50 protein-coding genes, 1 pseudogene and 1 riboswitch (2 of these 52 only partly in view) are annotated in these 57671 nt (G+C 70.5%); of the genes and pseudogenes, 13 read left to right on the plus strand and 38 right to left on the minus strand.

The window, feature by feature from the left end; translation table 11 throughout:
• From aroA to OG538_RS09250, 5 genes are all read right to left on the minus strand, one after another.
• Positions 1 to 671, minus strand: the 5' portion of a protein-coding gene (aroA, locus tag OG538_RS09230) for a 3-phosphoshikimate 1-carboxyvinyltransferase (protein WP_406091958.1). The gene continues 601 nt to the left of window position 1, outside the view; only the first 671 of its 1272 coding nucleotides appear in the window; its start codon is at positions 669 to 671; its stop codon lies off the left edge, out of view.
• An 83-nt stretch (positions 672 to 754) separates the two neighbouring features.
• A complete protein-coding gene (locus OG538_RS09235) occupies positions 755 to 2716 on the minus strand; it encodes an acyl-CoA dehydrogenase family protein (RefSeq protein WP_406091960.1) in 1962 nt (653 codons plus the stop codon).
• 449 nt (positions 2717 to 3165) lie between these two features.
• Positions 3166 to 4611 (minus strand): aldehyde dehydrogenase family protein, encoded by a 1446-nt coding sequence (locus OG538_RS09240; protein ID WP_406091962.1) that lies wholly within the window; start codon positions 4609 to 4611, stop codon positions 3166 to 3168.
• 142 nt (positions 4612 to 4753) lie between these two features.
• Positions 4754 to 6322 (minus strand): PucR family transcriptional regulator, encoded by a 1569-nt coding sequence (locus OG538_RS09245; protein WP_406091964.1) that lies wholly within the window; start codon positions 6320 to 6322, stop codon positions 4754 to 4756.
• Between the two features lie 129 nt (positions 6323 to 6451).
• Positions 6452 to 8923 carry an ATP/GTP-binding protein gene (locus OG538_RS09250; protein WP_406091966.1) on the minus strand — a complete coding sequence of 824 codons (2472 nt, stop codon included), beginning with the start codon at positions 8921 to 8923 and terminating at the stop codon, positions 6452 to 6454.
• Positions 8924 to 9180: 257 nt separating this feature from the next.
• On the opposite strand from OG538_RS09250, the gene gabT reads away from it, so the two are divergent.
• Both gabT and OG538_RS09260 read left to right on the plus strand, forming a co-directional pair.
• Entirely contained in the window at positions 9181 to 10521 is a 1341-nt protein-coding gene (gene gabT, locus OG538_RS09255) for a 4-aminobutyrate--2-oxoglutarate transaminase (RefSeq protein WP_406091968.1), read from the plus strand.
• A gap of 150 nt (positions 10522 to 10671) precedes the next feature.
• Positions 10672 to 11490: a phosphatase PAP2 family protein gene (locus OG538_RS09260; RefSeq protein ID WP_406091970.1), complete on the plus strand. Its 819-nt coding sequence runs from the start codon at positions 10672 to 10674 to the stop codon at positions 11488 to 11490.
• On the opposite strand, the gene OG538_RS09265 is transcribed toward OG538_RS09260, so the two are convergent.
• From OG538_RS09265 to OG538_RS09300, 8 genes are all read right to left on the minus strand, one after another.
• A complete protein-coding gene (locus OG538_RS09265; RefSeq protein WP_406091972.1) occupies positions 11441 to 13270 on the minus strand; it encodes a chitinase in 1830 nt (609 codons plus the stop codon). The two genes, OG538_RS09260 and OG538_RS09265, sit on opposite strands and share 50 nt — an antisense overlap.
• A 111-nt stretch (positions 13271 to 13381) precedes the next feature.
• Positions 13382 to 13831, minus strand: coding sequence for a hypothetical protein (locus tag OG538_RS09270; protein ID WP_406091974.1), 450 nt, complete (start codon positions 13829 to 13831; stop codon positions 13382 to 13384).
• 136 nt (positions 13832 to 13967) lie between these two features.
• Positions 13968 to 15383: an NAD(P)/FAD-dependent oxidoreductase gene (locus OG538_RS09275; protein WP_406091976.1), complete on the minus strand. Its 1416-nt coding sequence runs from the start codon at positions 15381 to 15383 to the stop codon at positions 13968 to 13970.
• Between the two features lie 22 nt (positions 15384 to 15405).
• The gene (locus tag OG538_RS09280; RefSeq protein WP_406091978.1) at positions 15406 to 16206 is read right to left on the minus strand and encodes an ABC transporter permease; all 801 of its coding nucleotides are present in this window, start codon (positions 16204 to 16206) and stop codon (positions 15406 to 15408) included.
• Positions 16206 to 17132 carry an ABC transporter permease gene (locus OG538_RS09285; RefSeq protein WP_406091980.1) on the minus strand — a complete coding sequence of 309 codons (927 nt, stop codon included), beginning with the start codon at positions 17130 to 17132 and terminating at the stop codon, positions 16206 to 16208. The genes OG538_RS09280 and OG538_RS09285 overlap by 1 nt, the downstream gene beginning before the upstream one ends.
• Positions 17129 to 18277, minus strand: coding sequence for an ABC transporter ATP-binding protein (locus tag OG538_RS09290; protein WP_406091982.1), 1149 nt, complete (start codon positions 18275 to 18277; stop codon positions 17129 to 17131). The genes OG538_RS09285 and OG538_RS09290 overlap by 4 nt, the downstream gene beginning before the upstream one ends.
• 54 nt (positions 18278 to 18331) lie before the next feature.
• Complete coding sequence (locus tag OG538_RS09295) at positions 18332 to 19582, minus strand: spermidine/putrescine ABC transporter substrate-binding protein (RefSeq protein ID WP_406091984.1); 1251 nt, start codon at positions 19580 to 19582, stop codon at positions 18332 to 18334.
• A 43-nt stretch (positions 19583 to 19625) separates the two neighbouring features.
• Complete coding sequence (locus OG538_RS09300; protein ID WP_406091986.1) at positions 19626 to 21140, minus strand: gamma-aminobutyraldehyde dehydrogenase; 1515 nt, start codon at positions 21138 to 21140, stop codon at positions 19626 to 19628.
• A 245-nt stretch (positions 21141 to 21385) separates the two neighbouring features.
• On the opposite strand from OG538_RS09300, the gene OG538_RS09305 reads away from it, so the two are divergent.
• Positions 21386 to 21961 (plus strand): NADAR family protein, encoded by a 576-nt coding sequence (locus tag OG538_RS09305; protein WP_406100035.1) that lies wholly within the window; start codon positions 21386 to 21388, stop codon positions 21959 to 21961.
• Positions 21962 to 22118: 157 nt separating this feature from the next.
• Here the strand turns inward: OG538_RS09305 and OG538_RS09310 are convergent, their stop codons facing one another.
• Positions 22119 to 22889 (minus strand): DUF4190 domain-containing protein, encoded by a 771-nt coding sequence (locus OG538_RS09310; protein WP_406091988.1) that lies wholly within the window; start codon positions 22887 to 22889, stop codon positions 22119 to 22121.
• 123 nt (positions 22890 to 23012) lie between these two features.
• Here OG538_RS09310 and OG538_RS09315 point away from each other — a divergent pair, with 123 nt between their 5' ends.
• From OG538_RS09315 to OG538_RS09325, 3 genes are all read left to right on the plus strand, one after another.
• Positions 23013 to 24047, plus strand: a complete 1035-nt coding sequence (locus tag OG538_RS09315) for an adenosine deaminase (RefSeq protein ID WP_406091990.1) — start codon at positions 23013 to 23015, stop codon at positions 24045 to 24047.
• 24 nt (positions 24048 to 24071) lie between these two features.
• Positions 24072 to 24794 carry a glycerophosphodiester phosphodiesterase gene (locus tag OG538_RS09320; protein WP_406091992.1) on the plus strand — a complete coding sequence of 241 codons (723 nt, stop codon included), beginning with the start codon at positions 24072 to 24074 and terminating at the stop codon, positions 24792 to 24794.
• 64 nt (positions 24795 to 24858) lie between these two features.
• The gene (locus OG538_RS09325; protein ID WP_406091994.1) at positions 24859 to 25665 is read left to right on the plus strand and encodes an SAM-dependent methyltransferase; all 807 of its coding nucleotides are present in this window, start codon (positions 24859 to 24861) and stop codon (positions 25663 to 25665) included.
• A 119-nt stretch (positions 25666 to 25784) separates the two neighbouring features.
• On the opposite strand, the gene OG538_RS09330 is transcribed toward OG538_RS09325, so the two are convergent.
• The gene (locus OG538_RS09330) at positions 25785 to 26948 is read right to left on the minus strand and encodes a spermidine/putrescine ABC transporter substrate-binding protein (RefSeq protein ID WP_406100036.1); all 1164 of its coding nucleotides are present in this window, start codon (positions 26946 to 26948) and stop codon (positions 25785 to 25787) included.
• Positions 26949 to 27216: 268 nt separating this feature from the next.
• Positions 27217 to 28656: a gamma-aminobutyraldehyde dehydrogenase gene (locus OG538_RS09335; protein WP_406091996.1), complete on the minus strand. Its 1440-nt coding sequence runs from the start codon at positions 28654 to 28656 to the stop codon at positions 27217 to 27219.
• A 163-nt stretch (positions 28657 to 28819) separates the two neighbouring features.
• Between OG538_RS09335 and OG538_RS09340 the strand changes: the two genes are divergently transcribed.
• The 5 genes from OG538_RS09340 to OG538_RS09360 all read left to right on the plus strand — a co-directional run bounded on the left by OG538_RS09340 (position 28820) and on the right by OG538_RS09360 (position 34134).
• Positions 28820 to 29326, plus strand: a complete 507-nt coding sequence (locus tag OG538_RS09340) for an Lrp/AsnC family transcriptional regulator (protein ID WP_328896636.1) — start codon at positions 28820 to 28822, stop codon at positions 29324 to 29326.
• Entirely contained in the window at positions 29311 to 30690 is a 1380-nt protein-coding gene (locus OG538_RS09345; protein WP_406091998.1) for an aspartate aminotransferase family protein, read from the plus strand. Before OG538_RS09340 ends, OG538_RS09345 begins: the two co-directional genes overlap by 16 nt.
• Before the next feature lie 348 nt (positions 30691 to 31038).
• Positions 31039 to 31776, plus strand: coding sequence for an ABC transporter ATP-binding protein (locus OG538_RS09350; RefSeq protein WP_406092000.1), 738 nt, complete (start codon positions 31039 to 31041; stop codon positions 31774 to 31776).
• Positions 31758 to 32942 carry a hypothetical protein gene (locus tag OG538_RS09355; RefSeq protein WP_406092002.1) on the plus strand — a complete coding sequence of 395 codons (1185 nt, stop codon included), beginning with the start codon at positions 31758 to 31760 and terminating at the stop codon, positions 32940 to 32942. The genes OG538_RS09350 and OG538_RS09355 overlap by 19 nt, the downstream gene beginning before the upstream one ends.
• A gap of 70 nt (positions 32943 to 33012) precedes the next feature.
• Positions 33013 to 34134: an LOG family protein gene (locus tag OG538_RS09360; RefSeq protein WP_406092004.1), complete on the plus strand. Its 1122-nt coding sequence runs from the start codon at positions 33013 to 33015 to the stop codon at positions 34132 to 34134.
• Between the two features lie 222 nt (positions 34135 to 34356).
• Here the strand turns inward: OG538_RS09360 and OG538_RS09365 are convergent, their stop codons facing one another.
• The 4 genes from OG538_RS09365 to rlmN all read right to left on the minus strand — a co-directional run bounded on the left by OG538_RS09365 (position 34357) and on the right by rlmN (position 39531).
• Positions 34357 to 35382: an ABC transporter ATP-binding protein gene (locus OG538_RS09365; RefSeq protein WP_406092006.1), complete on the minus strand. Its 1026-nt coding sequence runs from the start codon at positions 35380 to 35382 to the stop codon at positions 34357 to 34359.
• A gap of 2 nt (positions 35383 to 35384) precedes the next feature.
• Complete coding sequence (locus OG538_RS09370; RefSeq protein ID WP_406100037.1) at positions 35385 to 36998, minus strand: ABC transporter permease; 1614 nt, start codon at positions 36996 to 36998, stop codon at positions 35385 to 35387.
• An 86-nt stretch (positions 36999 to 37084) separates the two neighbouring features.
• Complete coding sequence (locus tag OG538_RS09375) at positions 37085 to 38185, minus strand: thiamine ABC transporter substrate binding subunit (RefSeq protein ID WP_406092008.1); 1101 nt, start codon at positions 38183 to 38185, stop codon at positions 37085 to 37087.
• An 81-nt stretch (positions 38186 to 38266) separates the two neighbouring features.
• A riboswitch (TPP riboswitch) is annotated at positions 38267 to 38383 on the minus strand.
• Positions 38384 to 38424: 41 nt separating this feature from the next.
• Positions 38425 to 39531, minus strand: coding sequence for a 23S rRNA (adenine(2503)-C(2))-methyltransferase RlmN (gene rlmN / locus OG538_RS09380; protein WP_406092010.1), 1107 nt, complete (start codon positions 39529 to 39531; stop codon positions 38425 to 38427).
• Positions 39532 to 39839: 308 nt separating this feature from the next.
• On the opposite strand from rlmN, the gene OG538_RS09385 reads away from it, so the two are divergent.
• Positions 39840 to 40367 carry a hypothetical protein gene (locus OG538_RS09385; RefSeq protein ID WP_406092012.1) on the plus strand — a complete coding sequence of 176 codons (528 nt, stop codon included), beginning with the start codon at positions 39840 to 39842 and terminating at the stop codon, positions 40365 to 40367.
• Between the two features lie 103 nt (positions 40368 to 40470).
• On the opposite strand, the gene OG538_RS09390 is transcribed toward OG538_RS09385, so the two are convergent.
• From OG538_RS09390 to rpsB, 5 genes are all read right to left on the minus strand, one after another.
• Complete coding sequence (locus OG538_RS09390) at positions 40471 to 41556, minus strand: phosphatidate cytidylyltransferase (protein WP_406092014.1); 1086 nt, start codon at positions 41554 to 41556, stop codon at positions 40471 to 40473.
• Positions 41556 to 42113 (minus strand): ribosome recycling factor, encoded by a 558-nt coding sequence (gene frr, locus OG538_RS09395; protein WP_037690170.1) that lies wholly within the window; start codon positions 42111 to 42113, stop codon positions 41556 to 41558. Before frr ends, OG538_RS09390 begins: the two co-directional genes overlap by 1 nt.
• Before the next feature lie 166 nt (positions 42114 to 42279).
• Positions 42280 to 43056, minus strand: a complete 777-nt coding sequence (gene pyrH, locus OG538_RS09400) for a UMP kinase (RefSeq protein ID WP_148021169.1) — start codon at positions 43054 to 43056, stop codon at positions 42280 to 42282.
• A gap of 158 nt (positions 43057 to 43214) precedes the next feature.
• Positions 43215 to 44051, minus strand: coding sequence for a translation elongation factor Ts (gene tsf, locus OG538_RS09405; RefSeq protein ID WP_406092016.1), 837 nt, complete (start codon positions 44049 to 44051; stop codon positions 43215 to 43217).
• Positions 44052 to 44150: 99 nt separating this feature from the next.
• Positions 44151 to 45080 carry a 30S ribosomal protein S2 gene (gene rpsB / locus OG538_RS09410; RefSeq protein WP_406092018.1) on the minus strand — a complete coding sequence of 310 codons (930 nt, stop codon included), beginning with the start codon at positions 45078 to 45080 and terminating at the stop codon, positions 44151 to 44153.
• A gap of 276 nt (positions 45081 to 45356) precedes the next feature.
• Between rpsB and OG538_RS09415 the strand changes: the two genes are divergently transcribed.
• Complete coding sequence (locus tag OG538_RS09415; protein ID WP_406092020.1) at positions 45357 to 46145, plus strand: peptidoglycan DD-metalloendopeptidase family protein; 789 nt, start codon at positions 45357 to 45359, stop codon at positions 46143 to 46145.
• Between the two features lie 204 nt (positions 46146 to 46349).
• On the opposite strand, the gene OG538_RS09420 is transcribed toward OG538_RS09415, so the two are convergent.
• The 13 genes and pseudogenes from OG538_RS09420 to lepB (OG538_RS09480) all read right to left on the minus strand — a co-directional run.
• On the minus strand, positions 46350 to 46925 hold the full coding sequence (locus OG538_RS09420) for a TetR/AcrR family transcriptional regulator (RefSeq protein ID WP_406100038.1): 576 nt from the start codon (positions 46923 to 46925) through the stop codon (positions 46350 to 46352).
• A gap of 172 nt (positions 46926 to 47097) precedes the next feature.
• A complete protein-coding gene (gene whiG / locus OG538_RS09425) occupies positions 47098 to 47934 on the minus strand; it encodes an RNA polymerase sigma factor WhiG (RefSeq protein WP_406092022.1) in 837 nt (278 codons plus the stop codon).
• A gap of 290 nt (positions 47935 to 48224) precedes the next feature.
• Entirely contained in the window at positions 48225 to 49379 is a 1155-nt protein-coding gene (dprA, locus tag OG538_RS09430; RefSeq protein ID WP_406092024.1) for a DNA-processing protein DprA, read from the minus strand.
• Between the two features lie 170 nt (positions 49380 to 49549).
• Positions 49550 to 51175: a YifB family Mg chelatase-like AAA ATPase gene (locus OG538_RS09435; protein ID WP_406092026.1), complete on the minus strand. Its 1626-nt coding sequence runs from the start codon at positions 51173 to 51175 to the stop codon at positions 49550 to 49552.
• Positions 51175 to 51534, minus strand: coding sequence for a YraN family protein (locus OG538_RS09440; protein WP_406092028.1), 360 nt, complete (start codon positions 51532 to 51534; stop codon positions 51175 to 51177). The genes OG538_RS09435 and OG538_RS09440 overlap by 1 nt, the downstream gene beginning before the upstream one ends.
• 84 nt (positions 51535 to 51618) lie before the next feature.
• Complete coding sequence (locus tag OG538_RS09445; protein ID WP_003965949.1) at positions 51619 to 51927, minus strand: DUF2469 domain-containing protein; 309 nt, start codon at positions 51925 to 51927, stop codon at positions 51619 to 51621.
• Between the two features lie 63 nt (positions 51928 to 51990).
• Entirely contained in the window at positions 51991 to 52479 is a 489-nt protein-coding gene (locus tag OG538_RS09450; RefSeq protein ID WP_406092030.1) for an NUDIX hydrolase, read from the minus strand.
• Positions 52469 to 53218 (minus strand): signal peptidase I, encoded by a 750-nt coding sequence (gene lepB / locus OG538_RS09455; protein WP_406092032.1) that lies wholly within the window; start codon positions 53216 to 53218, stop codon positions 52469 to 52471. Before lepB (OG538_RS09455) ends, OG538_RS09450 begins: the two co-directional genes overlap by 11 nt.
• A gap of 49 nt (positions 53219 to 53267) precedes the next feature.
• Positions 53268 to 54365 carry a signal peptidase I gene (gene lepB / locus OG538_RS09460; RefSeq protein ID WP_406100039.1) on the minus strand — a complete coding sequence of 366 codons (1098 nt, stop codon included), beginning with the start codon at positions 54363 to 54365 and terminating at the stop codon, positions 53268 to 53270.
• 309 nt (positions 54366 to 54674) lie between these two features.
• On the minus strand, positions 54675 to 55082 hold the full coding sequence (locus tag OG538_RS09465; protein WP_406092034.1) for a hypothetical protein: 408 nt from the start codon (positions 55080 to 55082) through the stop codon (positions 54675 to 54677).
• A 156-nt stretch (positions 55083 to 55238) separates the two neighbouring features.
• A complete protein-coding gene (gene lepB / locus OG538_RS09470; RefSeq protein ID WP_406100041.1) occupies positions 55239 to 56144 on the minus strand; it encodes a signal peptidase I in 906 nt (301 codons plus the stop codon).
• Positions 56041 to 57119 (minus strand): annotated as a pseudogene (gene lepB / locus OG538_RS09475) (signal peptidase I). Before lepB (OG538_RS09475) ends, lepB (OG538_RS09470) begins: the two are co-directional and overlap by 104 nt.
• Positions 57112 to 57671, minus strand: partial view of a signal peptidase I gene (gene lepB, locus OG538_RS09480; protein WP_406092036.1) — the 3' portion only. Its footprint extends 211 nt past the window's final position; the window shows 560 of its 771 coding nt (coding positions 212-771); the start codon falls outside the window, past its right edge; it ends in the stop codon at positions 57112 to 57114. The pseudogene lepB (OG538_RS09475) and the gene lepB (OG538_RS09480) overlap by 8 nt, the downstream one beginning before the upstream one ends.

Raw genomic sequence — 57671 nt, forward strand, 5'->3', positions numbered from 1 at the left:
GCGTACGTGGTGGCCCGGTAGCCGCCGGGCGGCACCGTGAAGACCGCGTTGCCGGGGCCGCCGCGGGTGACCTCGGCGCCGAAGCTCCGCATCATCGCGAGAGTGATCTCGATGTAGGGCGCCGACACCAGATCGGTGACGGTGATCGAGAGCCCCTCCGCGGTCAGCGGTCCGAGCATCAGCAGGGCGGTGAGGTACTGGCTGGACTGCCCGGCGTCCAGGGTCAGTTCGCCGCCCTTGATGCCGGCGGCCTCGATGCGCAGCGGGTGGTGCCCCTCGGCGGCCTCGTGGCGCAGGCCGACGCCGAGCGTGCGCAGCGCCTCGGTGAGGGGAGCGAGAGGGCGGCGGCGCATCTGGGCGGAGGCGTCGAAGCGGTAGCTGCCGCGGGCACCGGCCGCCGCGAGGACCGGCAGGAACCGGGCGGTGGTGGCACCGTCCCGGCAGTAGACGTCGGCGTCGGTGGCGGCGGGCCCGGCCGGGCGGCCCGTGATGTGCCACGCCTCCGCCTTCCGCGCCACCTCGTAGCCGAGTGCGGTGAGCCCTTCGGCGAAGCCCTCGGTGTCGTCCGAGATCAGGGGTCGTACGAGAGTGCTGGTGCCGTCCGCGGCGGCGGCCAGGAAGAGGGCGCGCGCGGTGACGGACTTGGAACCGGGGACATGGATGACGGTCACGGGCGCCCATCCTGCCGTGCCGGGCGCACGGCGGCGGGGCACGTCCAGCGCGTGGACGTGCCCCGCCGTTCCGACGTCACGGCTCAGCGAATCGGCCGGTGCACGTTCTCCCGGGCCGACGGGCCCGGGGTGGCGTCGGCGATCCACGGGCCTTCACCGCTCGGGTCGACGACGCCCTCCTCCAGCCAGGTGTACGTGCCCGCGAGGACTCCGTCGACCACCTTCCGGTCGAGGTCGTCGGTGTTGGACCAGAGCCGGGTGAAGAGCTCCTCGATCCGGATGCGGGACTGGCGGCAGAAGGTGTCGGCGAGCTGGTACGCCTCGCGGCCGTGGTCGCCCTCGGCGCGCAGGTGTTCGGCCCGGACGCAGGCGGCGCTCATCGCGAAGAGTTCCGCGCCGATGTCGACGATCCTGCCGAGGAAGCCCTGCTTGGTCTCCATCCGGCCCTGCCAGCGCGACATGGCGTAGAAGGTGGAGCGGGCCAGTTTGCGGGAGGCTCGTTCGACGTAGCGCAGGTGGCCGGACAGGTCGGCGTGACCGGTCGGGTGGAAGTCCCCGTAGGTGCGCGGGAGCTGTCCCGGTCCGGCGACGAGTTTCGGCAGCCACTTCGCATAGAAGCCGGCCGCGTTCGCACCGGCCCGCGCCTTCGCGGAGAGCGGTTTGTCGGGGTCGATGATGTCGCCCGCGACCTTGAGGTGGGCGTCGACCGCCTCGCGGGCGATCAGCAGGTGCATGATCTCGGTCGAGCCCTCGAAGATGCGGTTGATCCGCATGTCCCGGAGCATCTGCTCGGCGGGAACAGCCCGTTCACCGCGGGCAGCGAGGGAATCCGCGGTCTCGAAGCCCCGCCCGCCGCGGATCTGGACCAGCTCGTCAGCCATGAGGCAGCCCATCTCGGAGCCGTACAGCTTGGCGAGCGCCGCCTCGATCCGGATGTCGTTGCGGTCCTCGTCCGCCATCTGCGAGGAGAGGTCGACCACCGCTTCGAGTGCGAAGGTGGTCGCCGCGATGAAGGAGATCTTGGCGCCGACCGCCTCGTGCCGGGCGACTGGCCGGCCCCACTGCTCACGGACAGCGGACCATTCGCGGGCGATCTTGAGACACCACTTCCCGGAGCCGACGCACATGGCGGGCAGGGAGAGACGGCCGGTGTTGAGGGTGGTCAGGGCGATCTTGAGCCCTGCCCCCTCGGGGCCGATGCGGTTGGCCGCGGGAACCCGCACTCCGTGGAAGCGGGTCACGCCGTTCTCCAGGCCGCGCAGGCCCATGAAGGCGTTGCGGTGCTCCACGGTGATGCCGGGGGCGTCGGCCTCGACCACGAAGGCCGTGATGCCGCCCTTGTGCCCCTCCGACTTCGGCACGCGCGCCATGACGACCAGCAGGTCCGCGACGACCCCGTTGGTGGTCCACAGCTTCACCCCGTCGAGGACGTAGTCGTCCCCGTCCCGTACGGCCGAGGTGGCCAGCCGCGCCGGGTCGGAGCCCACGTCCGGCTCGGTGAGGAGGAACGCCGAGATGTCGGTCCGGGCCAGCCTGGGCAGGAAGGTGTCCTTCTGCTCCTGGCTGCCGAAGATCTTCAGGGGCTGCGGGACCCCGATGGACTGGTGCGCGGAGAGCAGGGCACCGATCGCGGGGCTGGCGGAGCCGACCAGGGCCAGGGCCTTGTTGTAGTAGACCTGGGTCAGCCCCAGGCCGCCGTACTTCACATCGATCTTCATGCCCAGCGCGCCGAGTTCCTTGAGGCCGTTGACCACCTCGTCGGGGATCCTCGCCTCACGCTCGATCAGGGCCCCGTCGATCCGGGTCTCACAGAAGTCGCGCAGCCGGGCGAGGAACTCCTCACCGCGCCGGACGTCCTCGGCCGCGGGCAGCGGATGCGGGTGGATCAAGTCGAGCCGGAAGCGGCCCAGGAAGAGTTCCTTGGCGAAACTGGGTTTGCGCCAGTCCTGCTCGCGCGCCTCCTCGGCCACCTGTCGTGCTTCGCGTTCGGTGACCTTGGGCGGGGGCGGTTGCGCGGACGGACGTTGTGCGGATGGTGCGGACATGAGGAGCTCACCTCGCCGCTTCGTCGGGTGGGTGGTCCCGACAGGTCCGAGGGCGGTCGGGGACCGTCCGCCCTTGCGTGCCTATCGGTTCTACTCGTCCGTATGTACCCGATTCCTGCCACCGTCACCAGCGTTCGGGCGCCGATCGGGTCGGCCGCCACTCCACTGCCCCCTGCGGCGTGCGGCATGCCGGAACTACGGGAAGCCACGGGGCCGGGGCTGTGACACCTGAGTACCCCCGGTCGACCGGCCGGGCGGCGCGGACCGGCGCCGCACGCCGCGCCCTGCCCTCGTCCGGACAGGAGCCTTCGGCCACCCGCGGCCCGCCCGTCGCAGGATGGCGGGACGGCTCGCCCGCGCGGGGTGACCGCGTGCGAACGGCCCGAACCCCCGCACAGTGGGTTCGGGCCGTCCGCCGCCGGCCGCATCGCTGTGCGGGCGGCAGGGGCTTACAGGGCGAGGCCCGTGAGGACCAGGACGCGCTCGTAGGTGTAGTCGTCCATCGCGTAACGGACGCCCTCACGGCCGACGCCGGACTGCTTGGCTCCGCCGTACGGCATCTGGTCGGCGCGGTACGAGGGAACGTCGCCGATGATCACGCCGCCGACCTCCAGTGCGCGGTGGGCGCGGAAGGCGGTCTGCAGGTCGTGGGTGAACACGCCTGCCTGGAGGCCGTACTGCGAGGAGTTCACGGAGGCGAAGGCCTCGGCCTCGCCGTTCACCTTCTGCACCGAGAGGACCGGTCCGAAGACCTCCTCGTGGGCGAGGGTGACCCCGTCGGGGAGTTCGGCAAGGACGGTCGGCGCGTACGTCGCCCCGTCGCGCTTGCCGCCCGCGAGAAGCTGGGCGCCGGCCTGTACGGCCTCGTCGACCCAGGACTCGACGCGCTTGGCGGCGTTCTCGTCGACCAGCGGGCCGACGTCGGTGGTGGCGTCGGACGGGTCGCCGGTCACCTGGGCCTCGACGGCCGCGACGATCTTCGGCAGCAGCCGGTCGTAGACGGCGGCGTCAGCGATGACGCGCTGCACCGAGATGCAGGACTGGCCGCCCTGGTAGTTGGAGAAGGTCGCGATGCGGGTCGCCGCCCAGTCGAGGTCCGCCTCGGAGGCGTAGTCGCCGAGGACGACCGCGGCGCCGTTGCCGCCCAGTTCCAGGGTGCAGTGCTTGCGCGGCACCGAGTCCATGATCGCGTAGCCGACCGGGGCGGACCCGGTGAACGAGATCACGGGCAGCCGCTCGTCCTGGACGAGGGCGGGCATGCGGTCGTTGGGGACCGTCAGCACGGACCAGGAACCGGCGGGCAGATCCGTCTCGGCCAGCAGCTCGCCCAGGATCAGCGACGAGATCGGGGTGGCCGGGGCGGGCTTCAGGATGATCGGGGCGCCGACGGCGATGGCCGGGGCGACCTTGTGGGCGCTCAGGTTCAGCGGGAAGTTGAACGGGGCGATGCCGAGTACCGTGCCGCGCGGGAAGCGGCGGGTCAGGCCGAGACGGCCGGTGCCGCCCGCGTCGGTGTCCAGGCGCTGGGCGTCACCGCTGTTGAAGCGGCGGGCCTCCTCGGAGGCGAAGCGGAACACGGAGACGGCCCGGCCGACCTCACCGCGCGCCCACTTGACCGGCTTGCCGTTCTCGGCGGAGATCACCTGGGCGATCTCCTCGGTGCGCTCCGTCAGGCGCCGGGCCACGTGGTCGAGCGCGGCGGCGCGGACGTGGGCCGGGGTCGCGGCGAACTCGTCGCGCACGGCGTGTGCGGCGGCGACGGCCTCTTCCACCTGGGCCTCGGTGGGCACGCTGACGGTACCGACGAGACGCCCGTCCCAGGAGTTGGTGACGTCGAAGCTTTCCTCGCCGGTGGCCTCTCGGCCGGCCAGCCAGAAGGCGTGGGTGGAGGTCATGGAGGTTCCGGCCCTTCGATGTCGTGGGGTGTTCCGTCCCCACCGTAGGGCCGCACCGTCCGCCGGGCGTTTGTCCGGCATGGAGCACACGCGGGGCGTGGTGCGCCGGTTTGTCGGACGAGTGGCACGGGCCGTGCGGGTGCTACGGCGCCGTCGGGGGGCTGGCGACCTTGAGTGCGAGCCACAGCTCCATCCGGACGTCCGCGTCGTCCAGTGAACGGCCGAGGATCTCCTCCACTCGGCGCATGCGGTAGCGCAGGGTGTGCCGGTGCACACCCAGGTCCGCCGCCGCCGCGTCCCACTGGCCGTGGTGGGAAAGCCACGCCCGCAAGGAGGCCACGAGGTCGCCGCGGCCCTTGGAGTCGTGCTCGTACAGGGCACGGAGCATGCCGTCGGCGAAGGCCCTGACCGCGTCGTCGGCGAGCAGCGGCAGTACGGATCCGGCCGCCAGTTCCTCGTGCTCGACCAGGGTCCTGCCCCGGCGGCGGGCGACCGAGAGGGCCTGTTCGGCCTGTTTGTAAGCGGCCGAGACGGCGATCGGCCCCGCGGGGGCGGAGAGGCCGACGACCACTTCGCCGCCCTCCGCGGACGGTTCGCGTGGGGGCGCGCTCTCCTGGGCCTCGGCATAGGCGGCGCAGGCGGCGACCGCGGCCCCGCCATCGGCCGCCAGCACGACGAGGCGTTCGCCCTCGGGCACCAGCAGCAGCGCTTCCCCCGAGCGGGCGGCTGCGGTCTCCATGGCCTCGGTCAACTGCGCCGTGGTCGAGGGTTCGACGGCCTCCGCGATGAGCAGCCGGAAGGGTGCGTCGAGCAGTCCGCCGTACAGATCCCCGGCGACGCCGCGCGCGTGGTCGGGCTGGCCGGCCAGGAGCATGCGCAGCACCGCGGCGCCGAGCCGCTGTTCGGCGCCCTGGAGGGAGCGGGAGCGGGCCGTGGTGAGGGTGAGCAGGGCGACCGCCGAGTGCACCGCGTAGCGCTCAGCGGTACCGAGCGCCGCCCCGGTGCCCACGGCCAGTGCGCCGCGGACGCGCCGGCCGGTGCCCAGGGACTGCAGCTCGACGCGGTCGTCGGTGTCGCCGACGACGACGCTGGCCGGCGCCGGGCGTTCCCGCAGGCGTTCCACGTCGGGGGTGAGCCGGGCGGCCCGGCGCGACGCCCACTCGGGGGCGGCGGCCACCACCGCGCCGGAAGCGTCGTAGAGCGCGGCCCAGCCGTCGACGTGCGCGGCGAGACGGGTGAGGAGTTCGGCGGGGCCGTCCCCCGCGAGGGCTGCCCTGGTGAGTTCCCGCTGCGCCTCGAAGCCCGCGGTGACGGCCCGGTACTGATCGGCGGCGATCTCCGAGGAGACGGCCTTGGCGATGGCGAGGAACGGGGTGCGGCGCGGCACTTCGAGCAGGGGGAGCCCCGCTTCTTCGGCGGCGTCGACCAGGGGTTGCGGTACGTCGTCGTAGGTGACCCCGACGGCGAAGCCCAGCCCGACGACTCCGGCCCCGGCGAGCCGTCGCACGTACCGCCGCATGATCTCCGGGTTCTCCGCGTCGAGGTTGGTCGCGGTGACCAGGAGCAGCTCACCGCCCTCCATGTAGGGGACGGGGTCGGCCAGCTCACTGGCGTGCGCCCAGCGCACGGGTGTGTCGAGCCGGTCCGCCCCCGCACGCACCGTGAGTTTGAGCGCCGAGTGCTGGACGAGCGAGGCGAGCGTGGGGGGCATGGGACCGGGGACCTTTGGATCGGGGGCCTTGACGGAGGACTCGATTTCGCCGTCCCGTATGAACGGCTCCGGGCGATTCTGCCAGGGTGGCAGAGTCCTCGTCACCGTCGCGCGGCCCCCGGGGCCTCCTCAGCTGCCCAGCCGCACCAGGAGCGGGGGCGCATGGTCGCCGTCGACCGTGGTGAGGGAGAGCACCGCGTGGCCGACGGGCAGCTCGTACGCGAGCCCGGAGGCGGACCACCGTTCCCGTTCGACCTGGCGCACGGTGACCGCGTCCGTGGTGACGGCCTTGCCGGTGGCGAGCTTCCGCAGGGCGTGCAGGGCGCGGGTGAGCGGCTGGTCGGCGAAGACACCGTGCTGAGCGACCTCGCGGACCTCCACCCATTCCTTGCCCCAGGCCTCGGCGAAGCGTTTGCCGTCCCAGGTGGTGACCCCGGGGAAGGCCATGGCACAGCCGACCGCGCCGAGCAGCGCCGTGTGGAGTTCCTCGGGCACGTCGTCCAGGGTTCGCAGTGCGAGGACCGCCCCGGCGTTGACCGAGCGCAGCCGGCGGACGCCCCGGACGGTTTCGGCGGTGACGGTGTGGGTGGCGTCGTCCAGGACGAGGCAGAGGAAGAGCGCACGGTCGGCGCGCGCGGCCGCGACGGCGTTGAACTGGGCGAGGACGAGTCGGGTCAGCACCCTGGACGCCTCGGCATGGGCCCGCTCCGGCAGATCGATGCGCACCCGCAGCGGGTGCTGCTCCAGGGAGCGCAGCGAGAACGGGCGGGCCTCGCTCCCGGTGGCGAAGAACCCGGCGAAGGCCGGCCGGTCGAGCACGGCGATCCGGTCGGCGAGGACGGCGGCGGGGTCACCGGCGCCCCCCGCCTGACGCTGCCGGGCGTCCAGTTCGCGCAGCATCGCGTGGTGACCGGCCGCCTCCAGGGCCTGGCGGAGGGCGCCCAGCGCGGCCGCGGAGCCTTCGAGGAGTTCGCGGAGCTCGGGTACGGGGGGGAAGGTGCCGTGGACGGCGCGGTACGGGCCGAGCAGCTGGCCGAGCGCGGTCGCCGCGCGCCGCGTGTCCAGGGCGGGAAGGTCTCCGGCGAGGCCCTCGGCGAGGGCGGCCGCCGCCTCGTCGGGGTCGGTCGTGCCGCCGTACAGGTCGAAGTCGTACACGGACGCGGGGTCACCGATCCTGACGACGACGTCGTACGCCCCGTCCGGCCCGAGCCGGTCGCCGGCCCCGCCGACGGCGAGCACCGCCGCCTGGCCGGTGAGCGCCCGCAGTGCGAGGGCTTCGACGACGGGCCGCACCACCCGTTCCGTCTTGCCCGATCCGGGCGGTCCGACGAGGAGCAGAGAGGTGCCCAGTGACGCGGGTTCCAGGGCCATCCCCGAGCCGCGCCGGGGGTAGGGGTTGCGCGGGTCGTCGGCGCAGGCGCCGATCCGGACCTGGCCGGTGAGCGGGTCGTGTACGGCGGTGCGCCGGGGCAGGTCCCGGCGGCCGGAGGGGTGGAGGAAGGCCTCGGCGCCCTTGCGCAGCACGGTGTCGGTGAAGGAGGCGCGCAGGTCGGGCCGGGTCCGGGCGGCACCCCAGGCGTGGCGCAGCCGTACGCAGTCGATGTCGTTCAGCCGGTCGGTGTGCACGGCCGCGGTGAGCGCCTCCGCGGCGTCCGCGGCTCCGGCGGCCCGCAGCTCGGGCCAGTGGGCGAGGTCGGTTCCTGCCTGTGCGGGGGCGGTCCGGGGCTGTTGCGGACCGGGTTCGCCGTGTCCCCGAAGGGGCCGGAGCGCCGCTCCCCACTGGCCGGTTCGGGCGAAGGGCCACACGATCGCGGTGCCGATCAGGGCGTACAGCACGACCGAGACGAACAGCGCCACGTACTGGTTGCCACCGCCCTGCATCCAGCTGGTCGGAACGGCGGGCAGGATGATGTCGGCGAGCGGTACCCGCCGGGTCCACACGAGCCATACGACGAGTACGGCGCCGGAGGCCGAGAGCACCAGTCTGGCCCGGTCCAGCCGGGGGCCGGCGAAGTAGCGGAAGACATGGGCCCAGCCGCCGATCCGGGCGGCCCAGAAGCCCAGGCCGAGGACCAGGACCTGGTAGTAGAGCGTGGTGGAGTTGACCACCAGCGCCGGCGCGTCCTCCCTGAGGCCGCCGAAGGACCACCACTCGGGGCCCGTGATGATCTCGATCGGCTTCGACACGTAGGGGACGGCGCGCTCGGTGAGCAGCAGCCACAACAGGAGCCACAGCCCCATCGTCGCCAACGGGCCCACCAGGGAGGGGCGCGGCGGGCGCTCGGCGGGCCGCGGCGCGTGGCCGTACCGCCACACACCCGGCTCGGCCCCGGGGCGCGGCGCGTTCAGCCATTCGGCCGTGTCCGACCGCACCCCGCCCGGCCGGGGCTGCGCGGGGGCGGTCGCGGGCGGCCGCGGGACGGAGGGGGGCGCGCTGGGCGGGGGCACCGTCGGGGGGAACGCGGGCGGGGCAACGGGGGGCGGCCCGGGTGGGGTCGCGGGCGGCGGGCCGGCCGGGTGCGGCACAGAGCTCCCGGGCCGGCCGTCGGGCGGCTGCGCACCCCGCATGCTCCGGGCGCCGTGCGTGCCTTCGTTGTCCATGAACCGTTGCCCCCTGACCAGCCAGGTCCGACCGCTGCACCGGCCAATCTAGTGCGCGCACACGGTGAGTTCAGCAAGGCGCCCGGATAGTGACGGGCCGGGGGCCGGTCGCCCGCCGCACCCCCTCCGTACCGCCTTCTGTCCGTCGCGGACAAGGACACGCGCGCCATCACTCCCGATCGGAGCATGCCGGACCCCCACCCTCGCCCCTAGCCTGCAGAAAGAGAAGCGTCCGAAACACCCCCCAGGAGCCCCGCATGACCGCAATTCCGCAGGAGCGCCGCGTCGTCACTGCCATCCCCGGCCCGAAGTCCGTGGAGCTGCAGGCCCGCCGGCTCGCGGCGGTCGCCGCTGGTGTGGGCTCCACCCTGCCGGTGTTCACCGCCCGCGCGGGCGGGGGGATCATCGAGGACGTGGACGGGAACCGTCTGATCGACTTCGGTTCCGGCATCGCCGTGACGTCCGTCGGCGCCTCCGCCGAGGCCGTCGTGCGCCGCGCCTCCGCCCAGCTCGCCGACTTCACCCACACCTGTTTCATGGTGACGCCGTACGAGGGGTACGTCGAGGTCTGTGAGCAGCTCGCCGAGCTCACCCCGGGGGACCACGCGAAGAAGTCCGCGCTGTTCAACTCCGGCGCCGAGGCCGTCGAGAACGCGGTGAAGATCGCCCGCGCCTACACCAAGCGCACCGCCGTCGTCGTCTTCGACCACGGCTACCACGGCCGTACCAACCTCACGATGGCGCTGACGGCGAAGAACATGCCGTACAAGCAGGGCTTCGGCCCGTTCGCGCCCGAGGTCTACCGGGTGCCGGTGGCGTACGGCTACCGCTGGCCGACCGGTGCCGAGAACGCCGGCGCGGAGGCGTCCGCCCAGGCCATCGACGAGATCACCAAGCAGATCGGCGCGGACAACGTCGCCGCGATCATCATCGAGCCGGTCCTCGGCGAGGGCGGCTTCATCGAACCGGCGAAGGGCTTCCTCCCGGCGATCGCGCAGTTCGCCAAGGACAACGGCATCGTCTTCGTCGCCGACGAGATCCAGTCCGGCTTCTGCCGCACCGGCCAGTGGTTCGCCTGCGAGGACGAGGGCATCGTTCCCGACCTGATCACGACCGCCAAGGGCATCGCGGGCGGCCTTCCCCTCTCCGCCGTGACCGGCCGCGCCGAGATCATGGATGCGGCGCACTCCGGCGGCCTCGGCGGCACGTACGGCGGAAACCCGGTCGCCTGCGCGGGGGCGCTCGGTGCCATCGAGACGATGCGCGAGCTGGACCTGAACGGGAAGGCGAAGCGCATCGAGGAGGTCATGAAGGCGCGGCTCGCCGAGATGCAGGCGAAGCTGCCCAACGGCGGCCTCATCGGTGACATCCGCGGCCGCGGCGCGATGATCGCGATCGAGCTGGTGAAGGCGGGCACGAAGGACCCGAACCCGGAAGTCGCCGCCCAGCTCGCGAAGGCCTGCCACGCCGAGGGCGTCCTCGTCCTCACCTGCGGCACCTACGGAAACGTCCTGCGCTTCCTGCCGCCGCTGGTAATCGGCGAGGACCTGCTCAACGAAGGTCTCGACGTCATCGAGCAGGCATTCGCCGGGGTCTGATCCGTTCGACCCCGGGCGGCAGCGCACTGCCGATTCCTCCAGGGATGCCCGGTGCCTGCGTGAGGGCCTGTGAAGAAGGTGTGCGGGGGCGATGGCGGGATACCGTTCCCGCTGTCGGTCCCCCCATCGCCTGACGTACGGTTTCCGCAGATGAGAGAAACACCCCGCCCGCAGGGGACTGCGGGCGATACCGGGTCGGAGCTTCCCCAGCGCCGTCCTGGTTGTGCCTTCGCGCACGCCACTGGGGCCCCCGGCCCCGGAACTCCTCACCGATCGGGTGGCCGCCCGTCCCACACCCCCCGGGACGCGCGGCGAACCGGTCCCACCGTCCGGCCCGGAACAACCCCCCCTGTTCCGGGCCGGACGGCCCTTTTCTTCTCCGTGGTGTCGGCCCTGGTGGCCCTGCTCGCGCTCACCACCTGGCAGATCGCGGCCGCCGGCCCGCTGCGCCGCCTGGACGAGCGCACCGCACGGGCCCTCGTCGGGCGCGGCCCGGAAGGGCTCACCGAATTCCTCGCCGACCTCGGCAACATGCAGGTCGCCCTCCCGGTCCTCGGCTGCGCGATCCTCTGGACCCTGCTGCGGGGGGAGCGCAGGGCACCCCTCGCCGCCGCCCTGACCATGGCCGCGGTGCCGCTGCTCGTCGTACCGCTCAAGGACGTCATCGCCCGCCCGGGGCCACTGACCCATGCCACCGGCTACTACCCGTCGGGCCACGCCGCGACCGCCGCGGTCGCGTACGGCGCCGCGGCGATCCTGCTCGCCCCGTATGCCGGGCGGGCATGGATGATGCCCGTCGCCGCCGTCCTGCTGACGGTGGCGACGGGCATCGGTCTGGTGCTCCGCGGCTACCACTGGCCGCTCGACGTGGCCGGCAGCTGGTGGCTGTGCGGAGTGCTGCTGGTGGCCCTCGGAGTACTCAGCCGCCGAAGTAGGCGTCGAAGTTCTTCGAGAACTCCCAGTTGTTGAAGCGGTCCCAGTTGACGGACCACGTCATCAGCCCGCGCAGCCCCGACCACGTCCCGTGGGTGGCGTACGAGCCGCAGTCGGTCTTCTTCGTCAGGCAGTTCAGCGCCTTGGTGACCTCGGCCGGTGAGGTGTGTCCGTTGCCGGCCTGGGTGGAGGCCGGCAGGCCGATCGCGATCTGGTCGGGACGGAGCCCGGGGAAGACCTTGGTCTGGTCGCCCGCCACCGGGAAGCCGGTCAGCATCATGTCGGTCATCGCGATGTGGAAGTCGGCACCGCCCATGGAGTGGTACTGGTTGTCCAGGCCCATGATCGAGCCCGAGTTGTAGTCCTGGACGTGCAGCAGTGTGAGGTCGTCGCGCAGGGCGTGGATCACCGGCAGGTAGGCGCCCGCGCGCGGGTCCTGTCCGCCCCACGGCCCGGAGCCGTAGTACTGGTAGCCGAGCTGCACGAAGAAGGTCTCGGGTGCCATCGTGAGGACGAACTTCTCGCCGTACTTGGCCTTGAGGGTCTTCACCGCGGAGATCAGGTTGACGATGACCGGCGTGGTGGGGCTGCGGAAGTCCGTGTCCCCGGTGTTCAACGAGAGGGAATGACCCTCGAAGTCGATGTCCAGGCCGTCCAGCCCGTACTCGTCGATGATCTTGCTGACCGAGGAGACGAAGGTGTCACGGGCGGCGGTGGTGGCGAGCTGCACCTGGCCGTTCTGGCCGCCGATGGAGATCAGCACCTTCTTCCCCGCGGCTTGCTTGGCCTTGATGGCGGCCTTGAACTCTGCCACGGACTCGACGTTGGGGCATTCGGTGACGGGGCACAGCGAGAAGCGGATGTCGCCCGAGGTGACGGAGGTCGGCTCGCCGAAGGCCAGGTCGATGACGTCCCAGGAGTCGGGCACGTCCGCCATCCGGGTGTAGCCGGAGCCGTTGGCGAAGCTGGAGTGCAGATAGCCGACGAGGGCGTGGGCCGGCAGGTCCGAGCTGCTGCCGCCCCCGCCGCCGCCGGCTGCGGTGGTGGCGGAGACGGCGGCGGACTTCGCGGACTCACCGGCCTCGTTGGTGGCGGTGACCTGGAAGCTGTACGCGGTCGAGGCGGTCAGCCCCGTCACGGTCGCGGAGGTGCCGGTGGCGGAGAGCACCTTCGTACCGCCCCGGTAGACGTTGTACCCCGTGGCGCCCGTGGCGGCGGTCCAGGACAGCGGGACCGCGGACGAGGTCGGCGTGCCGGCCCTGAGGCCCGCGGGGACCGCCGGGAGTACGACCGCGGCGCCGCCGGGTCCGACGAGGCTGAGGTCGTCGGCGTAGTAGGCGGGGGTGCCGTACCAGCCGTGCGTGTACACGGTGACCGAGGTGGTCGCCGCGCCCGTCCTGAAGGTGGTGGAGAGCTGCTTCCACTCCCCGGCGGACTGCGTCCACGTCGACACGTCGGTGGTGCCGGTGCCGGCCGCACCCAGGTAGACGTAGCTGCCCTGCACCCAGGCGCTCAGCGTGTACGTGGAGTCCGGCTTGACCGTCACGGTCTGGGAGCACTTGGCGTTGTCGCTGCCGGCCGGGGTCGCCTTCAGCGCGGAGGTGCCGCCGTGTACGGGCGTGCTGACGGCGGCTCCGCTGCCACCCGTACAGTCCCAGCCGCTCAGGCCGGCCTCGAAGTTGCCGTTGCGCGCCAGATCGGCGTCGGCCGCGGCAGCGCTCGGTGCCGTGGCGGCCAGGCCGCCGGCAGCCAGCAGGGCGGCCGAGAAGGCGGCCAGAAGTCCGGTCATGCGGGCGGGGGGTCCCGTGCGTTCCACAACGGCCTCCGTGCAGGGGGGAATTGAGTGTGGCGCACAACCTGGTCCAGACCAATCGACTTGTCAAGACCTCTGGCATCCGCCACCTCTTCCCCGCCGCCGCCCTGCCCCCTACTCCCGGCTTCCCGCCGCGGCCTCGTGCATCGCCAGCTCCAGCAGCGTGGCATCGGTGAGCGTGCCGGATCCGTCCGGGGGAATCAGCCAGCGCACCCCTGCGACGACGGCCCGCCCCGGGTGCGGGACGACGATCCAGGTGCCCCGGCCCGCGCCGCGCACCCCCGTGCCCAGCCAGCGGGCGGCCGTGCCCGGCGGCACGAAGAAGCCCATGCGGGCGTCGCCGAAGTCGGAGAGCACCGGTCCCGGCCGGTCGACGAGCCGGGTGACCACGTCCAGCGTCGGATAACCCAGCACCCCCGGGAGGATCAGCACGTCCCAGCGCCGGCCTGCGGGCAGGAGCGCGATCCGCCGCGGATCGCGCTCCCATTCCCGCCGGCAGGCACCGGGATCCGGTGCCACTGACGCAAGCCACTCGACTGCTGCCTCGACGCCCGTGTCCGTCATGGCCGGCCTCCGTTCCGTTTCGCACCGGCACGAGTTGCCGGTGCATTCACACGGGGAGAGAGCGGACGGGCCGATCCCTTACGCGAGTTCGGCTACCCATCGGTAGTGAGCTGGGTCACGGGGGCGGCGAGATGACTCAGCTGTCGAACCCGAGCCCCACACGGTCCATCGTCCGCAGCCACAGATTGCGGCGGCCTCCGTTGTCGTCCGCCCTGGCCAGCGACCGCTTCGTCAGCTCGATCCCGGCCCACGCGAGGGGCTCCGGCGGGAACGGCATCGGCTTGGTCCGCACCATCTCCAGGGCCGTCCGCTCGGTGGGTCCGCCCGCGAGGAGGTCGAGCATGACATCAGCGCCGAACCGGGTGGCCCCGACGCCGAGTCCGGTGAATCCGGCAGCGTAGGCGACCCGGCCCTGATGGGCCGTGCCGAAGAATGCGGAAAAGCGGGAACAGGTGTCGATCGCACCGCCCCAGGCATGGCTGAACCGCACACCAGCCAATTGCGGAAAACACTCGAAGAACTGCCCGGCGAGTTTCAGGAACGTCTCGGGCCGCTGGTCGAGATCGGCGCTCAGCCTGCCGCCGTACGGATAGATCGCGTCATAGCCGCCCCACAGGATCCGGTTGTCCGCGGAAAGCCGGAAGTAGTGGAACTGATTGGCGCTGTCCCCCAGCCCCTGCCTGTTCTTCCAGCCGATGGCGGTGAGCTGGTCCTCGGTCAGCGGCTCGGTCATCAACGCGTAGTCGTAGACCGGGACGGTGTACGGGCGCACCCGCTTCACGAGCGAGGGGAAGATGTTCGTCCCCAGGGCGACGCGGCGGGCGAGCACCTTGCCGTAGGGCGTGCGGACCGCCATTCCGGTTCCGGTTCGGGCCAGTTCCAGCCCGCGGGTGTGCTCGTAGATGCGCACACCCAGGTCGAGGCAGGCCCGCTTCAGGCCCCAGACCAGCTTGGCCGGATGCAGCATCGCGACACCCCGCCGGTCCCACAGGCCGCCCAGGAAAGTCGGTGAGTCGACTTCTGCGCGCAGGGCGTCCCGGTCGAGGAACTCCACCCCGCCGAAGCCGTTCCGTTCGGCTTCTTGGTGCCATTCCCGCAGCTCATCGAGCTGGTGGGGCTGGGTGGCGACATCGATCTCGCCGGTGCGCTCGAACTCGCAGTCGAGGGAGTAGCGGGCCACGGCCGCCTCGATGGCGTCGAGGTTGCGCGCGCCCAACTCCTCCAGCGTCCTGATCTCGTCGGCCCAGCGCTCCAGTCCGTTGGGCAGACCATGAGTGAGGGAGGCGGCGCAGAAACCACCGTTGCGGCCCGAGGCGGCCCAGCCCGTCTCGTGCCCCTCGATCAGTACGACATCGCGTTCCGGTTCGCGTTCCTTGGCGAGGAGCGCGGTCCACAGTCCGCTGTAGCCGCCGCCGATGACGAGCAGATCGCAGTGCTCGTCGCCGGTGAGGGCGGGGAGTGCCTCCGGCCTGCCGGGGTCGTCCAGCCAGAACGACACCGGCTTCGCGTCGGAGAGTGATCGTGCAGCAGTACGCATGGCAGCTGGGGCCATGGTTTCCAACTCCTTCAGGCATTCAGGGTCGTGCGTTTTTGCGCCGGTTGGCGATCAGCTGCCCGGCGAGAACCACCAGTACCGCGATGACGAACATCGCCGTGCCGATGACGTTGATCTGTACGGGCGTACCGCGCTGCGCCGAGCCCCAGACAAACATGGGGAAGGTGACGGTGGAACCCGCATTGAAATTGGTGATGATGAAATCGTCGAAGGAGAGCGCGAAGGCGAGCAGCGCTCCCGCGGCGATTCCGGGGGCGGCGATCGGCAGGGTCACCCGCAGGAAGGTCTGTACCGGTCCTGCGTACAGGTCTCGGGCCGCCTCCTCCAGCCTCGGGTCCATCGACATGACGCGAGCCTTGACGGCCGTCACGACGAAGCTGAGGCAGAACATGATGTGCGCGATGAGGATCGTCCAGAAGCCGAGCTGCGCGCCCATGTTGAGGAACAGCGTGAGCAGCGACGCGGCCATGACGACCTCGGGCATCGCCATGGGCAGGAAGATCAGCGAGTTGATCGCACCGCGCGCCCGGAACCGGTAGCGGACCAGGGCGAACGCGATCATCGTGCCGAGCACGGTCGCGCCGACCGTGGCCCAGACGGCGATCTGGAGGGAGAGCGAGAGGGAACCGCACATGTCGGCGACGCCGCAGGGGTCCTTCCAGGCGTCCGCCGAGAAGCGCTGCCAGGAGTAGTTGAAGCGCCCGTTGGGCTTGTTGAACGAGAACACCATCACGACGATGTTCGGCAGGATCATGTAGCCGAGGGTCAGCAGACCCGCGATCACGATCAGATGGCGTCGCAGCAGGCGAAGCAGGGGCATCAGACCAGGTCCTCCGTCCCGGAGCGGCGAATGTAGAAGGTGACCGCGATCAGGACGACCGCCATGAGGATGAAGGAGAGCGCGGCCGCCGTCGGATAGTCGAGGACCCGCAGGAACTGGCTCTGGATGACGCTGCCGACCATCTTGGTGTCGGTGGAGCCCAGCAGTTCCGCGTTCACGTAGTCACCGCTGGCCGGGATGAAGGTCAGCAGCGTCCCGGAGACGACACCCGGCATGGAGAGCGGGAACGTCACCTTGCGGAAGGTGGTGGCGGGGGTGGCGTACAGATCCCCGGCGGCTTCGTGCAGCCGGCCGTCGATCCGCTCCAGTGAGGTGTAGAGCGGCAGGATCATGAACGGCAGGAAGTTGTACGTGAGACCGCAGACCACCGCCATCGGCGTGGCCAGCACGCGGTTGTTCTCGGTCCAGCCGAGCCAGCTGGTGACGTCCAGGACGTGCAGCGTGTTCAGTACGTCGACGACCGCGCCGCCGTCCGCGAGGATCGTCTTCCAGGCGAGCGTACGGATCAGGAAGCTGGTGAAGAAGGGTGCGATGACCAGCACCAGCACCAGGTTGCGCCAGCGGCCGGCCTTGAACGCGATGAGGTAGGCGAGCGGGTAGCCGAGGAGCAGACACAGGATCGTGGCAGTGCCCGCGTAGAGCAGCGACCGGATGAACTGCGGGTAGTAGTCCGTCAGCGCGTCCCAGTAGGTCTGGAAGTGCCAGGTGACCTCGAATCCCTTCTCCAGGGATCCCGTCTGCACGGAGGTCGAGGCCTGGTAGACCAGCGGCAGCGCGAAGAAGACGACGAGCCACAGGATGCCGGGGAGCAGCAGCCAGTACGGGACGAGGCGCCTGCGGGTGGACGGTTTGCGCACTTCCGGCTCGGTGGCGGGGGCCGGTGGCGCCTCCTTGGTGAGGCTCACGCCGCGTCCTCCACCGTCTCCACACCGGCGTCGATGTCCTGGGCGGCGTCCAGGCCGAAGGTGTGCGCCGGGTTCCAGTGCAGGACGACCTCGGAACCGGCGGTGAGCCGGGTGTCACGCTCGATGTTCTGCTCGTAGACCTGGAGCGACTTGCCGGCCGGACTCTCCACCACGTACTGCGTGGAGACGCCGATGAAGCTGGAGTCGACGATGCGGCCGGTGACCCGGTTCCGGCCCTGCGCTATCGCGTCCGCGTCGTCGCGGTGCGCGAGGGATATCTTCTCCGGGCGGATACCGAGGAGCAGCCTGCCGCCGTTCACGGTCGGTGCCGGACACCGGTCGGCGGGCAGCCGCAGCTTGCCGCCGCCGGCCGACACGACGAGGTCCGTGCCGGTGGAGACGACTTCGCCCTCGATGAGGTTCGAGGTGCCGAGGAAGTTGGCGACGAACGTGGTCCGCGGGTTCTCGTACAGATCGGCCGGGTCCCCCAGCTGTTCCACCCGGCCGGCGTTCATCACCGCGACGGTGTCGGCCATGGTCATGGCCTCCTCCTGGTCGTGGGTGACGTGGATGAACGTGATGCCGACCTCGGTCTGGATGCGCTTGAGTTCGAGCTGCATCTGGCGGCGCAGCTTGAGGTCGAGGGCGCCGAGCGGTTCGTCGAGGAGCAGCACCTGGGGGTGGTTGATCAGGGCGCGGGCGACGGCGACGCGCTGTTGCTGGCCACCGGAGAGCTGATGGGGCTTGCGCTTCGCGAAGTCTCCGAGCTGGACGAGCTCGAGCATGTCGTCGACCTGCTTCTTGACCGACTTGATGCCGCGTCGGCGCAGACCGAAGGCGACGTTCTCCGTGATGTCGAGGTGCGGGAAGAGCGCATAGCTCTGGAAGACCGTGTTGACGGGCCGCTTGTACGGGGGGAGGCCGGTGATGTCGCGGCCACCGAGCGAGATGGTGCCGGTGGTGGCGTCCTCCAGGCCCGCGATCATCCGCAGGGTGGTGGTCTTGCCGCAGCCGGACGCGCCGAGCAGCGCGAAGAAGGAACCCTGCGGGACGGTGAGATCGAGCGGTCGGACGGCGGCGAAGGAGCCGTACGTCTTGCTGATCCCGGTGAGGCGGACGTCGCCGCCTGTCTGCTGCTGTGTCATGGATCGCAGTCCCAGTGGTGTCAGAGGGAGATCAGGGGAGGGAGGGCGTGGCGGTCAGGCGCCGATGAGCTTGGCGAACTTCTCCTCGTACGCCGTCTCTTCCTCGGCGGTCAGGGAGCGGAAGGCGTGCGACTTCGCGGCCATCGCCCTGTCCGGAAGGATCAGCGTGTTGTCGGCCATCGCCTTGTCGATCCGGGCGAGTTCGTCACGGACCCCGTCGACCGGGCAGACGTAGTTGATGTACGCGGCGAGCTGGGCGGCGACCGGGGGCTCGTAGTAGTAGTCCATGAGCTTCTCGGCGTTGGTCTTGTGCCGCGCCCTGGCGGGAATCAGCATGTTGTCGCTGGAGGTGATGTATCCGGCGGCCGGGATGGCGAACTTGATGTCCGGGTTTCCGGCCTGGAGCTGGATGATGTCGCCGGCCCAGGCGACGCAGGCGGCGATGTCGCCCTTGTCGAGGTCGGCGGTGTAGTCGTTGCCGGTGAAGCGGCGTATCTGGTTCTTGTCGACGCCCTTCTGTATCCGGCCTATCGCGGCGTCGTAGTCCGCGTCGGTGAACTTGCCCGGGTCCTTGCCCATGTCGAGCAGGGTCATGCCGACGGAGTCGCGCATCTCGGAGAGGAAGCCGACCCGGCCCTTGAGCGTGGGGTCGTCGAGCAGCTGCGTGACGGAGTCGACCTTGCGGCCGCCTGTCGCCTTGGAGTTGTACGCGATGACGGTCGGGATGCCGGTCCATGGGTAGGAGTAGGCGCGGCCCGGGTCCCAGTCCGGGGTGCGGAACTGGGGCGAGAGGTTGGCGAAGGCGTGCGGCAGGTTCGCCGGGTCGAGCCTCTGGGCCCAGCCGAGCCGGATGATGCGGGCGGCCAGCCAGTCGGTGACGATGATCAGGTCGCGGCCGGTGTCCTGGCCGGCCGCGAGCTGCGGCTTGATCTTCCCGAAGAACTCGACGTTGTCGTTGATGTCCTCGGTGTACTTGACCTTGATCCCGGTGCGCTCGGTGAACGCTTCCAGGGTGGGCCGGTGCTTCTCGTCCTCGCTGACGTCCATGTACTCGGTCCAGTTGGAGAAGTTGACCTGCTTCTCCTTGGCCGAGTGGTCGTCCGAGGCCGCCGCCGCGTCGCCCTCCCGTTTGGCGGGCGGGATGCCGCACGCGCTCAGGGTCCCCAGACCGCCGATCGCGAGCGCGCCCATGCCTGAGGCGCGCAGCAGCGATCGGCGGGTGAGGGCTCCCCTGCCGTTGGTCAGACTCCGGCGCATCGCGGCCAGCTGGGCCGCCGAGAGGCGCTCGGGCTCGTACTGCTCCATACGCGTTGCCCTTTCGGGTGGGTGTGCGGCCGGAACGGCCGGGTTATCGGTCCCCGAAGATCGTGCGGTGCCAGTCCTTCCGGGCGACCGCGGTGTTGTCGTACATCACGTGCTTGACCTGCGTGTACTCCTCGAAGGAGTACGACGACATGTCCTTGCCGAAGCCGCTGGCCTTGTATCCGCCGTGCGGCATCTCGCTGATGATCGGGATGTGGTCGTTGATCCACACACAGCCCGCCTTGATCTCGCGGGTGGCGCGGTTGGCGCGGTACAGGTCGCGGCTCCAGGCGGAGGCGGCCAGTCCGTAGGGGGTGTCGTTGGCCAGCGCGATGCCCTCGTCGTCGGTGTCGAAGGGCAGCACGACGAGGACCGGGCCGAAGATCTCGGACTGGACGATCTCGCTGTCCTGTGCGGCCCCGGCGACCAGGGTCGGCCGGTAGTAGGCGCCGTCGGCCAGTTCGCCGCCGGGAGCCTCACCACCGGTGACGACCGTGGCGTAGGCGCGGGCGCGCTCGACGAAGCTGGCGACCCGGTCGCGCTGGGCGTGGCTGATCAGCGGGCCGAGGTCGGTCTTCGGGTCGAACGGGTCGCCGACCCGGACGGTCTCCATCAGCGCGGCGACGCCCTGGACGAAGGCGTCGTAGAGCGGGCGCTGGACATAGGCGCGGGTGGCCGCCGTGCAGTCCTGGCCGGTGTTGATGAGGGATCCGGCGACGGCTCCGTTGACCGCGGCCTCCAGGTCGGCGTCGTCGAAGACCACGAAGGGGGCCTTGCCGCCGAGTTCGAGGTGGAGGCGCTTGACGGTGGAGGTGGCGATCTCCGCGACGCGCTTGCCGACCGCGGTGGAGCCGGTGAACGAAGTCATCACGACGTCGGGGTGACCGACGAGGTGTTCGCCCGCGTCCTTTCCGGTGCCGGTGACGATGTTGATCACACCGTCCGGGATGCCCGCCCGGGTGGCCGCCTGCGCGAACATCAGCGAGGTGAGCGGGGTGATCTCGGCGGGCTTGAGCACGATGGTGTTACCGGCGGCGACCGCCGGGAGGATCTTCCAGGCGGCCATCTGGAGCGGGTAGTTCCAGGGGGCGATGGAGCCGATGACCCCGATCGCCTCGCGCCGTACGTACGAGGTGTGGTCGCCGTCGTACTCGGCGGCGGACTTTCCCTCCAGGTGGCGGGCGGCGCCGGCGAAGAAGGAGGTGTTGTCGACCGTCCCGGGGACGTCGAACCCGGTGGAGAGCTTCACCGGCTTGCCGCACTGGAGGGACTCCGCGTACGCGAAGTCGTCCGCCTGCTCGGCGAGGACGGCGGCGAAGCGGTGCATGGCCTCGGACCGCTCGGCCGGGGTGGCTCCGGACCAGCCGGGGAACGCCTCGCGCGCGGCGGCGACGGCCGCGTCCACGTCGGCGGTCCCGGCCAGCTCGTAGGTGTAGACGGTGTCGCCGGTGGCCGGATCCACGACGTCGTGGCTGCGTCCCGATGTGCCGGGCCGCAGTCTTCCGCCGATGTACTGCGCGCCTGCCGCGAAGCGGTCCTGTACCTCGAAACTGTTGCCCATCACGCTCTCCTCCGCCGCTGCCCCGCAGTCCGGGGGCGGCGTAGCTTCTGCTCGATTTGAGTGCCGATCCTGACAGAGGAGACCGAGCCCAACAAGTGATTCCGTTGTTGCCTTTTGGTTACGCGACGGAATCTGTCGACCATGTGTCGCGTCGGTGCGGAATTCCCCGTACGGAGTGTCAGTGGCGGATGACAGACTCGCGTGTCATGGAACACATCGGAGATGTCCGGGATGTCGGTGGGCTCATGGCGCTGGCCGGCGGGGGCGACCGGGGCGGCAGGGCGAAGTACCTGCTGTTCTGGGGGCACCGTCCGCGCCCGGACGGCCGGATCGGTGCGAGCTGCCTCAGTCAGTGGTGGCCGTCGCCGTTCACGGTCGACGGGGTGACGTACGCGTCGGCCGAGCACTGGATGATGGCCGGCAAGGCGAGGCTGTTCGGGGACGCGGAGGCCGCGGAGCGGGCGGTGGCGGCGCAGAGTCCCGCCGAGGCGAAGAAGGTGGGCCGCCTGGTCCGCGATTTCGACGACAGCGTCTGGGAGCGCGAGCGGTACGGGCTGGTGGTGACGGGCAGCGTCCACAAGTTCGGCCAGAGCCCGGAGCTGGGCGGGTTCCTGCTGGGCACGGGCGACCGGGTGCTGGTGGAGGCGAGCCCTCTGGACCGGATCTGGGGCATCGGGCTCGCGGCGGACGATCCGCGTGCGGAGGATCCGGCGGCGTGGCGGGGCCTGAATCTGCTGGGGTTCGCGCTGATGGAGGCGCGGGCCGCGCTCCGGGACGGGACGGGCGGCGCTCCGGGACGGGGCGGCGCGGACGGCATATGAAACGGCCCGCGGGGCGGTGGAAGGTTTCCACCGCCCCGCGGGCCGTCTGCGCAGACACCGGGCAGCAGGCCCGTCCGTGCCACCCGGCGCCCGGGCCCCGTCCGGTGGTCAGCACCGGTCGGCGTCCTGCGCCGGAGGGCTTGCGGCCTCCGCTTCCCTACTGGTGCGCCGCGTCGAGGACGAGCGACGTCCCCTCGTAGATCGAACCGCTGTCGGAGTCGAGGTCGTCGTTGGTGACGGCCCAGATGAAGAACCCTAGGAACGCCGCACTGACGACGATGCCGATCGAGCCGAGGATGATCCCCGCCAGGGCCACGCCGCCGTTGTTGGCCTCACCCTTGGTGACCCGGCCCCGGCCTATCAGACCGAAGATCAGCGCGAGGACACCGAGGATGATGCCGAGGCCGTACATGCAGAAACCGGCCACGGAGATGATGCCGAGCACCAGGGAGGCGATGCCCATCCCGTTCGCGGGGCCGGGCCCGCCCCACGCGTTCTGGCCGTACCCGGGATACCCCGGGTAGTCGCCGTACTGCGGAACCGGCGGCGCCGGGTATCCGTACTGCGGCTGCGGTGGGGCGGGGTAGCCGTACTGCCCCACGGGCGGCGGGGTCGGCTGCCCCGGTCCGTTCGGTCCGACCGGCGGTGGCGGCACCGATCCAGGGTCCTGCCAGGCGCCGGGGCCGGCCGGCTGTCCCTGGTCAGGTGGGCCGAAGCCGGCTGCGGGTATCGGCCCCGTCCCGGCGTTCGGCATCGAGGTGACGGTCTGCTGGTCGTGCACGGCCGGCGGGCGGGGCTCCCCGGTGGCGCCGTCCGACGGCAGGCGGGGGTCCCCGGTGTTCTTCTCCAACGGCACCCTGTTCTCCGGTGGAGCCCACGGATCGCGCGGCGCGGACCCCTCCGCGGGGCGTTCTGAGCTGTCTGACATGGGCCTCCCCCATCGTGATGCCCGTCATGCTACGGGCCGTTGCCGTCCTACGATGACCCCCGTCCCCTGCCCGGTCCCCACGACGTACCGGGCACCGCGCCACCACCGCCCCCGGAGGATCCGATGACCGATCTGCACCCCTTCATCGCGGGGCTGCCCAAGGCCGAGCTCCACGTCCACCATGTCGGCTCGGCCTCGCCCCGCATCGTCGCCGAACTGGCGGCTCACCACCCCGACTCCAAGGTCCCCACCGCCCCCGAGGCACTGGCCGACTACTTCTCCTTCACCGACTTCGGCCACTTCATCGATGTGTACCTCTCGGTCGTGGACCTGATCCGCACCCCGGAGGACGTCCGGCTGCTGACGTTCGAGGTCGCCCGCGACATGGCGCGGCAGAACATCCGTTACGCGGAGCTGACCGTCACCCCCTTCTCCTCCACCCGCCGCGGCATCCCGGAGCAGGCCTTCATGGAAGCCATCGAGGACGCCCGCAAGGCCGCCGAGTCCGAGCTCGGGGTCGTGTTGCGCTGGTGCTTCGACATTCCGGGCGAGGCCGGGCTGGAGGCCGCGGAGGAGACCACCCGCCTCGCCGTGGACCTGCGGCCGGAAGGGCTCGTCTCGTTCGGTCTCGGTGGCCCGGAGATCGGAGTGGACCGCCCCCAGTTCAAGCCCTACTTCGACCGGGCGATCGCCGAGGGCCTGCACTCCGTGCCGCACGCCGGGGAGACCACAGGACCGCAGACCGTCTGGGACGCGCTGACCTCGTTGCGCGCCGAGCGCATCGGCCACGGCACCAGTTCCGTGCGCGACCCGAAGCTGCTGGCCCATCTCGCCGAGCACCGCATCGCGCTGGAGGTGTGCCCCACCTCCAACATCGCGACCCGCGCGGTCGCGGACATAGAGCAGCACCCGGTCAGGGAGATGGTGGAGGCCGGGGTGCTGGTCACCATCAACAGCGACGACCCGCCCATGTTCGGTACCGACCTCAACAGCGAGTACGGGGTGGCAGCCCGCCTCCTGGGGCTCGACGAGCGGGGTCTCGCCGCGCTCGCGAAGAACGCCGTCGAGGCGTCCTTCCTCGACGCGGCCGGCAAGCGCACGCTGTCCGCCGAGATCGACACGTACACGACGGACTGGCTGGAGCGCACCGGCCGATGAGCCCCCGGCGGTGACAATGTCCCCATGGCCACCCCTGTCACCCCTGTCGCCCCCGTCACCGCCGTAGCGCACCGCGGTGATCCGTACCGCGTCCGCGAGAACACCCTCGCCTCAATCCGCTCCGCCCTCGACCGGGGGGCGGATGCGGTCGAGATCGACGTCCGGGTGACCCGCGACGGTGTGCCGGTCCTGCTGCACGACGCCACGCTGGAGCGGCTGTGGGGTCATGACGTGCGGCTGGACCGGCTCACCCATCAGGAGCTGACCGAGCTGACGGCGGGTGCGGTGCCGACCCTGCGCGAGGCCCTGCTCGTCGCCGGGGCACACCGTCTCATGCTCGACCTGCCCGGCTCCACCGACACATCCGTACGAACGACCGTCGGCGTGGTCCGTGAGTGCGGGGCCGGTGAGCGCGCCTACTACTGCGCGGGGCCCGAGGCGATGCTGCGGGTGCGGGCCGCCGACCCGGCCGCCGAGATCGCGATGACGTGGACGACGCTCGCGCCGCCCCGGGCGGCACTGCTGGAGGCGGTGCGGCCGCGCTGGCTGAACTACCGGTTCGGTCTGGTGAGCCGGGAGCTGACGGACCGCAACCACCGGGACGGGCTGCTGGTGTCGGCGTGGACGGCGGACACCGGCCGCACCATGCGCAGGCTGATCCGGCAGGGCGTGGACTCCATCACCACCAACCGGATCGACGTCCTGCACAAGGTGATCCTCAACTCCGCTATGGGCCAGGGATCTTGACCGGTCCGGCATCATGTACGGGACCTCATCGTCCTGATGCCAGGCCGGCGCCAAGGAGTCAGCAGTGACCGCCCCCCGCAGCAATTCGCTTTCCGCCCGCGTCCGTTCCGACGTCGCCCACAACGCCCGGGTCTGGAACTACTGGCTCGGCGGCCAGGACCACTTCCCGGTGGACCGGGCGGTCGGTGACCAGGTCACCGGCATGTATCCGAGAATCGGCGAAGTGGCGCGGGCGGACCGGGCGTTCCTCGGGCGGGCGGTGCGGTATCTGGCCGGCGACGCGGGCATCGGCCAGTTCCTGGACATCGGCACCGGCCTGCCGACGGCGGACAACACCCATGAGGTGGCCCAGCACACCGCGCCCGACGCCCGTGTCGTGTACGTCGACAACGACCCGATCGTCCTGGCCCACGCCCGCTCGTTGCTCACCAGTTCGCCGGAGGGCGCGACCGAGTACATCGACGCGGACGCCCGTCACCCGGACCGGATCCTGCGGGCGGCGCAGCCCACGCTCGACCTGGAGCGCCCGGTCGCGGTCATGCTGCTGGGCATGCTGAACTTCGTCCTGGACACGGACGAGGCGCTGCGGATCGTCGGGCAGCTGATGGCCGCGGTGCCGTCCGGCAGCTATCTGGTGCTCACCCACCCCACGCTGGAGCTGGGCGGTGAGGGCAACGAGGCCGCGATGCGGTTCTGGAACGAGAACGCCACTCCCCCGATCACCGCCCGTGGCCGTTTCGAGTTCGCCGCGTTCCTGGACGGGCTGGACATCCTCGATCCGGGCATCGTCTCGTGCGCGCGCTGGCGTCCCGGGCCCGGCCCGGCCGGGGCCGAGGTCGCCCAGTTCGGTGCGGTGGCACGGAAGCCGTGAGGGCGCCGAGGCGGTCTGCGTCGGGCGGGTGACTCAGGCCGCCCCAGCGGCGTCCTGGGCAGGCACCGGCTCCGGCGTCCGTTCCATCGCCGCCAGTCGCTTGATCTTGCGGTGCCCGTTCACAAGCCGACGATGGAGTTCCACTTCTTGGCGAACTCGGTGCGCTCCTCCGAGGTGATGTCGCGGGCGATCGCCAGGCGTTCGCGCATGGCGTCGTCGGGGAAGATCAGCGGGTCCTCGGCCAGCGCGGCGGTCTCCTCGTCCTTGGAGGAGGCCAGGACGTCCCTGGCGGCGGGGACGGGGCAGACGTAGTTGACCCAGGTGGCGAGCTCGGCGGCGACCTCGGGCTCGTAGTAGTAGTCGACGAGCTCCTCTGCATTGCGCTTGTGGCGGGCGAGGTTGGGGATCATGAGTGACTCCGCCCAGAGCTCGGCCCCTTCCTCGGGTACCACGAACTCGATGTCGGGGTTGTCCGCCTGGAGCTGGATGACGTCGCCGGAGTACGCCTGACAGGCGAGCACGTCTCCGGTGGAGAGGTCCTTGATGTAGTCGTTGCCGGTGAAGCGGCGGATGTGCCTGCTCCTCACCAGCTTCTCCACCTGGTCGCAGATGTCGTGGAAGTCGTCCCGCTTCCAGCGGGTGATGTCGACGCCATTGCCCTGCATCAGCAGGGCGAACGACTCGTCGAGCCCGGACAGCAGGGTCACCTTGCCACGCAGGTCAGCCGCCCACAGGTCGCTGGTGTGCTTGATCTCCCGGCCGAGCCTCTTCTTGTTGTAAGCGATGCCGGTGATGCCGGACTGCCAGGGCACGCTGTGCGTCCGCCCCTCGTCGAAGGCGGGCGAGCGCAGTTGCGGGTCGAGATACCTGGCCACGTTGGGCTGCTTCGCCCGGTCCATCTCCTGGACCCAGCCGAGCCGGACGAAGCGCGCGGCCATCCAGTCGCTGATGACGATCAGGTCGCGGCCGGTCTGCTGGTGGTTCATCAGGGCGGGGCTGATCTTGCCGAAGAACTCGTCGTTGTCGTTGATCTCCTCCGTGTACGTGACGGAGATCCCGGTCCGCTTGCCGAACGCGTCGAGGGTGGGCCGCCTCGACTCGTTCGCGTCGTCCGTGTCGATGTAGAGCGGCCAGTTGGCGAAGTGCAGTGTGTGATCGCCGGCGGAGTCATCGCGTCCGGCACGGTCGCCCGGCTCCACATAGGCGGCGGGGACTCCGCAGCCGGCCAGCGCGACGCCGGCCGCTCCCGCCCCGAAGGCGCTGAGCAGGGACCGGCGGGACATGGGGTGGTTCGGGATCGCTCGCACCCGCGAAGGATGCCGGGCGGCCGGTGCGGCGGGCAATGGACCAACCGTCCAGCGGTGCCGTCCCCTTGCGCACACCCTGTCGAGGAGGGACGCCGGGGGCAGGGCGCCGGCTCCGGGCGGGCGGGCCGGCCGGGGACACGCGGACACGAGACAGGGGGCGGCCGTGCCGGCATTCGACATGGGTACGGCCCCGGGCACTCGCACAGTGCGCCCGGGGCCGTACCCATGTCGAATGCCGCGGCGGTCAGCCGTCGAGCGACGTCATGACGTGCTTGATGCGGGTGTAGTCCTCGAAGCCGTAGGCGGAGAGGTCCTTGCCGTAGCCGGACTTCTTGAACCCGCCGTGCGGCATCTCGGCGACGAGCGGGATGTGGGTGTTGATCCACACGCAACCGAAGTCGAGGTTCTTGGACATGCGCATGGCGCGGGCATGGTCCTTGGTCCAGACGGAGGAGGCCAGCGCGTACTCCACGCCGTTCGCCCACTCCAGGGCCTGGGCCTCGTCCGTGAACGACTGAACGGTGATGACCGGCCCGAAGACCTCGTTCTGGATGATCTCGTCGTCCTGCTTGAGCCCGGAGACGACGGTCGGGGCGTAGAAGTAGCCCTTGTCGCCCACCCGGTGGCCGCCCGCCTCGACCTTGGCGTGAGCGGGGAGCCGCTCGACGAAGCCGCTGACCTGGGCGAGCTGGTTCGCGTTGTTGAGCGGACCGTAGAGCACGTCCTCGTCGTCCGGCTGCCCCGTCTTCGTGTCGGCGGCGGCCTTCGCGAGCGCGGTGACGAACTCGTCGTGGATCGACTCGTGGACGAGCACGCGGGTCGCGGCCGTACAGTCCTGACCGGCGTTGAAGTAGCCCGCGACCGAGATGTCCTCCACGGCCTTGGCGATGTCGGTGTCCCCGAAGACGACGACGGGAGCCTTGCCGCCGAGCTCCAGGTGGACCCGCTTGACGTCCTTGGCAGCGGACTCGGCGACCTGCATGCCGGCCCGGACCGAACCCGTGATGGAGGCCATGGCCGGGGTCCGGTGCTCCACCATCGCGCGGCCGGTGTCGCGGTCGCCGCAGATGACGTTGAAGACGCCCTTCGGCAGGATCTGCCCGATGATCTCGGCGATCAGCACGGTGGACGCCGGGGTGGTGTCGGACGGCTTGATGACGACGGTGTTGCCCGCGGCGAGCGCCGGGGCGAACTTCCACACGGCCATCATCATCGGGTAGTTCCACGGCGCGACCTGGGCGCAGACACCGACCGGCTCGCGGCGGACGATGGAGGTGAGGCCCTCCATGTACTCGCCTGCCGAGCGGCCCTCCAGCAGCCGGGCGGCGCCCGCGAAGAAGCGGATCTGGTCCACCATCGGCGGGATCTCTTCGGTGCGGGTCAGCCCGATCGGCTTGCCGGTGTTCTCGGACTCGGCCGCGATGAGGTCCTCGGCACGCTCCTCGAAGGCGTCCGCGATCTTCAGCAGGGCGCGCTGGCGCTCGGCCGGCGTCGCGTCGCGCCAGGCCGGGAAGGCAGCGGCCGCGGCGTCCATCGCGGCATCGACGTCGGCCTCGCCGGACAGCGGGGAGGTCGCGTAGACCTCCTCCGTCACCGGGTTGACCACATCGATGGTCCGCCCGTCGGCGGCGTCCCGGAACTCTCCATTGATGTAGTTGCGCAGACGGCGCACCTCGGTGGTCACAACCACCCCTCCTGTCGACACGTCCAATGGGTGAGACGTCCAGCCTAGCCGCATGGGTAACGGTTTCGACATACCCAACCGCCGCCAACTTCGGATTCAGTGAGATCCAAGCCTCGCAACAACGAATTTCATCGATCTGGGGTTGCGAGACAGACGAGTCCCGGTGCAGAGTGGCCCCGTGGCCAGTCGCAGCGCAGACTCCAGGACCGGGAACGGATCGTCCCCAGCGGTCGATGCCGTCTCCCTCGCAATCATCGAGCAGCTCCAGGAGGACGGGCGTCGCCCGTACGCCGCGATCGGCAAGGCCGTGGGCCTCTCCGAGGCGGCCGTGCGCCAGCGCGTCCAGAAGCTGCTCGACCAGGGCGTGATGCAGATCGTCGCCGTCACCGACCCGCTCACCGTGGGTTTCCGGCGGCAGGCGATGGTCGGGATCAACGTCGAGGGTGACCTCGACCCCGTCGCGGAGGCCCTGTCGGCCATGACCGAATGCGAGTACGTGGTGATGACCGCGGGCTCCTTCGACCTGATGGTGGAGATCGTCTGCGAGGACGACGACCACCTGCTGGAGACGATCAACAAACGCATCCGGGCCATTCCCGGCGTGCGCTCCACCGAGAGCTTCGTCTACCTCAAGCTCAAGAAGCAGACCTATATGTGGGGAACCCGATAGCCGTGAGCAAGGACCTCAGCCGGACCGCGTACGACCACCTGTGGATGCACTTCACCCGCATGTCGGACTACGAGAACGCAAGCGTTCCCACCATCGTGCGTGGCGAGGGCACCTACATCTACGACGACCAGGGCAAGCGCTACCTCGACGGCCTGTCCGGCCTGTTCGTCGTCAACGCCGGCCACGGCCGTCACGAGCTCGCCGAGGCCGCGTACAAGCAGGCCCAGGAGCTGGCCTTCTTCCCGGTGTGGTCCTACGCCCACCCGAAGGCCGTCGAGCTGGCCGAGCGCCTCGCCGACTACGCCCCGGGCGACCTGAACAAGGTCTTCTTCACCACCGGTGGCGGCGAGGCCGTCGAGACCGCCTGGAAGCTGGCCAAGCAGTACTTCAAGCTCAAGGGCAAGCCGACCAAGTACAAGGTCATCTCGCGTGCGGTCGCCTACCACGGCACCCCGCAGGGCGCCCTGTCCATCACCGGTCTGCCGGCCCTCAAGGCCCCCTTCGAGCCGCTGGTCCCCGGCGCGCACAAGGTGCCGAACACCAACATCTACCGCGCCCCGCTCTTCGGTGACGACCCGGAGGCGTTCGGCCGCTGGGCCGCCGACCAGATCGAGCAGGAGATCCTCTTCGAGGGCCCGGACACCGTCGCGGCCGTCTTCCTGGAGCCCGTGCAGAACGCGGGCGGCTGCTTCCCGCCCCCGCCCGGCTACTTCCAGCGTGTCCGCGAGATCTGCGACCAGTACGACGTGCTGCTCGTCTCCGACGAGGTCATCTGCGCCTTCGGCCGGCTCGGCACGATGTTCGCCTGCGACAAGTTCGGCTACGTGCCGGACATGATCACCTGCGCCAAGGGCATGACCTCGGGCTACTCGCCGATCGGCGCCTGCATCATCTCGGACAAGCTCGCCGAGCCGTTCTACGAGGGCGACAACACCTTCCTGCACGGATACACCTTCGGCGGTCACCCGGTCTCCGCCGCGGTCGGCCTCGCCAACCTCGACATCTTCGAGCGCGAGGGCCTCAACCAGCACGTCCTCGACAACGAGAACGCGTTCTTCACCACGCTCCAGAAGCTGCACGACCTGCCGATCGTCGGCGACGTCCGCGGCAACGGCTTCTTCTACGGCATCGAGCTGGTGAAGGACAAGGTCACCAAGGAGACGTTCACGGACGAGGAGACCGAGCGCGTCCTGTACGGCTTCCTCTCCAAGGCGCTGTACGACAACGGCCTGTACTGCCGGGCCGACGACCGTGGCGACCCGGTCGTCCAGCTCGCGCCGCCGCTGATCTCCGACCAGTCCACGTTCGACGAGATCGAAGGCATCCTGCGGTCCGTCCTGACGGAGGCCTGGACGAAGCTCTGACCCCGGGCCCCCACGCCTTCCGAGAGGCCGGGCCTGCCGCGGGCCGGGCGTTCCGCGCCTCCCGCGCGGCCGGCCTTCCGCAGGCCGAGCCCTCGGTGAGGCCGAACGGCCCAACGGCAGCCGTCGGCTTGACCGCCGCTTGACCGTCCCGCGACGGCGCTCCAGCGGTCATTTCATACGGCCCACGCGGCCCGGATGCGCCCATTCGAGTGGGAAGAAGCGCACCCGGGCCGCGTGCTGTGCGCACACCGCGATCCGAATCCCTACGGTGCCGAGTGACCGATCGGCCCCGCCTTCGTTCCCCCGTACGGGGGAACGGGATATCTGATCTGAACCGAGGTGTACGCCATGGTGGCCCCGCCGGACAACGACGTGATCTGGGCGCGTTCCCTGCAGCACTCCCACAACGGCTCACCCGCGCTCGGCGGAGTCTCCCTGGGGATCCGCGACGGCGAGATCCTCGCGGTGACCGGCCCGCGCGGCAGCGGCAAGACGACGCTGCTGCACTGCCTCTCCGGCCAGCTGGTGCCCCAGCAGGGCGAGGTGTGGTTCAACAGCGTCCCCGTCCACACCATGGGCCCGCGGCTGCGTGAGCGGCTGCGCCGCGACAAGTTCGGCTGGATCGCCCCCGAACCCCAGCTCGTCCCGGAGCTCAGCACCTGGGAGAACACCGCCCTGCCGCTGCTGCTGCGCGGCTCCTCGCACCGGGAGGCCAAGAAGGCCGCCATGGAGTGGCTGGAGCGCCTCGACATCGGCATGTGCGCGCGGAAGCGGCCGCACACCCTCCAGCAGAGCCAGCGGCAGCGGATCTCGGTGGCCCGCGCGCTGGCCGCCGCACCCGCGGTGATCTTCGCCGACGAGCCGACCGCGACGCTGCACCGCACCGACCGCGCCCACGTGCTGCGCACCCTGACGAGCGCGGCCCGGTCGCACGGCATCACGGTGGTGCTCGCCACCCACGACGCGGAGATCGCCGCTCTCGCCGACCGCATGGTGCCGCTGCTGGACGGACGCCGGGTCGCGACGGTCGCCCTGCCCGCCGTGACCGATGCGGAGGGCCGCGCGGCGTGCTCGCTCTCCGTCTAGCCCGCGGTTCCCATCCACTGGTCCTGATGCGGCGGCTGCTCGTCGCGGCCGCCTCCGCCGGGGTCGGCTTCCTCCTGCTCTGCACGCTCGGTTACGCCTCCGGGCACCCGGGGCACTCCGCCGGTTCCGTGTTGCGGCTGCTGTGGTGCTTCGTACCGCTGGCCGCCACCGTGCAGTTCGCGGTCGCGGTGGCACGTACGGACCCGAGCACCCGCCCGCGCGCCGGACTGTCCGCCGTCGGCCTCGGACCGGTGCGGCTCAGCGTGCTCGCCGCGGTCTCCACCGCGGTCTCGTGCACCCTCGGCTCGATGGTCGCGCTGCTCTTCTTCCTCCACCTGCGCGGCGATCTGTCCGGGCTGCCGTTCGACGGCGCCGCGGCCGGTCTTCTCGGCGCCGAGGCACCGCTGCCACTGGCCGCCGCCCTCGTCCTGCTGACCCTGGTTCCGGCGGCCGCCGCGACGGCGAGCGCGCTCACGCTGCGCACCAGGCCGGTGCGGGCCACGGCCACGCCGGAGGCCGCCGAGGACCTGGTGCCCGATGAGCAGATCCCCGCCCCGGCGGCGCCACCCGCAGGCCTGCCGTGGGGCGTGGCCCTGACCGCCGCCGGACTCGCCGTCGAGGCGTACGCGAACCGCGGTTCGCCCGGCAGCCCCTTCCCGCTCCCCGGCAAGCTCGACGCCACACCGGCCTGGGTGCTCGTCGGATGGACCCTGACGGCGATCGGCCTGGCGACGGCCGGACCGGGGCTGACCTACCTGTGCGGACGGCTGCTCCAGGCGGCACGTCCGGGAGCCGTGCGCCTGCTGGCGGGCCGCGTGCTGATGGACGAGGCACAGCGGATCGGCCGTCCGCTGGGGATCGTGTGCGCGGTCGTCTCCGCGATCGTCGCCGTGTTCGCTCTGTACGGGACGGGCCCGCGCCCCTTCGGTCCGCTCACCGCACTCGGCGCCCTGCTCGTCATCGGCTGTACCACCGCGACACTGCTGACGTCGGCCCTGGAGGCGAAGCAGGCCCGCGCCGAGACCGCACGGGCGCTCCTTCGGCTCGGCGCCCCGGCCTCCGCGCTGCGCGCGGCGACGGCCCTGCGCGCTGCCGCCCTGCTGCTCGTCTTCGCCCCGCTGACCTGGGCGATCGCCGAGTTGGCCGCGCTGCCTCTGACGCCCTGAACAGGCCCCGGCCGGGGCCTGGGTCCCGGCCGGGGCATAGCACGAGGGCCCGGGTCCGTAGCATGACGGCGTGGAGATATCGAAGGACAGCGCGTCGGCACCCGACAACGAGATCGAGTCGCTCACCGAATTCGACGCGGCGGTCGCCGCCGGTTCGCTGAAGGGCCGGCGCATCCAGTCCGTCGACCTGACGGACCGCAGCGCGGCACTGGTGGCCACGGACACGTCCGGGGCCGTCTTCCTCGGCTGCCGGATGGAGCCGGCGGCGGCCGAGAAGGTGCGGGCCGACGGCGCGTTCGTCTTCCCTCCGGTGCCCGGTATCCCCTTCGATCCGTACCGCGGTGTCCTCTATTCCCCCGACGCCCTCTACGACGGGCTGGCGCAGGGCGGTTACGAGTCGACGCCCGACGCCCGCGCCTACCGCTGGTTCTGCCGCACCCGGTCGGACGGCGACGTGTTCGCCTCGATGCTGCGCGCGCTCCACGACGACGCGGTCTCCGACGCGCTGGACGAACTCCTCGTCGGGGAGCGGGTGATCGGCGTGATGGGCGGCCACGCGACTCCCCGGGGGAGCGCCCCGTACGCGGCGGCGGCCCGGCTCGGCAGGACGCTGGCCCGCAGCGGCCTGACGGTGGCCACCGGTGGCGGCCCAGGCGCCATGGAGGCGGCGAACCTCGGCGCCCACGCAGCCCCGCATCCCGACGCGATGCTGGACGAGGCCTGCGAACTCCTCGGCGCGACGCCCTCGTTCACGCCGTCGGTCACCGACTGGGCGCTGGCCGCGTTCGCCGTAAGGAAACGCTGGCCGGACGGCGGCAGGTCCGTATCGATCCCCACCTGGTTCTACGGCCACGAGCCGCCGAACCCTTTCGCCGACCACATCGCCAAGTACTTCGCCAACGCCCTGCGCGAGGACGGGCTGCTGGCCCGCTCGACCGCGGGCGTGATCTTCCTGCCGGGCGCGGCCGGCACCGTCCAGGAGATATTCGACAGCACCACCCCGAACTACTACGGCTCACGCGGTGAACCGTCCCCGATGGTGCTGGTGGGCCGTGATCACTGGACGCGGGAGCTCCCGGCCTGGCCGCTGCTCCGGGCCCTCGCGGCGGGCAGGCCGATGGAGTCCCGCATCGCGCTGGTCGACACGGTGGAGGAAGCGCCCGAAGCGCTCGCGCGGCTGTCGGCGAAGTAGCCCCGGTACTGAGGCGACCGCACCGTCCCGGGGGGCTCAGCTCCCGTCCGGCTCACCAGCGCCGCGCACACGGCCAGGCCCCCTCAACCTGCCTGTCGCGAAGGCCGAGCCGCGGGAGCGGGCAAAGGCCGTGACCCTCCCGCACGAACCGGGACCGCGCGTGGCCGTGACCGGTGCGGGCGCGTTACCCCGTAGGCCTCTGGCGGCCGGCCGCGCGTCCGGTCACGGGGCGACGGGCAGCACGACGCTCTCCGCCGCGGCGAAGGTGACGCCGACCTGTGCCCCCTCGTCCGGAGTGCTGTTCAGCGGGCACTCCGCCTCCAGGGCCGGACCGCGGTCCGGGCGCAGCTGCACAGCGACGTGGTTGCCGCGGAAGGTGCGCGCGCCCACGGTGCAGCGCAGACCGTCCTGCGGGCCGCCGATCATGACCCCGGCCGGACGCACCAGCAGATCGCAGGCCCCCTGCGGGGAGCCGGCCGGCACCGGCACCTCGCCCCAGTCGGTGTCGGCGGTCTCACCGGTGACCATCGCGTCCACCACGTTGTCGAAACCGAGGAAGCGGGCGACGAAGGCGGAAGCGGGACGCTGCCAGACCTCCAGGGGCGTGCCCACCTGCGCGATGTGTCCGTCACGCATCACGACGACCCGGTCGGCGAGTGCGAAGGCCTCGCCCTGGTCGTGGGTGACGGCGAGCACCGTCGTACCCAGCCGGCCGAAGAGCGTGCGCAGTTCGACGACGAGGCGTTCGCGCAGGCTGCGGTCCAGCTGGCCGAGCGGTTCGTCCAGCATCAGCAGTTTGGGCCGGGGGGCGAGGGCGCGCGCGAGGGCGACGCGCTGCTGTTCGCCGCCCGAGAGCGCGGCGACGGCCCGTCGTTCGGCACCGGGAAGCCCCACCAGGTCGAGCAGTTCGCCGACCCGACGGTCCTGCTCGCTCCTGTCCACACCGCGCATCCGCAGCCCGAAGGCGACGTTCTCGCCGACGTCCCGATGCGGGAAGAGCTGGTGGTCCTGGAACATCAGGCCGAGCCCGCGCCGATGGACCGGCACCCCGTCCTGGTCCGCGCCGTCGAGCAACACCCGCCCGCCGTCGGCCTGCTGGAGTCCGGCGACGACGCGCAGCAGGGTGGACTTCCCACTGCCGCTCGGTCCCAGGACACAGACGATCTCGTGCTCGGCGACCTCCAGGTCCACCGCGTCGAGCGCCGCCCGCTCACCGAAGCGCACGGTGGCCGATTCCAGCGTCAGCATCTCTAGAACTCCCCGGATCGGTCCGTACGGATACGTTCGAGCAGCAGCAGTGACACCGCGCACACGAGCATCAGAATGGTGCTGAGGGCCATCGCCTGGCCGTAGTTGAGCTCCCCGGACCGGCCGAGCAGCCGGGCGACGGCCACCGGGAGCGTGGGACTGTCGGGCCGCGCGATGAACACGGTGGCCCCGAACTCGCCGAGTGACACAGCGAAAGCGAATCCGGCGGCGACCAGCAGTGCCCGGCGCACGAGCGGCAGATCCACCTCACGCCAGGCCCGCCACGGGGAGGCGCCGAGCACCGCGGCGGCTTCGCGCAGCCGCCCGTCGACCGCTCTGAGGACCGGCAGCATGGTGCGGACGACGAAGGGCACTCCGACGAGCGCCTGGGCGAGCGGCACCAGGATCCAGGAGGTACGCAGATCCAGCGGTGGCTCGTCGAGGGTGATCAGGAAGCCGAAGCCGACGGTGACGGCGGAGACGCCGAGTGGCAGCATCAGCAACGCGTCGAATCCCCGGACGAGCCGCCCCGCCTTCCTGGTCAGGGCCGCGGCCGCCAGTCCTCCGACGAACAGGGCGATGAGGGTGGCGACCAGGGCGTAGCGCAGGGAGTTCCCGATCGCCTCGATCGGTGCGACCAGGAACGTTCCGCTGTTCGCCTCCGCCGAGGCCAGCGCACGGTAGTAGGCGAACCCGTGGCCGCCGGACACATCGAGCGACCGCTCCACCAGGACACCGAGCGGCAGCAGAATCAGCACCAGCACGGTCAGCAGCACGCCTCCGAGCAGCGCCCACTGGCCCGCTCCGCGCGGCCTGCGGGACGTCTGAGCCGGATCGACGAGCTTCAGCGCGGTCTCCCTGCGCCGCACGGTCCACGCGTGCACGGCCAGCACGGCGCCGACCGCGACGAACTGCACCAGGGTCAGCACGGCAGCCGTGGGCAGGTCGAGCAACTGCGCGGTCTGCCGGTAGATCTCCACCTCCAGCGTGGAGAAGCCCGGTCCGCCGAGGATCTGCACGACACCGAAGGAGGTGAAGGTGAACAGGAAGACCATCAGCGCCGCGGCAGCCACGGCGGGGCCGAGCGCGGGGAGGGTGACACGGCGCCAAGCGGCGAAACGCCCCGCGCCGAGGACCCGCGCGGCCTCCTCCTGCCGGGGGTCGAGCTGCGCCCAGAGTCCACCGACGGTGCGCACGACGACGGCGTAGTTGAAGAAGACGTGGGCCAGCAGGATCGCCCACACCGTGGTGTCGAGCCGCACACCCCAGAGCCCGTCGAGGAAGCCGCCGCGGCCGAGCAGCGCGAGGAACGCCGTGCCGACGACAACGGTCGGGAGGACGAACGGCACGGTGACGACCGCCCGCAGCACCTGCTTGCCGGGGAAGTCGAACCGCGCGAAGACGTACGCGCCCGGCAGCGCGACCAGCAGGGTCAACGCGGTCGAGGCGAGGGCCTGCCAGAGCGTGAACCAGAGGACGTTCTGGATGTCCGGCCGGCCCAGCACCTCGCCGAACCGGCCGAACTGCCATACGCCTTCGGCCTTGAGCCCGCGCCCCACGATCGCGGCGACGGGATAGGCGAAGAACAACGCGAAGAACGCCACGGGCACGGCCATCAGACCGAGCCGCACCGCGCCCCCGCGCAGGGACCGGACGCGCGCGGCCTTCCCGCGCGCGCCCGGTCCGCGTGCGGGAGTCTTCGCTACTTCACTACGAGCGAGGACCATGACTGGACCCACTGCTCACGGTTCTTGGCGATCTCGTCGGGGGCGACGGTCGTCGGCTTGTCGACCGTGGCACCGAACTTCGTGAAGAGGTCCGGCACCTTCGCGCCCTTGGTGACCGGGCTGACGAACATGTTGAGCGGCATGTCCTCCTGGAACTGCTTGCCGATCAGGAAGTCCAGGAGCGCCTTGCCACCCGCCGCGTTCTTCGCCCCGTCGAGCAGGCCGGCGAACTCGATCTGGCGGAAGCACGTCCCGGTGGCGACGCCGGTGGGGGCGGTCTTCGGCTGCGGGTCCGCGTACAGCACCTCGACGGGCGGGCTGGAGGCGTAACTGACGACGAGCGGCCGGTCCGCCTTGGCCTTCTTGCCGCCCGCGGAACCGGAGAACTCCTCGTTGTACGCCTGCTCCCAACCGTCGACGACCTTGACGCCGTTGTTCTTCAGCTTCTTCCAGTAGTCCTGGTAGCCGTCCGCGCCGTAGGTGGCAACGCTGCCGAGGAGGAACCCGAGGCCGGGCGAGGAGGTCGCGGCGTTCTCGGTGACGAGGAGGTTCTTGTACGCGGGCTTCGCCAGGTCCTCGAAGGACTGCGGCGGAGCGAGCTTCTTGTCGGCGAAGTACTTCTTGTCGTAGTTGACGCAGATGTCGCCGGTGTCGACCGGGGTGACCCTGTGCTTGTCGTCCAGCTGGACGTCGGCCGCGACCCGGTCGAGGCCCTTGGCCTCGTACGGCGTGAACAGCCCGTTGTCGAGGGCGCGCGAGAGCAGGGTGTTGTCCACGCCGAAGAACACGTCGCCGCGCGGCGAGCCCTTGGTCAGGATCTCCTGGTTGAGTGCCGCGCCCGCGTCACCGCTCTTCAGCACCTTGACGGTGTAACCGGTCTGCCGGGTGAACTCCTTCAGCACGCCCTTGGAGGCGTTGAAGGAGTCGTGGCTGACGAGGGTGACGGTCTTGGAGCCCGTGCCCCGGGTTCCACCGGAACCCGATGCCGAGTCGTCGGAGCTGCCGCATCCGGTGAGCGCGGTCGCGCCGATTGCGGCGGCGACGGCCGTCACCGCGATCTTCCTGGTGGTGCTCATGTGATTCCTCCTGGGTATGACCAGGAAGAGACGCGGCCCTGCCCGCACCGGCGGAAACCGGAAGCGGGCAGGGCGCAACAGCTTGAGTAAGGTCCGAACTTCCTACCCGGAATGACCCGGGCGAGGTTCAGAGGGTCTGCGGCCAACCTGTTCTCGGTGCCGCACTCTCAGCGCTGTGGCGCTCCCCTGTCGGAATATGAAGTTGCTTTCGAGCCCAGGCTACACGGCCGATTTCGGCCTCAGCGCTCGGATGCCGCCAGCTGTCCGCAGGCCCCGTCGATCTCCTGGCCACGAGTGTCCCGCACGGTCACCGGCACCCCGTGGGCGGCGATCGCCTCGACGAACGCCTTCTCGTCCTCGGGTCGAGAAGCGGTCCACTTCGATCCGGGCGTCGGGTTGAGCGGGATCAGGTTGACGTGAACCCGCTTGCCCTTGAGCAGCCGGCCGAGCCGGTCGCCCCGCCACGCCTGGTCGTTGATGTCGCGGATCAGCGCGTACTCGATGGAGATGCGGCGGCCGGACTTCTCCGCGTACTCCCAAGCGGCGTCCAGGACCTCGCGCACCTTCCACCGGGTGTTCACGGGCACGAGCGTGTCACGCAGCTCGTCGTCGGGGGCATGCAGCGAGACGGCGAGACGGCACTTGAAGCCCTCGTCGGCGAATCGCAGCATCGCGGGGACGAGGCCGACGGTGGAGACGGTGATCCCGCGCTGCGAGAGGCCGAGCCCGTCGGGCTCCGGATCGGTCAGCCGACGGATCGCGCCGACCACGCGGTTGTAGTTGGCGAGCGGTTCGCCCATACCCATGAAGACGATGTTGGAGAGCCGGGCCGGTCCGCCCGGGACCTCGCCGTCGCGCAGCGCCCGCATACCGTCGACGATCTGGTGGACGATCTCGGCGGTGGAGAGGTTGCGGTCGAGCCCGGCCTGCCCGGTGGCGCAGAACGGGCAGTTCATGCCGCAGCCGGCCTGCGAGGAGATGCACATCGTGACGCGCTCGGGATAACGCATCAGCACCGACTCGACCAGCGTCCCGTCGTGCAGCTTCCACAGCGTCTTACGGGTGGTGTCGTCGTCGCAGCTGATGTGCCGGATCACGGACATCAGATCGGGGAACAACGCCTCGGCCAGCTTGTCGCGCGATCCGGCGGGGATGTTGGTCCACTCCGACGGGTCGTGCGCATACCGCGCGAAGTAGTGCTGCGAGAGCTGCTGCGCGCGGAAAGGCTTCTCGCCGGTCGCGGCGACTGCTTCCTTGCGCTCGGCGGGCGTGAGGTCGGCGAGGTGGCGCGGGGGCTTCTTGGCTCCGCGGGGCGCGACGAAAGTGAGTTCTCCGGGCTTAGGCATGGTTCCTCCAGTGTCGCAGACACGCCGAGGTGCCGGTGCTCGTCAGCGGTGAGGTCCGTCATCGGGCCGCCGCCGACGGCCCCGCGACGGCCCCGCGACGGCCCGGCCGCACGCAGGACAGTGACCGATCGCACCCCGGGCGGCCGGCCCTCACGGGCCGTACGCGCACAGGTGAGCCCGTTCGTGGCTCCCGGTGAAGGCGGCACGCGAGCGGCGACGCGGCCGGCCACGGTGCCGATGGATCGGGCCGGGCGGGGTATCCGGGACCCGAGAGGGACATTCCGCCACATTCTTGGGAGGTACGTGTCGTGCGCACCGTGAAGCACTGGTTCCATCACAGCCTGGCCGGGCAGGCACTCGTGGTCTTCTTGCTGGGCTTGGGCTTCAGCGCCCTGTTCCGCCGGAATGACCATCCGGGCTTATGGGTGGCCCAGAGCCTGCTCTACACCGCTGTGATCATCGGGGTCCTCGCTGCTCAGCGCCGCAGAACCGCCCGCGCCACCGGTGCCGACCCCCGCGCGGTCGTCAGCCTCAACCGCAGGATCCGGCATCGTGCGGTGCCGCGGGATCCCGAGGAGCGGGCGATGATGCGGCGGCTGGTGGACGATCAGCTGGGGAAGATGGAGCGGGGTGGCCGGTGGCTGCCGTACTGGCTGGGCTTCATGGGTCTGAGCGCGGTCGGCATGCTCGTCCTCGGCGCGAGCACCGGCTCGCTGGTGTTTCCGCTGGTCTTCACCGTCGGCGTGGCCGCGTTCTGCCTCTGGATCCTATGGATGCGCCGCCGGGCCATGGAACTCCATCACCACATGCGTTCCGCCCTCCACAACCAGGGCTGACGGGTGCTGGCGTCACGGGCGGCCCGCCCTCCCCCGCACATGAGTGAGGGCCCGCCGTCCAGTGGACGGCGGGCCCTCACCCGGAAAAAACGCCTGCAGCCGGTCAGCCGGAGCCGACGAAGATCACCAGCAGCAGCCAGACCACCGGCGCGGTCGGCAGCAAGGAGTCCAGCCGGTCCATGATCCCCCCGTGGCCGGGGAGGAGCGTGCCCATGTCCTTGATCCCGAGATCGCGCTTGATCATGGACTCGCCCAGGTCACCGAGAGTGGCGCTGGCGGCGACCGCGAGCCCGAGCAGCAGGCCCTGCCACCAGGAACCGTCGTCGATCAGGAACTGCATGCACAGCGCACCGGCCACCATCGCGAAGGCCACGGCTCCGAACAGGCCCTCACGTGTCTTGCCGGGGCTGATGCGGGGCGCGAGCTTGTGCTTGCCGAACCGCCAGCCGACGGCGTACGCACCCGTGTCGCTGACCACGGTCAGCAGCAGGAAGGTCAGGACCCGCTGCGCGCCGTCGTCGGCGGTCAGGAGCATGGCGACGAAGGTTGCCAGGAACGGCACGTAGAACGCGGCGAAGATTCCGGCCGTGACGTCCCGGAGGTAGTCCTCCGGCGGCTCGGTCATCCGCCAGACGAGCACGGCCAGGGCGGTCAGCGCCATGGCGATCCAGGCACCCTCGGCGCCGCGGGCGTAGCCGGCCACGACCATGGCCGCGCCGCCGATCGCGAGCGGGACGAGAGGCGCCTTGATGCCCTTGCGCTCCTCCAGCCGGGAGGTGAGCTCCCAAAGACCCACCACGACGGCGACCACGATCACACCGACGAAGACGGCCTTGACGATGAAGAGCGAGGCGACCACGACGGCACCCAGCCCGACACCGACCCCTATGGCGGCTCCCAGATCACGGCCCGCACGCTTCTTCTGCGGGGGTGGCGGCGCGGTCGACATGGGCTCCTGCGGCTTCTCGTCACGGAACAGGGGGCCGCCGCTCAGGCGTCCGGCCCCCTGGTCCCGGTCATCACGGTCGTCAGCGTCTCTACCTGCGTCGGGAACGTCCGGCACGATGGGCATGGGCCGAGTCTGCTGGGCGTCATGCACATCGTAGGCAGGACCCGCCGTAGCGGCCCGCATCTCGGGCGCAGCCCGATGGCCTGCGCCCTGCGGGGCGCCCCAGGAAGAGTCGTTCATCAGACTTCGAGCAGCTCGGCTTCCTTGTGCTTCAGCAGCTCGTCCACCTGCGCGACGTACTTCGCGGTGGTGTCGTCGAGCTCCTTCTCGGCGCGGCGCACCTCGTCCTCGCCGGACTCCTTGTCCTTGACCAGCTTGTCGAGCGTCTCCTTGGCCTTGCGGCGGACGGCCCGGATCGAGATCTTGGAGTCCTCGGCCTTGGTCTTCGCGACCTTGATGTAGTCGCGGCGACGCTCTTCGGTGAGGTCGGGGAAGGTGACCCGAATGATATTGCCGTCGTTGCTCGGGTTGACGCCGAGGTCCGAGTCGCGGATGGCCTGCTCGATGTTGCGCAGCGCGGTCTTGTCGAACGGCGTTACGACAGCCATACGGGGCTCGGGCACCGAGAACGAGGCCAGCTGGTTGATCGGGGTCAGCGCGCCGTAGTAGTCGGCGACGATCTTGTTGAACATCGCCGGGTGCGCACGGCCGGTGCGGATCGCGGCGAAGTCCTCTTTCGCGACGACGACGGCCTTCTCCATCTTCTCCTCGGCCTCGAGGAGGGTTTCTTCGATCACCACGTGCTCCTGCGTGTCTTGAGTGGGCCCGGCGTGCCAGAGCCCGGCGGGTCCTGCGTCGCGTCCTCACCTGCACGGTGTCCGACCGGCAGGCCGTTGTCCATCTTTCGGGGCCGTCCCGTGGGCCCCCGGGGCCTCACCGGGTCACCCCGGAAGTCCCCGGTTGTCAGGCCCGGGTGCCCTGGTCACTCACGAGCGTGCCGATCTTCTCACTCTTGACCGCGCGGGCGATATTGCCCGCGGTGGTCAGCTCGAAGACGAGGATCGGCAGCTGGTTGTCACGGCAGAGCGTGATGGCGGTGGCGTCGGCGACCTTGAGATCGCGGGCGAGCACCTCGCTGTACTCCAGCGCGTCGAACTTCACCGCGCCGGGGTTGGTCTTCGGGTCGGAGTCGTAGACCCCGTCCACGCCGTTCTTCCCCATCAGCAGCGCCTCGGCGTCGATCTCCAGGGCGCGCTGTGCCGCGGTGGTGTCGGTGGAGAAGTACGGCATGCCCATGCCGGCGCCGAAAATGACGACGCGCCCCTTCTCCAGGTGCCGTACGGCGCGCAGCGGAATATACGGCTCCGCGACCTGGCCCATGGTGATGGCCGTCTGGACGCGGGAGTCGATGCCCTCCTTCTCCAGGAAGTCCTGGAGAGCGAGGCAGTTCATGACGGTGCCGAGCATGCCCATGTAGTCGGACCGGGCCCGGTCCATGCCGCGCTGCTGGAGCTCGGCACCGCGGAAGAAGTTGCCGCCGCCGATGACGATCGCGATTTCCGCCCCGTCGCGGACGACTGCCGCGATCTCACGGGCGATGGCGTGCACGACGTCGGGGTCGACACCGAGACCCCCGCCGCCGGCGAACGCTTCTCCGGACAGCTTCAGCATGAAGCGTCCGCGCACCTTGCCGTCGTCGCGCTTGTGGTCACCTGTTGCGGCGTCCGCGCCCTTGTTCATGGAGATTCTCCTCGTGCACATACGAAGAAGGCCATTGCCGGTGGGTCTGATGTCCCTCAGCGGCAATGGCCTCCTCGTCAGATCTGCGGTCGTACGGCGGTGTGCGGCCGTCGACTGCACCAGACCCTATCGGGGTCCACCGTTTTTCGCGGACGGACTCAGATGCCGACCTTGATGCGCGTGAAGCGCTTCAGGGCGACACCGGCCTCGTCCAGGACCTTCTGGACGGACTTCTTGTTGTCCAGCGCGTACGGCTGGCCGAGGAGGGTGGCCTCCTTGAAGAAGCCGTTGACGCGACCCTCGACGATCTTCGGGAGCGCGGCCTCGGGCTTGCCCTCGGCGCGCGTGGTCTCCTCGGCGACGCGGCGCTCGGCCTCGACGACCTCGGCCGGGACGTCCTCGCGGGACAGGTACTTCGGCGCGAAGGCGGCGATGTGCTGGGCGATGCCCTTCGCCAGGTCGGCGTCGGCCTTGTCCAGCTCGACCATGACACCGATCTGCGGCGGCAGGTCGGGCATGGTGCGGTGCATGTACACGGAGACGAAGGCGCCGTCGAACTGCGCGAAGCGGTCCAGGACGATCTTCTCGCCGAGGTTGGCGTTGGCCTCGTCCACGTACGCCTGAACGGTCTTGCCGGGCTCGATCTCGGACGCGAGAAGCGCCTCGATGTCGGCCGGGGAGGTCGCGGCGACGTGAGCGGCGAGCGTGTTGGCGACGGCCTGGAACTTGTCACCCTTGGCGACGAAGTCGGTCTCGCACTTCAGCTCGAGCAGGACACCGGACGTCTTGTCCTCGGAGAGGACGGAGACGACCGCGCCGTTCTCGGCAGAACGGCCCTCGCGCTTGGCGACGCCCTTCTGTCCCTTGATACGGAGCGCCTCGACGGCCCCGTCGACGTTGCCGTCGGCCTCGTCGAGCGCCTTCTTGCAGTCCATCATGCCGGCGCCGGTGAGCTCACGGAGCTTCTTGACGTCAGCGGCGGTGTAGTTCGCCATGAGTCTGTATTTCTCTCTCGAAGTCTGAAAGATCTACGGGTCAACGGCGGGGGCGGTGCCTGTGGCACCGACCCCCGCCGTCTTCAGCCGTGACGGGTGTCAGGCCTGCTCGGCGTCCGCGGCCGGAGCCTCGGCAGCGGGGGCCTCAGCCGCGGGGGCCTCGGCAGCAGCCTCGGCAGGGGCCTCAGCTGCCTCCGCGTCCGCGACCTTCTCGGTCTCGGCGGAGGTCTGGACCTCGGCGTCGGCCTTCTTGTCGCCCTCGAGCAGGTCACGCTCCCACTCGGCGAGCGGCTCGCCGGCAGCCTTCTCGCCCGGCTTCGAGTCGCCGGTCGCAGCGCCGGAGCGGGCGATGAGGCCCTCGGCGACGGCGTCGGCGATCACGCGGGTGAGCAGGGTGACGGAGCGGATCGCGTCGTCGTTGCCCGGAATCTTGTAGTCGACCTCGTCGGGGTCGCAGTTGGTGTCCAGGATCGCGACGACCGGGATGTGGAGCTTGCGCGCCTCACCGACGGCGATGTGCTCCTTCTTGGTGTCGACGATCCAGACGGCGCTCGGCACCTTCTGCATCTCGCGGATACCACCGAGGGTCTTCTCCAGCTTGGCCTTCTCGCGGGAGAGGACCAGGAGCTCCTTCTTGGTGAGGCCGGAAGCGGCCACGTCCTCGAAGTCGATGAGCTCGAGCTCCTTCAGACGCTGAAGGCGCTTGTAGACGGTGGAGAAGTTGGTGAGCATGCCACCGAGCCAACGCTGGTTGACGTACGGCATGCCGACGCGCGTCGCCTGCTCGGCGATGGCCTCCTGGGCCTGCTTCTTCGTACCCACGAACATGATGGAGCCGCCGTGGGCGACGGTCTCCTTGACGAACTCGTAGGCGCGGTCGATGTACGACAGCGACTGGAGCAGGTCGATGATGTAGATGCCGTTGCGCTCGGTGAAGATGAAGCGCTTCATCTTCGGGTTCCAGCGACGGGTCTGGTGACCGAAGTGGACGCCGCTTTCCAGCAGCTCCCGCATCGTGACGACGGCCATGGCCGTACTCCTTGAGGTACTCGGTTATCGCGACCGCAGGATTGCTGTCGCGCCTGACGCCCCGACGCGCCGTGCCACGAAGGACCGAGGAGCGCGGCCACCTCCGCAGAGAAGGAGGTGGCGGGGCGTGCGAAGTCGACCCGGTGACCCGGATCGCCAGAAGAAGTGTACGGGACCCGCCGGGTGCCGGGTGACGGCGCTGTCCACAACCGGCCGGTAGTCCACAGATCGGGTCCATGATCCCCGCGGATCCGCCGGGCGGGGGACGGTGGCGCCATGCGATTCACATCGGAAGGTGGTTGTCATCGGATCCGGCCCGGTCGCCGCCCTGCCGCGCGCCGCGGTGTTCCGGCAGGCGCGAGCGCGTGGGCGTCCGGCCGGGCGGCGGTGGCCGCTTCGGGGCTGCTGCTGGTGGCGCTGCTCATGCCGGCGTACGGCGGGCTGTACGCCCTGGCGGCGGAAGGGCCCCCGCCGCGCTCGGCGGGGGCGGGTAGTGGGGCGGGGGCTGCGGGTGAGGCAGGGGAGGCGGGCATCGACCCACCCGGCGAGGCGGATGGCCGGGTGCCCGCCCCGGCGGGCCCGATCGGTGAAGGCGTCTGGCCGCTGGAGGGGCGGCCCACGGTCCTACGGGGGTGGGAGCCGCCCGCCACCGAGTACGGCCGCGGACACCGCGGGGTGGATCTGGGGGCGGCGCCGGGCGCACGGGTGCTGGCAGCGGCGGCGGGCCGCGTGTCCTTCGCAGGCGGCGTGGCGGGACGCGGAGTGGTCGTGATCGAACTTGCGGGGACGGGCGATCCGCCACTGCGGACCACCTACGAGCCGGTACGCCCGCTGGTCGGCAAGGGGGACCAGGTCACGGCGGGCCAGGTGGTGGCGGTCATGTCGGCCGGGCCGTCCCACTGCGCCCCGGGCTGCCTCCACTGGGGCTTGCGGCGCGGGGACGCCTATCTGGACCCGCTGTCTCTGCTGCCGCCGTCACTGCTGCGGCACGGACCCTCGCGGTTGCTGCCTGTGTCGGGGGTGCCCCTCCCTGACCCTCCTCAGATGCTGAGCGAGCCTCAGTGACTGGGCACGTCTCCATTCCGGGTCGTGTCCAGGCCTCGTGCGGGGCATGCCCCGGGTGCGCGGCGTCTCCCAGGTGCGGGCGCCGGCATCTCCAGGCGCGGGTGCGGGGCACGTCTCAGGCGCGGGGCCTCTCCCGGGCGCGGGGCTTGACTCAGGTGCTGCTTCTGGGAGCGAGCATCCGGACCGGAGAGTCCGGCGAGGGCGTCACCCCCGGTCGCCGCCGATGCCCCGGACACCGTCCAGGATCATGGTGACGGCGGTGTCGGCGATCACGCCGGGCTCCTCCGCCACGCTCAGCTCGATACGACGGACCGCAGCATCCACGGAGCCCTGGAGCAGCATGGCCGCAAGCCGCGGCTGCTCATGTCCGAGATCACCGAGGGCCTCCACGATCATGGTGATCAGACCGCCGTGCGCTGCCCGGATCTTCTCGCGCGCACCCGCGTCCAGCTCGCTCGCGGAGATCGCCACGACGGCCCGGTGGCGGCGGTCCCCGACGAGATCGAGCTGCCGCCGCACATACGCCTCGATCTTCTCCTCGGGCGTGCCCGCCCGCTCCATCGCGCTCTCGACCTCGGCCGCCCAGACGGGGAAGTCGACGGCGCAGAGCTCCTCGACGACAGCGGCACGGGAGCGGAAGTACTCGTAGACGGAGGACCTGGCGAGGCCCGTGCGCTCGGCGAGGGCGGGAAAGGTCAACGCCTCCGTGCCTCCCTCGGACAGCAGGGAGCGCGCTGCGTCCAGGAGGGCGCCGCGCTGCATGGTCCGGTGCTCGGCCACGGAGGCCGCTCGAATCCTGGGCACAGCACCACTCTACGGCGGCCGGTGTCCACGAGGGGGGCGGGCGGCCCCACTCGTTGGCCGAAGCAGTGCCGGCGAAAGGCTGCCCGGGATCTGCCGGAGGCCTGCCCGGAGTCGTTCCGGGCCTGCGGGCGGCCCGTCCGGGGCCGGCTCAGCGTCCGGCGTCGGCCAGCTTCGCGCGCAGTTGCAGCACCGACTTGGTGTGGATCTGGCTGACCCGGCTCTCGGTGACCCCCAGGACGTTGCCGATCTCGGCGAGGGTGAGGCCCTCGTAGTAGTACAGCGTGACGACCGTCTTCTCGCGGTCCGGGAGAGTGTTGATCGCGCGGGCGAGGAGTCTTCTGAGCTCATGGTCCTCGGCCACTTCCACCGGGTTGTCGGCGGCGGTGTCCTCCAGCGTGTCCATCAGGCTCAGCCGGTCGCCGCCCTCACCGCCCACGTGGAGCAGTTCCTCCAGAGCAACGACGTTGGCCAGCGACAACTGGCTGAAAACCGCGTGCAGTTCCTCCAGTTGGATGCCCATCTCGGCGGCGACCTCCGTCTCCGAGGGCGTTCGTCGCAGTTGCGCCTCCAGGGTGGCGTAGGCGCGTTCCACCGCCCGCGCCTTCTGGCGCACGGAGCGCGGGATCCAGTCCAGCGCCCGCAGTTCGTCGATCATCGCCCCCCGGATGCGGGTGATCGCGTAGGTCTCGAACTTGATCGCGCGCTCGATGTCGAACTTCTCGATCGCGTCGATCAGCCCGAAGACCCCGGAGGAGACGAAGTCCGCCTGCTCGACGTTGGAGGGCAGGCCCACGCTCACCCGGCCGGCGACGTACTTCACCAGCGGCGAGTAGTGCAGGATCAGCTGTTCCCGCAGCCGCCCGTCGCCCGTGGTCTTGTACGAACGCCACAACTCGTCGAGCGAAGAGGGGGCGGGCGGGCGCACAGTGCCACGCGCAGCCGCTGGTACTGCGGCGCGGTCAGACCCGGAGGTGTGCTGGGGCATGTGGTGCCTTGAGCCGTTCTGCCGTGAAGTGCTGGGGGACTTGTGTCTGGGCCGGAATCCTGGTGAGCGTAGCGTGACTGATACGTCGCGTTCCGCGCAGGATATGGGATCGGTGCGGTGCGCTTCCCGGCGAACGGACATGGAACCCGGCGCGGCTTCGGACACGACCGCGCACCTGGGCGAGGACATGACGAGCGTCCGGGGCCGCCGTCTCATGCGCCGGCCCCGGAGGCGTCACTGAAGGATCCACCGAGGTCATCGGCATCACCTTTTCACCCGAATGCCCCAGGTCAAGAACCGCCTCGCCGCGCGTCGTCATTGCATGTCGGCCGCTTCGTCAACCTCCATCCCTCGCCTTCGCGTTCGACGAACCCCAGTGAGTGCAGTTCGTACAGCTTGCCGAGGGCTTCATCCGCACTCGTCGCCGCGGCGCGCGCCACCTCCCGTCCGTTGACGAAACCATGGGCCGGCAGGGCGTCAAGCACCCTTGCGCAGGCGGGATCCAGCTGATCGCGCGGCAGCACCGGGCCGCGCCGCGACGGCGCCAGATCCCCGATGTCCCCGACCAGTTCGGCGACCTCCGCGGCGTCCGTGACCAGCACACCCTCGCCCCGCAGGAGTTCGTGGACACCTGCCGACAGACCGCTGGTGGCGGGACCCGGCACGCCCATGACGAAGCGGCCGAGCCGCTGCGCGTTGCGCGCCGTGACGAGTGAACCGCTGCGGTATTCGGCCTCGACGACGACCGTTCCTCGCGTCAACGCGGCGATCACCCTGTTCCGGAGGATGAATCTGGTGCGCGTGGGGTGCTCCCCCGGCGGCAGTTCGCCGATGACGAGCCCCTGTTCGACCATGCGCCCGATCAGTTCGGCATGACCTCGGGGGTAGGCGACGTCCACCCCGCAGGCCAGTACCGCCATCGTCGCGCCACCTGCGGCCAGGGCGCCCCGGTGGGCAGCCCCGTCGACCCCGAAGGCCGCGCCCGAGACGACCACCCACCCCCGCTCGGCCAGCCCGGCGCCGAGTGTCGTCGCCATATGGGCCCCGTACGGTGTGCAGGCGCGGGCTCCGACCACGGCGACCGAGCGCAGCGCCCAGAGCCGCAGGTCGGACCGCCCCCGCACCCAGAGCCCCGTGGGGCCGGCGTCCCCCAGGTCGTCGAGCTGAGTCGGCCACTCCCGGTCGCCGGGGCAGATGAAGCGCCCGCCGGCCGCTACGACCGCAGCCAGGTCCCGCTCGGGCTCGACGGTCTGCGCGCGCAAGCGGTAGCCGGCCAGCCGCCTCGCGGTCATCCCGCCCAACTGCTCGGCCGAACCGTCCCGGGAGGTGATCCGCCGCATCAGCTCCGCGCCCCCGCACTCCCGAAGCCAGCGCCCGCCGCGCTCGTCCCCCGGCTCCATCACCCGAGTCAGTGCCGCCCGCGCCAGCCGCTCCCGGTCGCTCACCCCGCCAGGGGGCCCCGACCCGCCGGGAGAGCCCGGCCCGCCAGGGGGCCCCGACCCGCCGGAACAGCGGGACCAGCCGGGCCCCGGGCGCTCTCCGGCCGCCTGCCCCGGAGGCTCGCACGCCCACTCCGCTCCTTCGGCGGCTTCCGAGCAGCCCCCGGCCGGCCCGGTCACGACGCCCCCGCGGCCATCGCGGCCCCGCGCGGAATCCCGGTGCGCAGTTCGAGGGCCACCCCGATGTCCGAGGCGTCCGGGCGGTCGGCTCCGCGCAGATCCGCGACGGTCCAGGCCACCCGCAGCACCCGGTCCAGACCGCGCGCGGTGAGCATGCCCCGCTCCATGTCCCGCTCGGCCGCCATCAGCGCACCGGGGGCCGCGGCCAGCCTGGTGCGCAGGGCATGCCCCGGCACCTCACTGTTCGTGGTCCACGGTGTGTCCGCCAGCCGCTCCGCGGCCCGCGCCCGGGCCCTGAGCACCCGTGCGGCGACCGTTTCGGTCGACTCGCCCCGGCCTCCCCGGCCCATCAGGTCCTCGCGCCTGACCGGGTCCACGGTCACCCGCAGGTCCACCCGGTCGAGCAGCGGACCCGAGAGCCTTGCCTGGTACCGGCGGATCGCCGAGGGCGGGCAGTCACACCCCGCCCCGCTCAGGGTGTGCCGCCCGCACGGGCAGGGGTTGGCGGCGAGCATCATCAGGAACCGGGCCGGGAGCCGGACCACCCCGGCGCTGCGGGCCACGACGACGTGCCCCGACTCCAGGGGCTGCCGCAGCGCGTCCAGCGCCCGTACCGAGAACTCCGGCGCCTCGTCCAGAAAGAGGATCCCGCGATGCGCCAGGGAGACCGCACCGGGCCGCGGCAGCCCGTTGCCCCCGCCGACGAGCGACTGCATGGTCGCCGAGTGATGCGGTGCGCAGTAAGGCGGGCGGGAGACCAGTGGTTCGCCCGGTGGCAGGATGCCCGCCACCGAGTGCACAGCGGTCACCTCAAGGGCTTCCTGCCTGGTCAGTGGCGGCAGGATGGCGGGCAGCCGTTCGGCCAGCATGGTCTTGCCCGCACCCGGGGGCCCGGACAGCAGGAGGTGGTGGCCGCCCGCGGCGGCGACCTCCAGGGCCATCCGCGGCCTCTCCTGACCCGCCACGTCCGCCAGGTCCGGCCGGTTGCCCTCGCCCGGCGCGGGCCCCCTGGCGATCCCGGTGCCCATTCCGGCGCCGGGCACCATCAGCCCGGCCAGCATGGTGTCGGGACGCCCCTGATCATGGGCAGCCGCCTCGTCCGGCACCGGCTCGTCGCAGAGCACGGCGAGCAGCTGGCGCAGGCTCCGCACCCCCAGCACCGAGACCCCGGGAACCAGAGCCGCCTCACCTGCGGTCTGCTCGGGAACGACCACCTGCCGGTATCCGGCCTCCGCCGCGGCCAGGACGGCGGGCAGCACCCCGCGCACCGGCCGCACCCTGCCGTCCAGCCCCAGCTCCCCGATCATCACCACGTCGGCGATCGACGCGGGATCGATCCGCTCGGCAGCGCCGAGCACGGCACAGGCGACGGCCAGGTCGAAGCCGGAACCGCCCTTGGGCACCGAGGCGGGTGACAGCCCTACCGTGAGCTTCTTCTGCGGCCACTCCGCGCCGGAGTTGACCACCGCCGCCCTGACCCGGTCCCGGCTCTCCACCAGGCTCTTGTCCGGCAGACCCACGAGGGTGAAGGCCGCGACCCCGGCCTCCAGATCGGCCTGGACCTCCACCACCACGCCCTCGACACCGACCAGTGCCACCGAGCAGGCTCGCGCGAATCCCATCAGGCCACCCCCCGCGCGTGCTCGGCCAGGGGCGCACCGCGCCTGGGCAGCACCACGCCGACCAGGTCGATCCGCACACCGCCGGGCGGCGGACCGCCGTGCCGGGCCAGCCAGAGCTCGGCCAGCCGACGCAGACGATCCGCCTTGGCCGGGGTGACCCCGGCCATCGGATGCTCGAAAGCCCCCTCCCTGCGGGTCTTCACCTCGCAGATGACGAGAGCGTCACCGTCCTTCGCGACGATGTCGATCTCGCCGGCGCGACAGCGCCAGTTGCGCTCCAGTACGGTCATGCCGGCATCGGTCAGCAACCGTGCCGCCAGATCCTCGCCGTACCGCCCGAGTGCCCCCCGTGCGTTCATATCGGCACCACCTCCGGCACCGACTGTGACGCGTCCGCCCCCAACTAGTGGATCTTGGTGGACAACTCACCGGTTGTGGACAACTCAGCCACCCGGAAGCTCCAGATCGCTCTTGTTGAGCTCCTCGATGTTGACGTCCTTGAACGTCAGCACCCGTACCTGCTTGACGAACCGTGCGGGCCGGTACATGTCCCAGACCCAGGCATCCGCCATGGACACCTCGAAAAACACCTCGCCCTGGACCGAGTGCACCTGCATCTCGTAGTCGTTGGTGAGGTAGAAGCGCCGTTCGGTCTCGATCACATATTTGAACAGACCGACGACATCGCGGTACTCCCGGTAGAGCTTCAGCTCCATCTCGGTCTCGTACTTCTCGAGGTCCTCGGCGCTCATTGGCATGTTCCCCTTCAGCCGTGCGTTCCCCCATTGTGCGCCAGGGCCCGGTTCCCCGGTCGCTCAGGCGATTTCGGGGGCCAGAACCAGCGGCGTACGCGGAGGACCCTCGTCGAGCAGCATGTGCAGCAGCCCGGCGAGTCTGGTCGGGTACACCGTCTCACGCGTCGCCGACAGTTCGGCGGAGGTCCACCACCTCAGACCCGCGACACTGCGGCGTTCCAACCCGGTCTGCCCGCTGGTGTCCGTCGTGGTCTGTGTCGTGCGGGCCAGGAAGTACCACTCGTCCTGCTCCCAGCGCCGCCCGTCGAACGGGAAGGAGCACATCCGCTGCCAGAGCAGCGGGCCCAGCTCGACGTCGGTGATCCCGGTTTCCTCGGCGAGCTCCCGCAGGGCGGCCTGCTCCCGGGTCTCGTCACCTTCGAGACCACCGCCGGGGGTGAACCACCAGGTGCTTGCCGGGTCTTCCGGTTCGAACCCGTGCATCAGCAGAATGCGGTCGTCCGGATCGAGGAGGACCAGACGGGAGACCTTGCGCGTCTCAGCGGGCACCGGCGGTCACTGTCCCCTGCCTGTTCCGCTTCGGCCGGGAGGCCCGAGCCGCGACCGGCCCGTACACGGCACCGCCCAGGATGAGCACCACGCCCGCGGCCATGGCTACGAGCTGAAGTTCCAGCGGCCCCTGCGACGACACCCCGCCGGGCAGCGCGGCAAAGGCCTGCGGTCGCCCGATCATGCCGCCCAGCGGCCACGCCACGGCGTCCACCCGGGCCTGTACGGCGCTGCGCGGCACCGAGCCCTGGCCGCCCTCCTCCAAGTGGACACGGGAGTCCAGCGAGGACCTGCGGTCGTCGCCCAGGAGGAAGAGCTTGCCCTTGGGCACCTCGGCCGTGAACTCGTTCGCCGAGGCCGGGTCGTCGGCCTGCAGATACGATTCCGCGATGGGTATGCCGTTGACCGTGAGCCGGCCGCCCTTCTCGCAGCAGGCGATCTTGTCGCCGCCGATCCCGACGACGCGCTTCACCATCGGCATGTCACCCCATGCGTGATCCGTGAACACCACCACATCGCCACGCCGCACCTCGCTGCCGTCCACCCGCTGCGCGAGAACGCGGTCACCCGCGTTCACCGTCGGGGTCATCGACTCGGTCGGCACCGTGTAGGGCCGGTACACCACGGCCGCCCAGGCGAAGCCGCCGAGGAAGAGCACACAGCCGACGGCCACGGCCAGCCCCGACAGTTTGCTGCCAAGGCGGCCGCGGCCGTCACCCGTACGTCCTGTTGCACTCATCGCAGCGTCCCCCATCGGAGATCGACAATCGCTGATCCGAGTCGGCACCCTACCGGGCGGTACGCCCGCTGGTCAGCCTCCGGCGTCGCCACAGCACGAGAGGCAGCGCGCCCGCGGCACCGAACACCCCCGGAGCCAGGCCCCCCGCCGCGTCGATCCCCGACTGGTCGAAGGTGTCCGGGACCGGCAGCGTCGCCCAGCGGTTGATCGGCCACGCCACCACCACGGCCCGCCCCACCACGTCCTTGACGGGCACGAAGCCCTTGGTCGATTCCTCGGTGTGGAAGCGCGAGTCCCAGGAATCCTGCCGGTGATCGCCCATCACCCAGATTTTACCGTCGGGAACTTTGAGCGGTCCGAAGGGCTTGTCGTCACAGGCCGAGTCACCCGGGTAGATGTACGGCTCGTCGAGCGCCTTCCCGTTGACCTTGACCGGGCCGCCCTTCGCGCACTCCACGGTGTCGCCGCCGACGGCGATCGTCCGCTTGATCAGGTCCTTCTCCTTGGACGACGGCATCAGGCCGATGAAGCTGAGGACGTCCTGCACCGCGTTCGACTCGGGTGTCGGCTCCCCGGCCAGCCAGTTGTCCGGATCGTGGAACACCACCACCTCACCGCGCTCGGGCTCCGAGCCGAACCACGGCGTCAGTTTGTCCACCAGCACGCGATCGCCCCGCTGAAGCGTGTCCTGCATCGAATCCGAAGGGATCGAGAACGCCTGCACCAGGAATGTCTTGATCAGCAACGCAAGGACGAGCGCGATGCCGACAAGGAGGGGGAGCTCCTTCCAGAAGGGGCGCTGCTTCCGCGCGTTCCTGCCCTCCCCGTCCGCAGGCCGGGACTCTCCGGGCCCGTCCGGGTCCGCTGCCCCGTCCAACGCCTCCGCCTGAGTCTCCCCGGGCGCGTCCGAGACCGCCGTCCCACCCGAGGCACCCGGAACCGCCGTCCCACCCGAGGCACCCGAGGCACCCGAGGCACCCGAGGCACCCGAGGCACCCGAGGCACCCGAGGCACCCGAGGCACCCGCCTGAGTCTCCCCCTGCGCGTCCGAGCCCGACGTGTCTTCCAGCGGAGTGGAAACAGGATCGGCAGGGTGGTCGGGCCGCATCGAGGGCCCCCCATGTCCGGGTCGTGCACCGGCAGCCATGTCACTCACGTTCCAGTCCTCACTCTGCGGCCCACACCTGCTCCGGGGTCCGTGCGTTCGAGCCCAATGCCTCGAACAACGAACGGGAGTTCCTCGGGGACCGCGCCCCCAACCGCCCGTGTCGTCAGCGGGCCATCGGGTCCACCACCGAAAACCGCCCTCCGAGGGCTCGACGTGCTCACCGAGCACCCGGAGGGCGGTTCATCCGTGCCAGCCGGCGCCCGTGTCACGGGCGCCGGCGTTCTTCCTCACACACGGTACGGCCTCGGCCGTACGGTCCGCCTTAAGGCGATGGGGCCCAGACCGGTCTCAGGTCGTGGCACACACCCAGCTGGAGCCGAATCCGCCGATCTCACCGGTGTCCGGGTGACCGAGACCCGCCTTGATGCAGATCTTCACACCCTCGGTGAAATTGTGGCTGTCTTCCTTCTTGGTGGTGCCGTTACCGCCGCTGTTCCACACCATGAAGTCGTAGCCCTCGCCCGTCTTGATGGGCGCCACGTCGACCTTGAGCGCGGCGGAGAAGCCGTCCGCGCACGTGTCCTTGAGGTACAGCGTGTCCCCATTGCTGATGAACCAGCCGTCGGACGTGTGGGTACAGGAACCGTATCCGTAGGAGTGCCCCGAGTCAGCGGTGGCCGGAGAGCTCGCCACGCCCACTCCCACGACGGCCGCGGCCAGCGCACCCATGATCTTCATCCGAGAAGTACGAGTCATTTCTTCCCCCTGTGCAGTGATTCCAATAGGTTGACAAGATCGTATGAAGAACGCCCGTCGAGCGCCTCTCATTTACTCGATCTTGCCGATCCCTGATCACAACAGCAGCGCGGAACTCCGCCGAATCGGCACGACTCAGGAAATCATGAAGAAACGTCACGCATTACTGCGGGCCGAGGCCGGTGCGGCCCGCCTGCGTCGCCAGAACACGAGCGGCACCGCTCCGGCGATGCCGATCGCACCGGGCGCCACGGCCATCGCGGCGTTCAGCCCCGGCTGGTCGAAGGTCTTCGGGATCGGCAGGGTCGCCCAGCGGTTGATGGGCCACGCCACCACGATGGCCCGCCCGACGACCTCGTCGTTGGAGACCGTGCCGCCGCCCGGGAGTTGCGGGTGGTAGCGGGAGTCGCGGGAGTCCTGGCGATGGTCGCCCATCACCCAGATCCGGCCCTTGGGCACCTTGATCGGACCGAACGGCTTGTCGTTGCAGGGCGTGTTGCCCGGGAAGATGAACGACTTCTCGTCCAGGGCCTTGCCGTTGACCACGACCGGGCCGTTCTCCTTGCACTCCACAGTGTCGCCGCCGACCGCGATGACCCGCTTGATCAGGTCCTTCTCCTCGGCGGACGGCATCAGTCCGATGAAGCTGAGGAACTTTTGCACCACATTCGGATGGACCTCCGGGGTGTCGTCCAGCCAACCGCCCGGGTCGTGGAAGACGACCACTTCACCGCGCTCGGGCTCCGAGCCGAACCACGGCGTCAGCTTGTCGACCAGCACCCGGTCACCCCGCTGGAGCGTGTCCTGCATCGAATCCGAGGGAATCGAGAACGCCTGCACCAGGAATGTCTTGATCAGCAACGCGAGAATGAGCGCGATACCGATGAGCAGGGGCAGCTCCTTCCAGAAGGAGCGAGGCTTCCCCTGTGCCGTGCTGCCGCCGCTCGGGGAGGCGCCGTCACTCTCCGTCGAGTCCGCCGTCGTCCCAGCCGGCTCGGCATTCCCCGGAATATCCGGCCGGTCCTCGGGTTCGTCGTGTCCGGATCGTGCGCCGACCGCCAAATCCCCCACATCCACTCCTTATTCGTGCCACCGCCTGCGCCCTAGCCGGTGCAGGCCCACCACTCCCATAACGAGCGGGAGTTCCGCAGGAGTCGGGAGCCGGGTCATTCCGTTGGGATCCGGGGCCACACTATTCGACGGCGCGGGGGCAGCCGCCGACCCGGCGCGCGCATCCGGGACCGAGGAGAACGTCGAACGTTCCTCCAGCTGATGCCAGTGGCCGATGGGCCAGGCGATCACCACGGCCCGTCCCACTACCGCATCCTCGGACACCGTGCCGTTCCCCGTCTTGTCCAGGTGGAAGCGCGAATCAGCCGAATTGGAGCGATGGTCCCCCATCACGAAGATTCTTCCGGCTGGAACCTTTACCTCGAATTTGATCGTGGAGGGCGAATCCCCGGGAAAGACGTAGGGCTCGTCGACCGCCACCCCATTGACGATGAGCCTGCCGTCCTTTTCGCAGCACCTCACCGTGTCACCGCCGACGGCGACCACCCGCTTGATCAGATCCTGCTCGTCGTCCGAGGGCAGCAGCCCGATGAAGGTCAGCACCTCCTTCACCTGCTTGATGACGACGGGAGACTCCTTGGACTCGCCCACAGGGTTGGGCGGCGGCCAGTCCGAGGGGTTCTTGAACACGACGACGTCGCCGCGCTGCGGCTTGGACCCGAACCAGGGCGTCAGCTTGTCCACGAGCACCCGGTCACCGATCCGGATGGTCTGCTCCATCGATCCGGACGGGATCACGAAGGCCTGCACCAGAAAGGTCTTGAGGACCAGGGCGATCAGCAAGGCCACGGTGATGAGGAGGGGTATCTCCTTGACTGCCGACCGGCGCCGCTTCCGTTTCACCTTGCGGGCCAGCTTGCGCCGCTCCGCCCGGGTGGGCAGCGAGCGCGCGGCCGTCGACCGGGTGCCGGTGGGCAGCGGAATCTCCGGATCCGCGGCGTCGTGCCTCCGTCCGCGGTTACCCATGCGCCGAACCGGGGGTCCGTATTCCGTCGAAGGCCGCAGTGCCGGGAACGGACCCCAGCCGGCTCAGCGGCCAGCCGAGCCAGTCGGCCCTGCCGATCACCTTGTCGACGGGCACCATGCCACCACCCGGTTCTCCCAGGTGGTCGCGGGAGTCGCGGGAATTGCTCCGGTGGTCGCCCATCATCCACAGCGTGCCGCCGGGCACGACGATGTCGAAGGGCACCCGGGACGGCACGTCCCCTGCGAAGAGGTAGTCCTCGTTCACGGGCCGCCCGTTCACCTCGACCCTTCCGCGCTTGTCGCAGCAGACCACCCGGTCACCCCCCACACCCACCACTCGCTTCACGAAATCGGTCTCGGCGGGCTCAGCGAGCCCCAGGGAAGCCGCCGCGCCGTGCAGCAGCCCCGTCACAGGGTTCTCCGGCGACGTCTCCTGGACGAAGGAGCCGGTGCCGTCAAAGACCACCACGTCGCCGCGCTGTGGTACGGAGCCGAAACGGTACGCCATCTTGTTGACGAGCACCCGGTCCCCCACCTGCAGGGTGGACTCCA

The sequence above is a fragment of the Streptomyces sp. NBC_01013 genome (assembly GCF_045162765.1).
Lineage (GTDB): Bacteria > Actinomycetota > Actinomycetes > Streptomycetales > Streptomycetaceae > Streptomyces.

Coding starts and splice junctions, on each gene's coding strand:
- OG538_RS09250 (WP_406091966.1), bottom strand. CDS start 8,923: ATGGACAACGAAGGCACGCACGGCGCCCGGAGCATGCGGGGTGCGCAG.
- rlmN (WP_406092010.1), bottom strand. CDS start 39,531: ATGCCTAAGCCCGGAGAACTCACTTTCGTCGCGCCCCGCGGAGCCAAG.
- lepB (WP_406092032.1), bottom strand. CDS start 53,218: ATGAGTGCAACAGGACGTACGGGTGACGGCCGCGGCCGCCTTGGCAGC.
- tsf (WP_406092016.1), bottom strand. CDS start 44,051: ATGGCGAACTACACCGCCGCTGACGTCAAGAAGCTCCGTGAGCTCACC.
- OG538_RS09370 (WP_406100037.1), bottom strand. CDS start 36,998: ATGGCCGTGCCCGTGGCGTTCTTCGCGTTGTTCTTCGCCTATCCCGTC.
- OG538_RS09375 (WP_406092008.1), bottom strand. CDS start 38,185: ATGAGCACCACCAGGAAGATCGCGGTGACGGCCGTCGCCGCCGCAATC.
- OG538_RS09350 (WP_406092000.1), top strand. CDS start 31,039: ATGGTGGCCCCGCCGGACAACGACGTGATCTGGGCGCGTTCCCTGCAG.
- OG538_RS09415 (WP_406092020.1), top strand. CDS start 45,357: ATGCGATTCACATCGGAAGGTGGTTGTCATCGGATCCGGCCCGGTCGC.
- OG538_RS09365 (WP_406092006.1), bottom strand. CDS start 35,382: ATGCTGACGCTGGAATCGGCCACCGTGCGCTTCGGTGAGCGGGCGGCG.
- pyrH (WP_148021169.1), bottom strand. CDS start 43,056: ATGAACAAGGGCGCGGACGCCGCAACAGGTGACCACAAGCGCGACGAC.
- OG538_RS09310 (WP_406091988.1), bottom strand. CDS start 22,889: ATGTCAGACAGCTCAGAACGCCCCGCGGAGGGGTCCGCGCCGCGCGAT.
- OG538_RS09275 (WP_406091976.1), bottom strand. CDS start 15,383: ATGGCCCCAGCTGCCATGCGTACTGCTGCACGATCACTCTCCGACGCG.
- OG538_RS09445 (WP_003965949.1), bottom strand. CDS start 51,927: ATGAGCGCCGAGGACCTCGAGAAGTACGAGACCGAGATGGAGCTGAAG.
- rpsB (WP_406092018.1), bottom strand. CDS start 45,080: ATGGCCGTCGTCACGATGCGGGAGCTGCTGGAAAGCGGCGTCCACTTC.
- OG538_RS09320 (WP_406091992.1), top strand. CDS start 24,072: ATGGCCACCCCTGTCACCCCTGTCGCCCCCGTCACCGCCGTAGCGCAC.
- OG538_RS09465 (WP_406092034.1), bottom strand. CDS start 55,082: ATGACTCGTACTTCTCGGATGAAGATCATGGGTGCGCTGGCCGCGGCC.
- OG538_RS09315 (WP_406091990.1), top strand. CDS start 23,013: ATGACCGATCTGCACCCCTTCATCGCGGGGCTGCCCAAGGCCGAGCTC.
- OG538_RS09440 (WP_406092028.1), bottom strand. CDS start 51,534: ATGAACGCACGGGGGGCACTCGGGCGGTACGGCGAGGATCTGGCGGCA.
- OG538_RS09235 (WP_406091960.1), bottom strand. CDS start 2,716: ATGTCCGCACCATCCGCACAACGTCCGTCCGCGCAACCGCCCCCGCCC.
- OG538_RS09245 (WP_406091964.1), bottom strand. CDS start 6,322: ATGCCCCCCACGCTCGCCTCGCTCGTCCAGCACTCGGCGCTCAAACTC.
- OG538_RS09240 (WP_406091962.1), bottom strand. CDS start 4,611: ATGACCTCCACCCACGCCTTCTGGCTGGCCGGCCGAGAGGCCACCGGC.
- OG538_RS09330 (WP_406100036.1), bottom strand. CDS start 26,948: ATGTCCCGCCGGTCCCTGCTCAGCGCCTTCGGGGCGGGAGCGGCCGGC.
- OG538_RS09435 (WP_406092026.1), bottom strand. CDS start 51,175: ATGGGATTCGCGCGAGCCTGCTCGGTGGCACTGGTCGGTGTCGAGGGC.
- OG538_RS09270 (WP_406091974.1), bottom strand. CDS start 13,831: ATGACGGACACGGGCGTCGAGGCAGCAGTCGAGTGGCTTGCGTCAGTG.
- OG538_RS09390 (WP_406092014.1), bottom strand. CDS start 41,556: ATGAACGACTCTTCCTGGGGCGCCCCGCAGGGCGCAGGCCATCGGGCT.
- gabT (WP_406091968.1), top strand. CDS start 9,181: ATGACCGCAATTCCGCAGGAGCGCCGCGTCGTCACTGCCATCCCCGGC.
- OG538_RS09260 (WP_406091970.1), top strand. CDS start 10,672: ATGAGAGAAACACCCCGCCCGCAGGGGACTGCGGGCGATACCGGGTCG.
- lepB (WP_406100039.1), bottom strand. CDS start 54,365: ATGGCTGCCGGTGCACGACCCGGACATGGGGGGCCCTCGATGCGGCCC.
- OG538_RS09280 (WP_406091978.1), bottom strand. CDS start 16,206: ATGCCCCTGCTTCGCCTGCTGCGACGCCATCTGATCGTGATCGCGGGT.
- OG538_RS09300 (WP_406091986.1), bottom strand. CDS start 21,140: ATGGGCAACAGTTTCGAGGTACAGGACCGCTTCGCGGCAGGCGCGCAG.
- whiG (WP_406092022.1), bottom strand. CDS start 47,934: ATGCCCCAGCACACCTCCGGGTCTGACCGCGCCGCAGTACCAGCGGCT.
- OG538_RS09295 (WP_406091984.1), bottom strand. CDS start 19,582: ATGGAGCAGTACGAGCCCGAGCGCCTCTCGGCGGCCCAGCTGGCCGCG.
- OG538_RS09290 (WP_406091982.1), bottom strand. CDS start 18,277: ATGACACAGCAGCAGACAGGCGGCGACGTCCGCCTCACCGGGATCAGC.
- OG538_RS09305 (WP_406100035.1), top strand. CDS start 21,386: ATGGCGCTGGCCGGCGGGGGCGACCGGGGCGGCAGGGCGAAGTACCTG.